Source organism: Aquabacterium soli (assembly GCF_003933735.1).
Classification (GTDB): domain Bacteria; phylum Pseudomonadota; class Gammaproteobacteria; order Burkholderiales; family Burkholderiaceae_C; genus Aquabacterium; species Aquabacterium soli.
Window position 1 is genome coordinate 1 of sequence record NZ_RSED01000029.1, and the last position, 40,660, is coordinate 40,660.

The 40,660-nt window shown below is 65.5% G+C and carries 34 protein-coding genes and 1 tRNA gene; 21 read left to right on the top strand and 14 right to left on the bottom strand.

Translation table 11 applies throughout. The features are described 5' to 3' along the window. The first annotated feature begins 246 nt into the window (after positions 1-246). Genes EIP75_RS22150 through EIP75_RS22165 form a run of 4 tightly spaced genes read left to right on the top strand, consistent with a single transcriptional unit; the run spans position 247 to position 6,211 of the window. The gene (locus tag EIP75_RS22150; RefSeq protein ID WP_233584996.1) at positions 247-1,740 is read left to right on the top strand and encodes an O-antigen ligase family protein; all 1,494 of its coding nucleotides are present in this window, start codon (positions 247-249) and stop codon (positions 1,738-1,740) included. Between the two features lie 2 nt (positions 1,741-1,742). Then, positions 1,743-3,014 carry an exopolysaccharide Pel transporter PelG gene (gene pelG / locus EIP75_RS22155; protein ID WP_158622958.1) on the top strand — a complete coding sequence of 424 codons (1,272 nt, stop codon included), beginning with the start codon at positions 1,743-1,745 and terminating at the stop codon, positions 3,012-3,014. 2 nt (positions 3,015-3,016) lie between these two features. Beyond that, positions 3,017-4,165 carry a glycosyltransferase family 4 protein gene (locus EIP75_RS22160; RefSeq protein ID WP_125245382.1) on the top strand — a complete coding sequence of 383 codons (1,149 nt, stop codon included), beginning with the start codon at positions 3,017-3,019 and terminating at the stop codon, positions 4,163-4,165. 12 nt (positions 4,166-4,177) lie between these two features. Beyond that, positions 4,178-6,211 (top strand): hypothetical protein, encoded by a 2,034-nt coding sequence (locus EIP75_RS22165; protein ID WP_125245383.1) that lies wholly within the window; start codon positions 4,178-4,180, stop codon positions 6,209-6,211. Here the strand turns inward: EIP75_RS22165 and EIP75_RS22170 are convergent. The 4 genes from EIP75_RS22170 to glnE all read right to left on the bottom strand — a co-directional run bounded on the left by EIP75_RS22170 (position 6,198) and on the right by glnE (position 12,936). Next, entirely contained in the window at positions 6,198-7,127 is a 930-nt protein-coding gene (locus EIP75_RS22170; protein WP_125245384.1) for a polysaccharide biosynthesis tyrosine autokinase, read from the bottom strand. The genes EIP75_RS22165 and EIP75_RS22170 overlap by 14 nt on opposite strands. 12 nt (positions 7,128-7,139) lie before the next feature. Next, on the bottom strand, positions 7,140-8,588 hold the full coding sequence (gene epsF / locus EIP75_RS22175) for a chain length determinant protein EpsF (RefSeq protein WP_125245385.1): 1,449 nt from the start codon (positions 8,586-8,588) through the stop codon (positions 7,140-7,142). Between the two features lie 125 nt (positions 8,589-8,713). After that, positions 8,714-9,721: an EpsD family peptidyl-prolyl cis-trans isomerase gene (locus EIP75_RS22180; protein ID WP_233584998.1), complete on the bottom strand. Its 1,008-nt coding sequence runs from the start codon at positions 9,719-9,721 to the stop codon at positions 8,714-8,716. 287 nt (positions 9,722-10,008) lie between these two features. Next, on the bottom strand, positions 10,009-12,936 hold the full coding sequence (glnE, locus tag EIP75_RS22185) for a bifunctional [glutamate--ammonia ligase]-adenylyl-L-tyrosine phosphorylase/[glutamate--ammonia-ligase] adenylyltransferase (protein ID WP_125245386.1): 2,928 nt from the start codon (positions 12,934-12,936) through the stop codon (positions 10,009-10,011). Between the two features lie 120 nt (positions 12,937-13,056). On the opposite strand from glnE, the gene EIP75_RS22190 reads away from it, so the two are divergent. After that, positions 13,057-17,547 (top strand): YhdP family protein, encoded by a 4,491-nt coding sequence (locus tag EIP75_RS22190; protein ID WP_125245387.1) that lies wholly within the window; start codon positions 13,057-13,059, stop codon positions 17,545-17,547. On the opposite strand, the gene EIP75_RS22195 is transcribed toward EIP75_RS22190, so the two are convergent. Beyond that, the gene (locus tag EIP75_RS22195) at positions 17,522-18,208 is read right to left on the bottom strand and encodes a DUF4197 domain-containing protein (protein ID WP_125245388.1); all 687 of its coding nucleotides are present in this window, start codon (positions 18,206-18,208) and stop codon (positions 17,522-17,524) included. The two genes, EIP75_RS22190 and EIP75_RS22195, sit on opposite strands and share 26 nt — an antisense overlap. 36 nt (positions 18,209-18,244) lie before the next feature. Here EIP75_RS22195 and EIP75_RS22200 point away from each other — a divergent pair, with 36 nt between their 5' ends. Next, complete coding sequence (locus EIP75_RS22200; RefSeq protein WP_125245389.1) at positions 18,245-18,766, top strand: TlpA disulfide reductase family protein; 522 nt, start codon at positions 18,245-18,247, stop codon at positions 18,764-18,766. A 10-nt stretch (positions 18,767-18,776) separates the two neighbouring features. Here EIP75_RS22200 and EIP75_RS22205 read toward each other — a convergent pair whose 3' ends face one another. Beyond that, complete coding sequence (locus EIP75_RS22205) at positions 18,777-19,967, bottom strand: ATP-binding protein (protein WP_233584999.1); 1,191 nt, start codon at positions 19,965-19,967, stop codon at positions 18,777-18,779. Between the two features lie 99 nt (positions 19,968-20,066). On the opposite strand from EIP75_RS22205, the gene EIP75_RS22210 reads away from it, so the two are divergent. From EIP75_RS22210 to EIP75_RS22230, 5 genes are all read left to right on the top strand, one after another. After that, positions 20,067-20,654: a hypothetical protein gene (locus tag EIP75_RS22210; RefSeq protein WP_125245390.1), complete on the top strand. Its 588-nt coding sequence runs from the start codon at positions 20,067-20,069 to the stop codon at positions 20,652-20,654. 21 nt (positions 20,655-20,675) lie between these two features. Continuing rightward, complete coding sequence (locus EIP75_RS22215; RefSeq protein ID WP_125245391.1) at positions 20,676-21,134, top strand: PTS sugar transporter subunit IIA; 459 nt, start codon at positions 20,676-20,678, stop codon at positions 21,132-21,134. Further along, positions 21,103-21,372, top strand: coding sequence for an HPr family phosphocarrier protein (locus EIP75_RS22220; RefSeq protein WP_125245392.1), 270 nt, complete (start codon positions 21,103-21,105; stop codon positions 21,370-21,372). The genes EIP75_RS22215 and EIP75_RS22220 overlap by 32 nt, the downstream gene beginning before the upstream one ends. 198 nt (positions 21,373-21,570) lie before the next feature. Then, a complete protein-coding gene (locus EIP75_RS22225) occupies positions 21,571-22,758 on the top strand; it encodes a SphA family protein (RefSeq protein WP_158622959.1) in 1,188 nt (395 codons plus the stop codon). A 15-nt stretch (positions 22,759-22,773) separates the two neighbouring features. After that, positions 22,774-23,490: a chalcone isomerase family protein gene (locus tag EIP75_RS22230; RefSeq protein ID WP_125245394.1), complete on the top strand. Its 717-nt coding sequence runs from the start codon at positions 22,774-22,776 to the stop codon at positions 23,488-23,490. A 3-nt stretch (positions 23,491-23,493) separates the two neighbouring features. Here EIP75_RS22230 and EIP75_RS22235 read toward each other — a convergent pair whose 3' ends face one another. The 3 genes from EIP75_RS22235 to queC are packed head-to-tail and all read right to left on the bottom strand — an operon-like array spanning position 23,494 to position 26,831. Then, positions 23,494-25,416 (bottom strand): M48 family metalloprotease, encoded by a 1,923-nt coding sequence (locus EIP75_RS22235; protein WP_125245395.1) that lies wholly within the window; start codon positions 25,414-25,416, stop codon positions 23,494-23,496. A 22-nt stretch (positions 25,417-25,438) separates the two neighbouring features. After that, positions 25,439-26,032, bottom strand: a complete 594-nt coding sequence (locus tag EIP75_RS22240; protein WP_125245396.1) for a LemA family protein — start codon at positions 26,030-26,032, stop codon at positions 25,439-25,441. A 34-nt stretch (positions 26,033-26,066) separates the two neighbouring features. Next, positions 26,067-26,831, bottom strand: coding sequence for a 7-cyano-7-deazaguanine synthase QueC (gene queC / locus EIP75_RS22245; RefSeq protein ID WP_125245397.1), 765 nt, complete (start codon positions 26,829-26,831; stop codon positions 26,067-26,069). 170 nt (positions 26,832-27,001) lie between these two features. On the opposite strand from queC, the gene EIP75_RS22250 reads away from it, so the two are divergent. Beyond that, complete coding sequence (locus EIP75_RS22250; protein ID WP_125245398.1) at positions 27,002-27,778, top strand: ferredoxin--NADP reductase; 777 nt, start codon at positions 27,002-27,004, stop codon at positions 27,776-27,778. A 15-nt stretch (positions 27,779-27,793) separates the two neighbouring features. Then, the gene (locus EIP75_RS22255; RefSeq protein ID WP_125245399.1) at positions 27,794-28,621 is read left to right on the top strand and encodes a crotonase/enoyl-CoA hydratase family protein; all 828 of its coding nucleotides are present in this window, start codon (positions 27,794-27,796) and stop codon (positions 28,619-28,621) included. Here the strand turns inward: EIP75_RS22255 and EIP75_RS22260 are convergent, their stop codons facing one another. Then, on the bottom strand, positions 28,622-28,879 hold the full coding sequence (locus EIP75_RS22260) for a DUF2061 domain-containing protein (protein ID WP_125245400.1): 258 nt from the start codon (positions 28,877-28,879) through the stop codon (positions 28,622-28,624). Between the two features lie 105 nt (positions 28,880-28,984). On the opposite strand from EIP75_RS22260, the gene EIP75_RS22265 reads away from it, so the two are divergent. After that, positions 28,985-30,214: an SMP-30/gluconolactonase/LRE family protein gene (locus EIP75_RS22265; protein ID WP_125245401.1), complete on the top strand. Its 1,230-nt coding sequence runs from the start codon at positions 28,985-28,987 to the stop codon at positions 30,212-30,214. 6 nt (positions 30,215-30,220) lie between these two features. Here EIP75_RS22265 and EIP75_RS22270 read toward each other — a convergent pair whose 3' ends face one another. Both EIP75_RS22270 and EIP75_RS22275 read right to left on the bottom strand, forming a co-directional pair. After that, positions 30,221-31,006 (bottom strand): sulfite exporter TauE/SafE family protein, encoded by a 786-nt coding sequence (locus EIP75_RS22270; protein ID WP_125245402.1) that lies wholly within the window; start codon positions 31,004-31,006, stop codon positions 30,221-30,223. Between the two features lie 16 nt (positions 31,007-31,022). Further along, positions 31,023-32,330 carry a glutamate-5-semialdehyde dehydrogenase gene (locus EIP75_RS22275; protein WP_125245403.1) on the bottom strand — a complete coding sequence of 436 codons (1,308 nt, stop codon included), beginning with the start codon at positions 32,328-32,330 and terminating at the stop codon, positions 31,023-31,025. A 30-nt stretch (positions 32,331-32,360) separates the two neighbouring features. Here EIP75_RS22275 and EIP75_RS22280 point away from each other — a divergent pair, with 30 nt between their 5' ends. Both EIP75_RS22280 and EIP75_RS24200 read left to right on the top strand, forming a co-directional pair. Beyond that, positions 32,361-32,693: a hypothetical protein gene (locus EIP75_RS22280; RefSeq protein WP_125245404.1), complete on the top strand. Its 333-nt coding sequence runs from the start codon at positions 32,361-32,363 to the stop codon at positions 32,691-32,693. Positions 32,694-32,788: 95 nt separating this feature from the next. Further along, the gene (locus EIP75_RS24200) at positions 32,789-32,926 is read left to right on the top strand and encodes a hypothetical protein (RefSeq protein ID WP_158622960.1); all 138 of its coding nucleotides are present in this window, start codon (positions 32,789-32,791) and stop codon (positions 32,924-32,926) included. A gap of 23 nt (positions 32,927-32,949) precedes the next feature. On the opposite strand, the gene EIP75_RS22285 is transcribed toward EIP75_RS24200, so the two are convergent. Next, positions 32,950-34,275 carry an FAD-dependent monooxygenase gene (locus EIP75_RS22285; protein ID WP_125245405.1) on the bottom strand — a complete coding sequence of 442 codons (1,326 nt, stop codon included), beginning with the start codon at positions 34,273-34,275 and terminating at the stop codon, positions 32,950-32,952. A gap of 228 nt (positions 34,276-34,503) precedes the next feature. Between EIP75_RS22285 and EIP75_RS22290 the strand changes: the two genes are divergently transcribed. The 5 genes from EIP75_RS22290 (at position 34,504) to EIP75_RS22310 (ending at position 39,260) form a co-directional block, all read left to right on the top strand. After that, the gene (locus EIP75_RS22290) at positions 34,504-35,445 is read left to right on the top strand and encodes a polyprenyl synthetase family protein (RefSeq protein WP_199758675.1); all 942 of its coding nucleotides are present in this window, start codon (positions 34,504-34,506) and stop codon (positions 35,443-35,445) included. A 16-nt stretch (positions 35,446-35,461) separates the two neighbouring features. Further along, positions 35,462-35,538, top strand: a tRNA-Pro gene (locus EIP75_RS22295). A 163-nt stretch (positions 35,539-35,701) separates the two neighbouring features. Continuing rightward, positions 35,702-37,267 carry a site-specific integrase gene (locus EIP75_RS24760; protein ID WP_233585000.1) on the top strand — a complete coding sequence of 522 codons (1,566 nt, stop codon included), beginning with the start codon at positions 35,702-35,704 and terminating at the stop codon, positions 37,265-37,267. Positions 37,268-37,421: 154 nt separating this feature from the next. Continuing rightward, positions 37,422-38,252: an HNH endonuclease gene (locus tag EIP75_RS22305; RefSeq protein ID WP_158622961.1), complete on the top strand. Its 831-nt coding sequence runs from the start codon at positions 37,422-37,424 to the stop codon at positions 38,250-38,252. Between the two features lie 288 nt (positions 38,253-38,540). Beyond that, the gene (locus EIP75_RS22310) at positions 38,541-39,260 is read left to right on the top strand and encodes an NYN domain-containing protein (RefSeq protein ID WP_125245408.1); all 720 of its coding nucleotides are present in this window, start codon (positions 38,541-38,543) and stop codon (positions 39,258-39,260) included. Positions 39,261-40,144: 884 nt separating this feature from the next. Here EIP75_RS22310 and EIP75_RS22315 read toward each other — a convergent pair. Next, positions 40,145-40,465, bottom strand: coding sequence for a helix-turn-helix domain-containing protein (locus EIP75_RS22315; protein ID WP_125245409.1), 321 nt, complete (start codon positions 40,463-40,465; stop codon positions 40,145-40,147). Between the last annotated feature and the right edge of the window lie 195 nt (positions 40,466-40,660).

The window sequence follows — 40,660 nt, forward strand, 5'->3', positions numbered from 1 at the left end:
AGATGGTGAAAAGCGACTACGCCTCTGCCAAGCGCGACAGCCTGGTCAAGATTGCCGGGTTCAAGGCCTACGACCACTACGAGTGATGACGGCCACCGCATCTGTGCATCACGTCCAACACCGGTCGGTGTCCATCATCGGCCTGCTGATGCTGATGTCGGTGGTGCTGTTTTTCGGTAGCCTGTTCTGGATGTTCAGCGGCCAGCACATGTNCGACCACTACGAGTGATGACGGCCACCGCATCTGTGCATCACGTCCAACACCGGTCGGTGTCCATCATCGGCCTGCTGATGCTGATGTCGGTGGTGCTGTTTTTCGGTAGCCTGTTCTGGATGTTCAGCGGCCAGCACATGTTCCTGGTGCAGATCCCGGCGGTGCTCCTGTCGTTCGGGCTGTTGCTGGTGACAGGCATGCTGTATGTCATCAACCCGCCGAAGCAAATGGGCGCGGTGCTGCTGACGCTGATCTTCTTCACCCTCGACATGACCGTGCGCCAGGGCTTGGTGCAGGGCGGGGGCGCCGATGCCCAGTCGGTCGTCAAAGGGCTGATCGGTGTATTCCTGTTCGGGTTCGGCCTGTTCAACGGCCTGCGCAAGGTATTTGCACACCCGATACTGGGACTGTTCTTCATCTACGCCGGGTATGCGTGCTTGTCCGCGACGTACTCCAGCACCGTGCTGCTGGGCTTGGGATCCGGCCTGACTTTGCTTGGGATCGTCTTCGTGGCGGCCAAGGCCTCCACCGAAGATCGGGAAGGCCTGCAACGACTGTGGATGTACATCTACATCGCGACCGTGGTCGCAGCGGTGGTGTCTCTGGCCATGCTGGCGTTCATCCCTCTGTACGCACGAGACCTGGCCGACCCGGGGTCTTTCCGTCTTCGAGGCATCACAGGGTCGGCCAACAGCCTGGGGCCGATGGTGGCCGTGGGCTTCCTGATCTCACGCATGATGGCCCGGTGGGCACCAACCCGTGGCAAACGATGGATGCACTACTTTTTCGGGGCGGCGCTGGCGGCGGCACTGATCCTGACGAACAGCCGGGCAAGCCTGCTGGGGCTGTCCGGGGCGTTGCTGCTGTCTTTCTTCATCGTGAACCAGATGAGCATCATCGGGGTATTGCTGATCCTGATGGCGGGCACGATGGCGCTGGCCGTGGCCTTGCAGCCCGACTTGCTCAAGAGTGTGATGGGCCTGGTGGCCGATCTGTTCTCGCGCAGCGGCTCCGTGCAGGAACTGACCACCCTGACCGGGCGCAGCAGCATCTGGGAAGCCTGTTGGGGCCTCATCAAGGAAAAACCGCTGTTCGGCTATGGACTGGGCAGCGTTCGGGTTGAAATCCCCAAGGTGTTCTACGACCAATATGGCAACAGCGCAGCCACAGCACACAACTTCGTGCTTGAAAGCCTGATCAGTGTCGGGCTGGTAGGCACGGTGCCGCTGGTGATGCTGCTGGTGGCAGTGACCGCCGGACTTTGGCGCTATGTGGGCAAGGGCGTGAAGGACCATGGGCTGGATGCGCATGACAGTGGCATGGCACTGTGTGCATTCCAGGTGATGACGATGTTCTGGATCCAGTCCCTGGTCGAGCGCGTTTTCTCCGGTACGGCATCGCCTTCGGCTGTGTGCCTGGGCCTGTGCGTTGCCACGTCCGTGTACCTGCTGCGCAACAAGCCTAGGGCGCTGCGCCACAACAAGTCCGGCCTGTACACCGCCCACAGTCCCTTGCGGAGCGCCTGACCTTGGCTGCGCTTCGGGCAAGGGCCATCGCGCTGTGGCACAGCCCTTCTCTTTGGCTGGTGGGATCGAACCTGCTGACGCGGGTTCTGAGCTTCGTGGTGACCTTGCTGATCTCACGGACCTCAGGCATGGGCACGCTGGGCGCGTACTCCAGCCTGCTCATTTCGGCCGCCAGCCTGACCACCCCCGTCTCGCAGGCCATGGCCAACAGCGCCACCCTGATGGTGACGCGCCGGCCGGACACCCAGTCGTGGCGGCGGGTATTGACCGGCAATGCATGGGTGCTGTCGGGCTGCGCACTGCTGGTGGTGCTGGGCCCGTGGTTCCTGTTCTCACGCACGGATGGGCAGGGCAGCCCAGGGCTGCCACCCGCCTTGGGCTATGCCGTGGTGGCCGCCTTGGCGCTGGGGCAACTGCTGTCTCAGTTCATGCTGGGTTTGGCGCATGGTGCCAACCGCTCTCGGCAGGCATCCTGGCTGGTCGCAGCCGTGATGCTGGCCGGCATTGCCAGTTGCTGGCTGGTGATCCAGACCTGGGGCCTGGCCGGTGCATTGGTGCAGGCCGCGGTGGTGATGGCGGCCCCCGGCATCTTGCTGTGGCTGTACGTGATGCGGCGTGCATCGGCCACATCGGCCATCGATACCGTGGCCGATCGCCAGGACGCCTGGCAGCGCTTCACCCATGCCTTGCCGAGCATCGGATCGACCTTCATCAACAACGCCACCAACTGGCTGTGCTGCATCTACTGGGTGTTGCAGCACCACGGCCATGTGGGTGTGGGCCTGGTCACGATCGGCCTTCAATGGGCCGTGATGATGCAGCTGCCTGTCAACAGTTGGGGCGGCCGGATCGTGCATGCGCTGGGCACGGCTTCGGCCGAAGGCCATGCGGCCCTGAAACGCGAAACAGCACACCAGGTGCGCCGATGCGTGGGAGTGTCGCTGCTGACGGGCGCGGCGGTGGTGGTGATGTCGCCCTGGATCGCCGACCTCTACCATGCCGACCGGAACATGCTGATCGGGCTGTTCGTGATCAACGGGTTGGCCGCAGTGGTTGCGAGTGCCAACTACGTGTTCGAGCGGGTGTTCTTCTGCCTGGAAAGCCAGCGCATGTGGCTGCTGACCTCAATGATCGCGTACGTGGTGCAACTGGCCTTCACCATGATAGCGATCCCCCACTCTCTTCTGGCGGTGGCGTGGGGCAACCTGCTCGCCGTGACGACGATCGCAGTGATTGTCTATCTGCACCTTCGTTCGCGCTGGCGTGAGCCTTGATCATGACGAATCGTTCTTCTGCCCCTGCACAGCCCCTTGCACGCCGGCGTGTGGCTCTGGTGACCAACAACCCGCCGCCCTACCGCGTACCGGTATTCAACGCGGTCAGCGACAACCCCGCCTGGGATGTGCACTTCATCTTTTCCGCAGCGCGTGAGCCTGACCGGGCCTGGGATTTCGACCCGATCCGCTTCAAGGCGCACTACCTGCGCGAACGCTATGTGGCATCCAGCGACACCTTCATCCATTTCAACATCGATGTTTGGAAGGTACTGCGTGAGATCAGGCCCGAGCTGGTGTTCCTCAATGGGTTCAACCCCACCAACATCCTGGCCTTCCTGTATGCCCGCATGCATGGCGCTGCGCTGGGAATGCTGATCGACGGCACGATCAGCACGGAGTTGCGCCTGTCGCGCTGGCACCGCCTGCTGCGGCGCTGGATGTACCCGCACATCGACACCTTCGCGGGGCCCAGCGAAGCCACCCTGCAGTTGTACGAGCACTATGGTGCCCCGCGCAGTGCCATGTTCAAGTCGCACCTGTGCGCCAACAACGCGGCTTATGGGCATGGCACAGTGCCGCAACACGCCAAGGCAGACCTGATCTTCTGCGCCCGTTTCATTGCCGAGAAGAGCCCCTCGTTCGCACTGCAAGTGGCCGATGGCGTGGCCCGCAGACTGGGGCGAGCCGTGTCCATCCTGATGGTGGGCTCCGGCCCACTGGACGACAGCCTGCGCGAAGAGGCCAAGGGCTACACCAGGCTGCATGTGGAGTTTCCGGGCTTTGCCAAGCAGGCCGAGCTGCCTGGGCTGTACGCCCGGGCCCGCGTGCTGCTGTTTCCCACGGTGCGCGACGCATGGGGTGTGGTGGCCAACGAGGCTTGCGCTTCGGGGGTACCGGTCGTGGTGACCCCCACGGCCGGCGTGGCCGGTGAACTGGTGGTGGACGGCGACAGCGGCTATGTGCGTCCGTTGGGCGATCTGCAAGCCTGGGTGGACGCTGCCACGCAACTGCTGAGCGACCAGGCCCTGTACGACAGAATGTCTGCACGCAGCCGTGAACTGGTGGCAGAGTACACCTTTGACAATGCCGCACGCGGACTCGCGGACGCGATCGGCCACGGTCTGGACAGGGTCAAACCCCACCGCTGAGGAGACAGGCTCATGCGCATGAAAGCATGGTTGTGGATCGGCGCCTGCGTCGCGGTGCTGTCGGCCACGACCTTGGTGATGCTCAAGCGATCGTCTGCCCACTGGATGGATGCAGACATGGTGCACGCCGTGGCCTCGGTGTCGGATCCTTCACAGCCCCCGTCGGGCTACTTCCACCAGTTGATGGACGACAACCGGGTGGAAGGCCCCCTGACGGTGACTTACCGCACCGAACCCGGCCAGGATGGCCAACTGGTGCTGGTGATCGCGGTGGACAGCCAGTCACGCCGGACCACCAACTACAACCTGTTCCTGGCTTCCAAGGCCACCACAGTGACGCCAGGCGAACGCTATGTGCTGGGTGCACGCATGAGCGCCTCGGACAACATCCGCGAGCCGGTGCTGTTGGGTCTGGGCTTTCAGCTGTACAAGCCGAACGACGCCTACCTGGGTGACACGTCTCCGGCCAGCGGCATGTTCAAGGCCGTGCTGGGCGATGGTCAGCCCGTGAGCGCCGTGTGGGCCAGCGGACAGGTGTACGAACAGGGCGACCAGACTGCCGCCAGCTTGCGCCCGCGCCTGTCGTTGCACAACATCCCCCCGGGCTTCAAGGGCGAGATTCGCCTGGCTGCCGTGAACTGGAGCAACTCGGGCGCCACGGCCCAGGCTGCAGCAAAGGCCCAGCCCGCGTCTGTTGCCGCCGCGACAGCGCCGACCGACCGCACCTGGACGGCCACGGCGGGGCAGTTGCTGCCCTTGAGCGTTCCATGGCCCGAGGCTTCGGGCCCGGCCAACGGCACCTTGGTGCTGCAATCGCCCTCGGGGCAAAGCCAGTCCTACCCCGCCGAGCGCCCGGTGCTGATCCGCGATGACGACGGGCAACTGCAGTCGTGGTGGCAGCTTCGGATCCCCAAGGACTGGGCGCAGGGCGCCTCCGCGGTGATGTTGTCGGTCGGCAGCGAACCGGCACGCCAGGTGGGCAGCCTGAAGGTGGTGGCACAGGCCGGCGTGTTCATCGGCCATGCCTTCCATCGTTACCCGGGGCCCAGCGAAAAAGCTTTCGGACCGCTGACAGTGCGCTATCAGTTCGCCCGCAGCCTGTCCAATGACCTGACCTACCTGAACCAGTGGTGGACCGGCGACGGCACCTACGACTGGCGAGGCATCGACCGCTGGGCCGATTTCCACGCGGGGCCTGGCCAGCGGCGGCTACTGCTGACCTTCTCCGGATCGCCGCGCTGGGCCAGCCAATCCCCGCATCAGCCATCGGCCATGGGCCAGAACGGCAATGCCGCTCCGCCGCAACGTGCTTTGTTCCCGGCATACCAGCGCATGGTGCAGGACACCGTGGCCCGGTACAAGGGCCGGGTGCTGGCGGTGGAATGCTGGAACGAGCCGAACAGCCCTGACTTTTTCTCTGGCACGCAGGCCGATCTGGCTGATCTGTGCCAACTGGTCCATGACGGCACCAAGGCGGTGGCACCAGAGGTGCCGGTGATCTGCCCGCAGGCCGACAGCCCGGAGAAGGCAGCTTTTGTGTACGGCGCACGAACCAGCAAGGGCGAATCGATCCTGGCACGCTGCGATGCTGTGGGCGCCCACATCTACAACCGGCTGGGGAGGGACACCCAGGGCCGGGGATATGCGGCCGAACAATTGGACGATTCCTTGAAGCTGCTCCACAAGATCAACCAGCGCTATGGGGTGCAGGGCAAGCCGATCGCCGTGACCGAGTTTGGCGCGTCGAGTTGCGTGACCCGCCCCACCCGATACCACCCGCTGAGCTTCGGCAAGATGCCGTCGAGCGAGGCAGGTGATGCCCTCTACCAGAGCCTGAGCACCTTCCGCGAGCACGGCGTGTGGATGGTGGCGCTGTACTCGTTCGACCACGAGGACAACAACCCCGAATGCCGCCCTGGGGGCAGCTTCACCCGCATGACACGGGTGGATGAGAAGGGACGGCAGGTGGTGGACCAGGCGGTGGTGAACCGCCTGAACGAGGCCGTGAGCGACTTCGGTCGCCCAGAGGGCGTCAGTACTCGTTGAGGATGGTGCCCACGATCTGTGTGGCGCCCATCCCGACCGTGCGCACCAGGCTCTCGAGTGAGGGCACGGCGGTGCGGTTGCGGCGCGCCAGCACCAGGGCCGCACCGCACTTGGCAGCCGTCACGGCACCATCGGTGCCGACAGAGGCCGCTGGCGTGTCCACGATGATGCGGTCGAACTTGGTGCGCAGTTCACGGATCAGCAAGCCAAAGGCGGGGCGCTCCAGAAGCTCAAGCGGGTTGGGCGGGGTGACCCCCACCGGCAACACGAACAGGCTGGGCAACTCACGCACCGACTGGATCACCTTGGAAGCGACCCGTCCGGACAGGATGCTGGACAGGCCGACATCACCACGCTCAAGGTTGAACAGCTCGTGCATGCGGGGCGTGCGCATGTCTGCATCGATCAGCAGGGTGCGTCCGGGCAGTTGGGAAAAAGCGACCGCGATGTTGGCTGCAAAGTAGGTCTTGCCATCACCGGAGTTGGGGCTGAGCACGGCCAGCGCGTGGCGTGGGCCCTCACCGCTGTACATCTTCATGATCAGGTGGCTGCGGATCGTGCGGAAGGTTTCCGCTTGCTCCGAGAAAGGCCTTGCGCCGACCACGAGTTCTGAGTTCAGCTCGCCGCGGCCCTCAGATGCATAGGGGTAGTGAAACTGCTGGGCCAGGGCCCACAGCACGTCGTCGCTGTTGGCCAGCCCCAGTTGCACGGCGGCTTCGCCGAAGCGGACGCCGTTCTCACGCTGATAGTTCAGGATCTGTTCAATCTGCTCAGGCGACAGCTTGTTGGCCTGGCTGATGATCTCGCCGATGGATCGATCAGGGGCTGAGCCCTGCTCGGTGTCGCGGAAAGCGGGATCCTTGCGATCCTCGGGCGCCCCGAAGGACGAAGGGTAAGACGTCTGGAATGAATTCATGACCACAAGCCCTCAAGCCGATGCCACTGGTTTGACGACGACGGCATGACCGCCTGAGCCTTGCGGCGGCTCCGAGCCCTTGCGCAGGCTGCGGAACAGACGCTTCTTGCTGGCATTCGGATCCGGCAGGATGCCGATGACGGGCAGATCGAGCGTCTGGATCAGATCGAATGGGCTGCGCACACGGCGATCAAAGAGTTCAACACCGAAGGCGGCCATGAGCCCCAGCAACACGCCCATCACAGCGGCCACCGCCATGTTGAGCATCATGCGCGGAGACGAGTGCTTCGCAGGTTCAGTGGCCGGATTGAGCAGCACCACACCAGCCTGACCTGTGTTGCTTTCCAGGCTGGCCTGGCTCTGGCGCACCTGGATGGCGTCATAGATGCGCTGGGCACTGATGACTTCGGTTTCCAGCAGCGTCAGCTCGGTGCGCTGGTCCTTCATGGCCAGCACCTTGGCGCGCTGCTCGTCGTAGGCTTTGGTGGCCTCGCTCAGGCGGTTGGACGCGATGTTGTCCGTGATGCCCACGCTGGCCGTGATCTTGGAGGTTTCATTGCGCAAGCGCACCTGCAGAGCATTCAGGTTGGCCTTGGCCTCCTGCACCAGCGGGTGGTTGTCGCCGTAACGGGCGTTGAGTTCTTCCAGACGGGCTTCCTGGCGGGACAGATCGGACTTGATGCCGCCGATCAGAGGATTGACCAGCACGTCGTTGATCTGATCGGGACTGCGGCGGGCCTGGCTGCTGCGTGTGCCAGATTCGACCTGGATGGCCCGAAGCTGGATGACCTGGTTGGAGAGCTCGGCCAGACGGGAGAGTTCGACATCCAGGCGCTCTTCGGTGGACACGATGCCGCGCTGGCGTTGGGCTTCGGCCAGCTTGGTCTGTGCCGCCTCGAGCTTGGCCCGCGACTGGCGTGCACGCTCTTCGAAGTAGTCGGAATACTGCCGCGCAGGACTGTTGCGCATCTGGACCGTGGTTTCAATGTAGGCCTGCGCAAAGGCCGTGGCCACGGTGGCCGCGAAGGCGGGCTCGCTGCCCTCGTACTGGATCTCGATCACGTTGGATTCGCGGGCGGGACGCACTTCAAGCCCCTTGGCGATGATGCTGCCCAGCCAAGCCTCGTAACTGCCACGGCTGTCGGTCTCGGACTCCCAACGCGCACGCATGGAAGCGACTTCGCCCAGGCGCAGCATGCGCACCACGCGTTCGGCCACGTGGCTGCTCTGGATGATGTCGATCTGGGTGGCCAGGATGCTGCTGGGCAGCGAGCCCCCCAGCGCAGCCATGGTGGTGGAGATGGGGTCGGGACGCGAATCGATGACAACCGTGGCCGTGGCCTTGTAGGTCTTGGGCATGATCAGCCCGACGACAAAGGTGGCGACCAGGACGAGCACGAAGATGCCCACCACCAGTTTCCACCTGGCCCAAACGATTCTGAGAAACTGATCAAACGTCATCCGACGTACTCCAGGGAGATGCCTTCTTCCACCATCGGCCGGTGGCGCACAAACTGAAAGGAACCTTCCACAGTGAAAGGCTCCTTCCTGGTTACTACTGACAAGTGGAAGCGCTCACGCGCTGGTCACTTCAGACCAGACAGACCCTTGCTGAGCGCATCCGCATCCAGACCCGAAGCAGGCGAAGCGGCCGGCGCCGGTGTGGCGGCAGGCGCAGGCGTGGCTGCTGCCGGCGCCGACGCGCCCGAGGCACCGCTGGCGGGCTTCTCGGCAAACTTGCCGATGTAGTCCACCTTCGCTTCGGCACGCAGTTCCTTCACGCGCTTTTGCAGCCATTCCTGGCGCTTGGTTTCAGTCAGGAAGCGCTCGATCAGTGGCTTGGATTGGTCGAAAGTGAGCGGCTGCGGACGGCTGGCGACCACCAGCACAGCCTTCATGCCGCCGTTGCCTTGTTCGTACAGGGCCTGGCCATCCTTCAGTGCAGCGATGCGGTCGATCAGGTTAAGCGGCAGGGATTCGGCAGGCTGGGTGACCTGGTTCACACCGAACTTGAGGCCGGAATCCTTGAGGGCCTGGGCAAAGGCCGGTACATCAGGGGCGGACTCGAGCTTGGCTTGCAGGGCCTTGGTTTCTTCAGCGGTGCCTTGAACAGTGAACTCTTGCAGCATGTAGATGCGGCGTTGGCTGAACAGGCCCGGCTTGGCGTCGAAGTACTTCTTGACCTCGTCAGGCGTGGGCGAGCCGATGGCTGCGGTCGACGTTTTCTCGAGGTAGGCACGCGCCAGGATGTTGCGGCGCTGGGCATCCAGCAGCTGCACGATCTTGGGATCGCGGTCCATCTTTTCTTCTTCGGCCTTCTGGACGGCAATTTCCTGGTCGATCAGGCCTTCAAGCACCTGGCGGCTGGCGGCATCGACCTGCTCGGGCTTGAGACCGGGTTGACGCTCCAGCACGAGGTTGATCTGGTGAACGGTGACTTCCTGCCCGTTGACGCTGGCCGCGGCCTGGCTGGCCTTGGCTTCCTTGTCGCCCTTGCTGCAGGCTGTCAGCAGGGCGGCAGCCACCAGCACCGGGATGAGTGCCAGACGGGGCATGGTGAGCGAGCGTTGCTTGTTGTACAGGTCGAAGTGCATAGAACGTGGATCAAAAAGTTGAAGACTGGGTCAGCGAATTCGTTGGTGTGAATCGGGCTGCCCTGATCTGGTTCCCGAGGGTGATCCCTTTGACGGCAGAAATGTCGAGTGTACGTGTTGCACCAAGCGCATTTCAGTCGTTTTAGGGCCAGGTAGCCCCGAGGATTCCCGCAAAAAACAGGCGGGACAGTGTGCCGTTCAGATGTGACAAGGGAGAGCCCCCCGTGAATGCGGGGAGTCTGCTGCCCATCAACAACAGTGCGTTGCCCGCACCCTGCGGGCAACGCTCACAGGCCGGGGAACACGTGCGCCCACAAGGCCATCACGGCCTGACGGTGCGTGTCGACAGCCTGCAAGGCCTCGCCGGACAACCTGGTGGGCACCTCATCCAGGCGGGCCCGGTGCTGCAGGCGGCGCAGCGCGCGGTAGGCCTGGCCGGCGCGTGCGCCCAAGCCTTCGGGCAGCAGCCCGACATCTTCGGCGCGCTGCAGCAAGGCGATGTTGCCCACGTTGTCCATCAGGCAGGGATGCTCATGGCTGCGCGCCAGCACCAGGTACTGCACGGCGAACTCGACATCGATCATGCCGCCGCGGCTGTGCTTGAGGTCGAACTCGCCTGCACCAGCCGGGTGCGCTTCACGCAGGCGGTCTCGCATGGAGACGACCTCGCCGCGCAGGGCAGCCGAGTCGCGCCGGGTGGACAGCACGCCTCGGCGGGTGTCCTCGAAGCGCTCAGCCAGGGCCGGCTCGCCCGCGCACCAGCGGGCCCGCGTCAGGGCCTGGTGCTCCCAGGTCCAGGCGGTGTTGCTGCCGCGTTGACGCTGGTAGTCATCGAAAGAATGGAAAGAGGTGACCAGCAGCCCGGAGTTCCCGTTGGGCCGCAAGGCGGTGTCGATGTCGAACAGCTCGCCGGCCGAGGTGCGCAGGGTCAGCCAGCTGACGAGCTTGCGTGCGAAGGCCAGATACGCGTCAATCGGACTGGGGCTGTCGGGGCCCGCATCGGGATCGGGCGCATCGTCCAGACTGTCGTCGTACAGGAAGACCAGGTCCAGGTCACTGCCGTAGCCCAGCTCCTTGCCACCGAGCTTGCCGTAGGCGATGACGGCGAAGTGCGGCTGGTGGCCGACCGCCCAGGCGCCTTGCTTGCCCGGACGTTGTTGCAGGTGGGCCCAGGCCCAGCGCAAGGCCATGTCGAGCGTGACATCGGCCAGGGCGGACAGGTCATCGGCCACTTGCTCCACCGTGACCAGGCCTTCGACGTCGCGCACAAGGGTGCGAAAGACCTCGGCATGGTGGGCGCGGCGCAGGGTGTCGAGAAGGGACTCTTCATCGGCCTGCCCGGCCCTCCCCCAGGCGCGGTGACGCTCGGTCAGGTCCTTCAAATAGGCCTGGCGGTCGAAGCGGCCCTCCATCAGGCGGGGATCGGCCAACTCGTCGATCACGCCGGGGTGCAGCATCAGGTAGCGCATGGACCAGCGGGCCAGGCCCAGCAGGCGCAGCAGGCGGCGCAGCACTTCGGGGCGCTCGGCCAGCATCGACAGGTAGCTGTCGCGGCGCAGCAGCGGGTTCAGCCAGTCGATGAAGCGCAGCACGGCGGCCTCGCCCAGCGGGCCCTCGCCTGGGGTGTCGGGCGGTGCCAGCGCCAGCCGGGTGGCCCGGCCGATCAGCTTGGCCAGGCGCAGCTTGGCGGCATCGGACAGCACGGCCACGCGCGGCTGCTTGGAGAAACTGACCACGCGCGCGCCGATGGCGGCGGGCAACATGGCATGGAAATCCTCGCTGTCCACCGGCACAGGTGGGCCGCCGCAGGTGCCTTGCTTGCAGTTGCCGGCCGCCGGGGCCCGGCCATCGTGCAGCAGGGCATCGAACTCGGTGGCGACAAATTCGCGCACCTGGCACAGCGCGCCCATCAGCTCGCAAGGGCCGCTGCGCTCATCGGGCTTGCTGCCGCAGGCGCTGATGCTGTCTTCCAGGCCCAGGCTGGCGGCGATCCAGGCCAGGTCGGCGTCATCGGTGGGCAGCAGGTGGGTCTGCTGGTCCTCGAGGTACTGGATGCGGTGTTCGATGCGGCGCAGCAGCACGTAGCTGTTGGCCAGGCGCTGGGCGGTTTCAGCCGGGATCAGGTTGCGCGCGGCCAGGCGCTGCAGGGCCTTGAGCGTGGAGCGGGTGCGGATCTCAGGAAACTGGCCACCGCGCACCACCTGAAGCAACTGCACGGTGAACTCGATTTCGCGGATGCCGCCACGCGAGAGCTTGACATCGTTGGCGCGCTCAGGGCGGCCAGCGGCACGGCGGTTCGCCTCGTCGCGGATCTTGCGGTGCAGCTGGCGCAGCGATTCGAAAATGCCGTAATCCAGGTAACGGCGGAACACGAAAGGGATCACCACATCGCGCAGGGCCAGGGCCCGGTCGTGGCGCTCGCCCTTGGGCATGGCCTCACGGGGCGCCACGACGCGGCTTTTCAGCCAGGCAAACCGCTCCCACTCGCGGCCCTGCACCAGGAAGTAATCCTCCAGCATCGACAGGCTGACGACCGCCGGGCCGGAGTTGCCGTTGGGACGCAGGGCCAGGTCCACCCTGAACACAAAGCCGTCTTCGGTGGTGTCACCGATCATCATGCTCAGGCTGCGCGCCACCTGGCTGAAGAACTCGTGCGCCGAGATCTGGCCACCGAGGCCGCCACGGCCATTGTCTGCGCCCGTGGTCTGGCCATCTTCTTCGTACACGTAGACCAGGTCGATGTCGGACGAGACATTGAGCTCACGCCCGCCCAGCTTGCCCATGCCGACCACCCAGAGGTCGATGCGGCGCCCCTGGGAATCCAGCGGGGCACCATGCTTGAGCTCTTGCTCGGCCTGCGCGGCCTTCAGGGCCAGATCGAGCGTCACCTCGGCCAGCTGCGTCATCGCCGAGGTGATGTCCCCCAGCACCGCGTGCTGCTCAACGTCCAGCGTGGCCAGGCGCTCCAGCACCAGCTGCCGAGTGACGCGCAGGGCCGACACCAAAGGGCGGCCATCGGCCATCAAACGGTCAATAAGTGCCTGTATGGAAGGCGTTTGCGGAACCCCGGGCTCGATCGAGGCGAAAATGACGCGCTCGGCCTCGTAGCGGCGACGAATGCGTTGCACATACCGGGCGTGATCAGCACGGACGGGCCCGGTGTGCGGACCCGCCTGGGGCGAGTCACCGGTAACAAGGTCATTACTTAGATGCATAAGACAGCAACAGCTCTGTGCTACGGTTATCGGCTGTCGAACCGACGGGCTGTAACCCGCATGGCCCTTGCCCTGCGTTTCATGCCGGCGTCCGGGCTTGACCGATGATGTCGCTGTTCCATGACCAATAACATTCCCGCGGCTGACCGCGAAACCTCCGTTGAACGGTCCGACCAGGCGCCCCGGCGCAAGCAGTGGCTACGGGCGCTCCGGTGGATCCTGATCGCGTCAGCCGGCCTGGTGGCCCTGGCAGTGACATCCTGGTGGATCCTGCTTACACAAATTGTGCCCAAAATCGACCAGTGGCGTGAGCCGCTGGCACAACAGGCCACATCGACGCTGGGGGTGCCCGTGCGGATTGCCCGCGTGTCGGGCAAAGCGGATGGGTGGTGGCCCGAATTGACACTGGAGGACATCCGGTTCATTGACACCCAGGGGCGCGACGCCTTGAGGCTGCCACGCGTCACGGTACGGCTGTCGCCCAGCAGCCTGTGGCCCACCTCGCTGTGGCGCCGCGAGCTGCATGTGGACAGCCTGGTGCTGAGCCAGCCGCAACTGGATGTGCGCCGCGATGCGCAGGGCTTGCTTCACGTTGCCGGCCTCACGCTGGACACCCGCCGTACCGGCCCCGGAGGCAGCCAGGCCACGGACTGGTTGCTGAGCCAGCGCCTGATCCGCATCGAGCAAGGCAGCATCACCTGGACGGACGAGCTGATCAAGGCCGAACCGCTGCGCCTGACCCAGGTAGACCTGAGCCTTCGCAGCCGCCCGGGCCTGGCCCGCCGCATGAACGAATGGCGCCTGTCGGCCACGCCGCCCACGGCGTTCGGCCAGCGCTTCGATGTGAGCGCCGACATCTCCCAACCCCGCTGGACGCGGCAGGTGGGCCAGCCCGGAGAGCCCGAGCCTGCCTGGTGGGTGCGCTGGTTCGGCCAGCCCACGCGTGCGAGCGATTGGCACAACTGGTCTGGCCAGTTGGCCGTGAACCTGCCGCATGTGGATGTGCAGACTCTCAAACGCCATGCCGCCCTGCCCTTCGATGTGCAAGGTGGCCGGGGCAAGCTGGCGGTCAAGGCCACGATGAAGCAAGGCCAGCCCCGCGAGGTGATGATCGATGCCGACGTGCAGGCCGTGTCGCTGCGCCTGGCGGCCAACCTGCCCCCGCTGGCCTTCAGGCAGATCGCTGGCCAGGTGACCGCCCTGCACGAGCCCACTCAGACCACACTGGCCTGGCAAGGCCTGCGCTTCAAGATGGACGATGGCCTGGTGTGGCCGGCCAGCCAGGCCAAACTGCAATGGCAGCATGCCGCGGCCCCTGCCCCCAAGCCCGGCACGCCCCAGGGCCTGCTGCCTGAGTTGCAAGGTGAGGTCTGGAAACGCACACAGCAAGGCAGCCTGCAAACCGACAGGCTTGACCTGGCCCTGCTGGCCCGCCTGGCCGACCGGCTGCCGCTGGCCGACTCGCTGCGCCAGCAACTGGACGACTGGGACCCCAAAGGCATCGCCGAGCAGCTCGACATCAGCTGGCAAGGCCCGGCAGACGCGCCCAAGGAATACAAGGCGACGGGCCAGTTGCGCGGCGTCAGTTGGCAGGCGTCTCGAGAACACCCCGGACTGGCGAACGCCGATGTGGAGTTCAAGGCCACCGAAGGCGGTGGTGAGGCCACGCTGGCCATCAAGCAAGGCTGGGCCGAGTTCCCCGGCGCCTTCGAAGAGCCCCGCATCCCTCTCGATCAGCTGCAGGCCGATGTGAGCTGGCGCGTCACGCCTGGTGCCACCGGCCAGCCACCGACCGTGTCAGTCGAGGTACCCAAAGCGAGCTTCGTCAACGAAGACGCCCGGGGCGATCTGCGCGCCACGTGGCGCACCGGCAAGGGCACGGGCGTCGGTGACGACGGGCGCTACCCAGGCCACCTGGACATGAAAGGCACGCTCAAGCAGGCCCTGGGCATCCGCGTGTGGCGCTACCTGCCCGCAGCGGTCAATGCCGATGCACGCCATTACGTGCGCGACGCCGTCAAGGGCGGGGTGGGCGAGAACGTGAGTTTCGAGGTGCGTGGAGACCTCTGGCACTTCCCGTTCAAGGACGACCAGGGCGGCAAGTTCCGCATCGCCGTGCCCGTGAAGGACGCCACGCTGGACTATGTGCCCAGCGACAAACCTCCACCCGGCGCCGTGGCCGCTGCCCCCTACTGGCCCGCGTTCACCCACCTCAACGGCACGCTGCTGTTCGAAGGTCACCGTCTGCGCATCGAAAACGCCACGGCCATGCTGGGCAGCATGGGCGGCACAGGGAGCAGCAACTTTGCCCTGCACAAGGTCAGCGGCCGCATCGAGGATCTGGCCAGCGACCATCCCAAGCTCAGCATCCAGGGCGAAGGGCACGGCCCCATGGCCGATCTGCTGCGCTACATGGCCGTGTCGCCGGTGGGCCAATGGACGGGCCAGATGCTCGGCGATGCACAGAGCATGGGGCGCGGCAGCCTGCGGCTGATGCTGGACATCCCGCTGAATCACGTGGCCGACACCATCGTGCAAGGCGATGTGCTGATGGCAGAGCAGGATCAGACCTCGCTGCGGCTGTCACCCCAGGCGCCCTGGATGCACGGCGTGCGGGGCCGCGTCCAGTTCACACAGGACACGCTCAAGGTGGACGGACGCGCCAAGGTGTGGGGCCAGGAGATCCAGGTCAGCGGCACGCGCGATGCCCAGGGCGTGCCCCGCTTCGTGGCCAGCGGCATGATCAGCGCCGAAGGCATGCGCGGTGCGGCCGAGTGGCCTGTGCTGGCTCGCCTGGCACACCGCATGTCAGGCCAGACCCCCGTCACCGTGTCGATCGCCCTGAACCGCACCCGCCCCGCCGGCACGGCCAGTGCGTCTTCCACAGCCTTCTCGGCCCGCCCCGAGCTGCAGGTCGAAAGCACCTTGCAAGGGCTGCAGCTTGATCTGCCCGCCCCGCTCAACAAGCGCGCCGACACGGCCTGGCCGCTCAAGCTGGTGCACCGCTCGGACGACCCCGAGGGCAAGACCGATGCGCTGCTGCTCGACCTGTCCGGCCCCGTGACCGCCAAAGCAGAGCTGCGGCGAGCCCTCAACGGTCAGGCCGTGCCCACCGTGCTGCGTGGCATGGCCAGCCTGACGCAAGGCAACAGCGCGCCTCCCCTGCCCATGCCCACTGAAGGCATCGCCGCCCGGGTGGTGCTGCCTCAACTGGACCTGGATGCCTGGCTCGCGCTTGTCAATCAGCTCAAGACGGATCCAGCCACGGGCTTCACCAGCACGGGCACGGGCACGGGCACGGGCACGGGCACGGGCACGGGCAACACCACTGCCAGCACCGCAGCCAACGATCCGCTGGACAGCTACCTGCCCGACACGCTCACGGTCAAAACGGGTTCACTGCAACTGCGGCAGCGCACCCTCAAGGATGTCACGGCCACGGTGGCCCACCCCGTCCCAGACGTATGGCGGGCACAGATCGATGCGCAGCAACTGGCCGGACAGATCGAGGTGCGGCCCGACAGCGGCACCGCCGGCACCAACAGCCGCATCGTGGCCCGCCTGAGCCGCCTGCAGATACCCGAAGCCGAGGCCGATGCCTTCGAAGAGCAAGCCGCCAAGAACATGCTGGGCAGCGACACGGCCAGCGTGCCGGCGCTGGACATCGTCATCGACCAGTTCGAATGGCGGGGGATGGCCTTGGGCAAGCTGGAGGTGGATGCCGTCAACCGCCTCGGCAACAACCAGGGCACTCCCCCGCTGCCCGAATGGCGCATGACCAAGTTCCGCCTGGGCAACGCCGATGCGCAGTTCAACGCCACCGGCAACTGGGCCGCCCTTGGCGCCCAGCAGGCCGACAGCAAGGCCGGCAAGCCCCGCCACCGGGCCGCCTTCAACTTCACGCTGGATCTGAACAATACCGGCGCACTGCTGGGCCGCCTGGGCATGCCGCAGACCCTGCGTGGCGGCAAGGGCCGCATGACAGGCCAGGTGGCCTGGCTGGGCTCACCACTGGAGCCGCACGCCGCCTCGATGAACGGAGACATCAACGTGGCCATCAATGAAGGCCAGTTCCTCAAGGCCGAACCTGGCGTGGCCAAGCTGCTGGGCGTGCTCAGCCTGCAGTCGCTGCCACGCCGCCTGGCGCTCGATTTCCGCGATGTGTTCCAGTCGGGCTTTGCCTTCGACCACATCGAGGGCGATGCCAAGATCACCCAGGGCGTGGCGCAGACCCACAACCTGCGCATGCGCGGTGTGCAGGCCCTGGTGCTGATGGAAGGCCAGGCCGACCTGGCAGGCGAGACACAGAACCTGCGTGTGTTCGTGGTGCCCGAGCTGAACGCAGGCACCGCCTCGCTGGCCTACGCAGCCATCAACCCGGCCATAGGGCTGGGCACCTTCATTGCGCAGGTGCTGTTGCGCAAGACGGTGGTGGAGGCCACCACGCGCGAGTTCACCATCACCGGCACCTGGGCCGACCCGCAGGTCGAGCGCGTGCCGCGCACCACCGTGCCGGCCCTGGCCACGGAAGACCCTCCCCCCAGAACGCCGGGTGCGCCGCCAACCAATGGCCGCGCGGGTGATGTCAAAGAGAGCCGAACACCTTCTTGAGGATGGCACTGCCCGTGCCCACGGGATCCTGGCGGATCAGCTTCTCCTGCTCGCCGATCATGGTGAACAGCCCGTCGAGCGCCTTGGCCGTGACGTACTGCTGCACATTGGCCTGGTCGCCCTTGATCAGGCCCATGCTGGCGGCCTTGCCGGCCAGGTCGTTGTAGCGCTTGGTCAGCGACAGGCGCTCGGTGGTCTTGCTGACGATGGGCAAAAACTGCACGGCCAGCGGCTCACGCGTCTTGCCGGCAAAAAAATCGGTCACCGAGGTATCGCCGCCCGACAGGATCTGCTTCGCATCGGACACCGACATCGAGCGGATCGCCGACCTCAGCAGCGGCAGGGCCAGCGGCACGGCCTGCTCGGCCGCGCGGTTCATGGTCGTCTGCAGCTCCTCGAGCTGTTTGCCACGGCCCAGCGTCCTGAGCAGTGGGGCGGCCTGCTCCAGCACGGAAGGCAAGGGGATGCGAACTTTGTCGTTGCCCAGGAATCCATCCACCCGGCCCAACTGGCTGACGGCCGCCTGGGCACCTTTCTCGAGCGCCGCGCGCAGGGCCTGGGTGCCCTCGGCCGAACTGAACCCGACCGCCGCCATCGCCCATGGGGCGAGAGAGCATGTGCCCACGGCCACGACCGACGACAATACGACACGACGCTGCATACTTGACCTCTTCGGAGAAGGAACCACAGGCCGACCATGAGCCAAGCCATTGATGCCCCCCTCAACCGCCGGCAATTGCTGCTGGCCACCGCCGCTGCGGGCCTGGCCTGGGGGCTGACGGGGTGTTCCGACGCCGGCCAAGGCAGTGTACCGGACGTGTCTTTCACGCAGCTCGATGGCAGCCAGCACCGGTTCACCGACTTCAAGGGCAAGGTGGCGCTGATCAACTTCTGGGCCACCAGCTGCACCACCTGCGTCAAGGAAATGCCCGAGATCGTGGCCACGCACCAGCGCTACAAGGCCCAGGGCCTTGAGACCGTGGCCATCGCCATGCAGTACGACCCGCCCGCCTACGTGATGCAGTTTGCGCAAAGCCGGCAACTGCCCTTCCGCGTGGCCATGGACCACACCGGCGACATCGCCAACGCCTTCGGGCCGGTGCAACTCACGCCCACCACCTTCGTGGTGGACAAGAAGGGGCAGGTGGTCAAGCGCTACATCGGCGAGCCGGATTTCAAGGCCTTGCACGCGCTGATCGAGCAACTGCTCAAGGCCTGACGATCCATCATCACATCACACGCGCCAGCTCATACACCAGGGCAGACGGCAGCGAGGTGAGCACCGACTCGCGGCCCACACGCGCCACCCCGTTCGGGCTGATGGACGAGATGTCGAAGGCACTGCCTTCTTCCAGTACCTCGACCATCACGAAATCGGGCACTTCCTGGCGGATGCTGGCGATCAACTGATCGAAACGCTGTCCGCGCAGCGACGATTCAAAGATGATGGCGTGCGGCAGAGCCTCGCGGCAGAACTGCGTGGCCTCTCCCACCGAGGACACGAAATCCACGATCAGCCCCATCGACTTGACCGACTCGCGGATCAGCAGGCGCAGATCCCGGCGCGCGGCCACCACCAGGATGTGGCTGCCGGCCAGCGGCTTGGAGTTGAGCGAGGTGGCAAAGCCCTCCTGCTCGGGCTCATCCACCGGATCAGGCGCCAGCAAGGGGTTGATGGTGTGTGGGAACTCCAGCACCAGGTTGAGCGTGGATGCGTCGACCTGGCGCTCCACCTTCAGGCCCATGGTCTGGGCGATCTGATCGATCAGGTGCCAGGTCAGGCCATTGACAGCTCCCGGCACCTCGCCATTCTTCAAGCCATCCGACAGATCGGCCGGACGGTGCTGCAGGCGCAGAACCAGCTGCCCATGGGCGGGCCAGGGCTTGATGTCCACCCGCAGATCGATGGTGCCGTGGGCACAGGCCAGCCACCAGTCGACCAGGCCATTGAGCAGCGAGAACAGCATGGGCGCATCGACCTGCACCTCCACCGGCGCCATGGCCTGCACCACCTGCACGCCGCGGGCTTGCAGCTCGCGCGCACGGTGCGCCAGCACGCTCTGAATGGTGTTGGTCAGGTGCACGCGCTCATGCGATTGGCGTGCACGCCCGGACGACAAGCGCGAGATCTGTTGGCACCAGATGCCCGCCTGGCGAGCCCGGTCCATTTCGGACAGCAGCGATTTCAGGCCTGCGCGGTCAATCCTGCCCGTGCTCATCAGGGCATTCACGCGCTCCAGCGCCGCCGTGAGCGGCTCGGCCAGCTCGCGCCCCACCTGGGCCACCAGCTCTTGAAAACGCATCAGATCGGCCTGGGTACGCTGCCAGGTGGCGACGTCGACCATGCCTTCGGGAGGCACGGACGATGCCTGCGATGCCGCAGGCCCCTCTGCCGACGTCGGCAAGGTGACATAGTTCATTGAATACCCCTATCGTTTGCATGTGATATTACGGCTTTTACCCGGGCTGTCCATCCCACGGGCGGGTGAAATCCCTGGGCGTCATACCGTCTTCCAACCATGACCGAAACCCCTGTTTTCTGCCTCGGCGGGGCCTTGCTGCTGTGCCTGACCGCCTGTGCGCCTGCGCTGAACTGGCGCGAGGTCAAGCCGGCAGACGCGCAGGGATTGGTCACCATGTTCCCTTGCAAAGTGGACACGGCCGTTCGGCGGCTGGTGATGCCTGGGCTGGAGGGCGAAGCGGTGGACCTGCATGTGCTGTCCTGCCAGGCTGGCGGCATGACCTGGGCCCTGAGCCACCTGGATGCCGGCACGCCGCAGCGGCTCACGCAGGTCCTGCCGGCGCTGGACCAGGCCTTGTGGCGCAATCTGGCGCCCAGCCCGAACCAGCAGGCGCAGCGACAGGACCTCGGGCCGACACGTATCAAAGGGGCTGACTCCCATGCGGCCTCACGCCACTGGCTGCTCCAAGGCCATCGGCCGGTGTCCACCACCCGTGTCGAGCCGGTGCAGGTGACAACGTGGACTTTTGCACGCGGGCTGACCGCTTTCCAGGCCAGTGTCTGGAAAAACAATACCGACGGGGCGTTGCTAGTTGACGACCCCGCCGCTGAGGCCTTTGTTCAGGGGTTCAACTTTCCGCGCTGACAGGCCGATAATCCCATTGGTATGCCTGGTTTGCTGATCATCGCCCACGCGCCGCTGGCCACCGCACTGAAGTTGGCGGCGCGGCACACCTTTGCCGAGGCGGCGGAGCGCATCGAGACACTGGACGTGCCTCCCAACCTGCCGCCCGAAGAGATCGAAGCCCAGGCACGCGTGCTGCTGGCCCGCGCCCAGGACACCGACCCCCGCCATGAAGCCCTGGTGCTGACCGACGTGTTCGGAGCCACCCCGTGCAATGTGGTGCTGCGGCTGGCCGATGGCGTGAAGGTCAAGGTGGTCACGGGGGCCAACGTGCCCATGCTGTGGCGCGCCATGAACTACGCCCATGAGCCCCTCGAAATCCTGATCACGCGGGCACTGGCGGGCGGCACCCAGGGGGTGATGCAGATCGCATCCACCCGCCCTCAGAACCAGGCCATCCATCCGACCCATGATCAAGACCACCGTCACCATCAGCAATAAACTGGGATTGCACGCCCGTGCATCGGCCAAGCTCACCAAGCTGGCCAGCAGCTTCCCCTGCGAGGTCCACCTCAGCCGCAACGACCGCCGCGTGAACGCCAAGAGCATCATGGGCGTGATGATGCTGGCCGCCGGCGTGGGCACGGCCATCGAACTGGAATGCGAAGGCGACCGAGAGGAAGACGCCTCCAAGGCCATCCTGGCCCTGATCAACGACAAGTTCGGCGAAGGCGAGTAAACCGCCACACTGCGCCTGACCTGCCGAGACCGGAGGCGCTTCGTTGCAATGCCACGACAAAACCTCCCCCGGCTATCCCTGGGGTGACCTGTTTCCCATGGTTTTCCATGGGATTACGGGCGCAAACTAACGTTTCGCTTCAATTCGGTGCGCCATGTGCCGATGTCGCCTTATCCACGTCCATCTCAGAGGAACCCCATGAAGTCGAAGTCCACACGCATGCAGACGATGTCCCTGACGTTGCTGGCAACGGCCGCCGTGGTCGCGGCATCGTCATCAGCCATGGCTGCAGAGGGCCGCGGTCAACGGTATTCGCCAGGCGTGGGCGGCAGCGACATGACCTCTCTGCTGGTGCCGGGCTGGTATGGGCAGGTGGCGATGATTCACTACCATGCGACCAAGTTGAAGGATAACAACGGGGACAAGGTCGGCGCGATCAGCGGAACGGCCTCCCGCGATTCCATCGTCTCACGCCTCCCCATCCCGCCGGCCAATCAGGCGGCCGCCAATGCAGCGCTGGCCGGCGCGGGCTTTCAGGGCGTTGGGTACAACACCAACGTGAACAACTTCCGCGCTGATGTCTACGCAGCCTTGTTCCGTGTCACCTACCTGAGCACCAACCAGGCCTTCGGCGCGAACCTGGGCTTCACTGCCATGCTGCCGATGGTCCGCCGCCAGACCTCGATCTCGGCAGACCCCGTAACACTGTCGGCAGCCAACCTGGGCGTTCTGGGTGCCGTGATCGGCCCCACGGGCGCCACAGAAGCCGGCAACACCATCCGCAACACGGTGAACTCTCAGATCACGGGCAGCCGTGGCCAGGCCACTGGCATGGGCGATCTCGAAATGTCTCCCATCATGCATTGGGAGCTGGGCGACAACCAGGCCATCTCCTTCGCGCCCACGATCGTGATCCCGACGGGTGATTACAACAAGAACTCCGGCATCAACGCCGGCTACGGCAACTTCTACACCTTCCGCCCCTCGGTGCAGTACGGCTACATCGGCGATGGCTGGGACGTGGGTGCCCGCGCGGTGCTGTCCTTCAACACGCGCAACAAGGACACCGACTACAAGAGCGGCAACATGTTCAACCTGGACTTCCAGCTGATGAAGTTCATCTCCGATGACTTCCGCCTGGGCCTGCAGGGTTACGTGGTGCAGCAGATCTCTGATGACTCCAGCGGCAATGCTGCGACCCAGGCTTCCATCGATGCGGCAGACGGCAGCCGCATGCGCACGTTCGCCCTCGGTCCATCACTGGCCTGGATCATGAACGGCGGCGAGATGATGGTCGAAGGCAAGCTGCTGCGTGAGTTCGCCTCGCGCAATCGCAGCGAAGGCACAGCCTACTGGCTGACCATCTCCAAGCCCTTTGGCATGTAAGCCGGGAGGTGCCCCATGTCGGATCCATTGAACGGGCCCGATGCGGCCCCCGGTGCTGACGCCATCGAACGCCTGCTGATCTCCCGGCGGGCCTTCGTGACCAGCACGGCAGCCACGGCCTTCATGCTGTGGACGCCCGAGGTCAAGGCGGCCGTCGAACTCGAAGGCATCGAGATCGACGAGACCATCACGGCCTATGGCAAGAAGCTGGTGCTCAACGGCATCGGCCTGCGCAAGCGCGGCTACTTCAAGGCCGATGTGACGGCCCTGTACCTGCCCGAAAAGCGCACCACCCCCGAAGCCATCATGAAGCTGGACGGCCTGCGCCGCATCCAGCTCAACATCCTGCGCGAGTTCACCTCGTCGACCATCTCGCGCATCTTCATCGCCGATTTCAAGCAGGTGGCCACCGACGAAGAGTTCAAGAAGCTCATCGACGTGATCGGCCAGATCGGCGCTGCCTACTCCAACGTCAAGCGCGTGACCAAGGGCGATGTGGTCAACCTGGACTGGGTGCCCGGGCGCGGCTGGATGGCCACGCACAACGGCAGGCAGCTCACGGGTGATGGCACGATGGACGCGATGGCCATCAACAACGAGCTGGCCTACCAGATCTACCTGCGCATGTACATCGGCCCGCACGCCCCGGCCGAACTTCGCAACGGCCTGCTGGGTTTGACCAGGCTGAACCGCGTGGGCGGCGGCACGGTGAGCCCCGCCGAGCAGCCCTGACCCTCAGGTCGCCTTGGGGTAATGCACGGCCAGGGCGGGCGGCAAGGGTGTGTCCAGCAGCCCGGCGCTCAGGCGCAGCGCATCGGCGGTGTCGGCGCTCATGAGGCCTGCAGGGCTGTGGTTCAGCGCCTCTTCCACCCAGGCCCGCACCAGCTGCGGCCGGATCACCCATGACAGCTCCTGCGTGCCCGCCAGGGCATGCATCAGCGCATCCGCATCGGGCGGCATGAAAGGGGGCCAGGGCACACCGGGCAAATGGCATCGGGCCATCACGGCGCGGTACCAAGCCAAGCCCTGGGCCGAGGGCTCCGGTCCTTCTGCGGCCACGGGCAGGATGCGCGCCAGATAAGCGCTGAACGTCGCCACGTGGCTGCGCTCGTCGGTTTGCAGCTGGGTCAGATCACGCCCCTGCCCCGTCACAGGCCGCATAAAGGCCTGGGTGGTGTTGACCTCACCCATGCGATGGCGCAGGGCCAGCCACCACAACCTGTCGCGGGGCGAGACCTTGCCGTCGGCGCGCAGCAATTCACGGCAGGCCACCACCAACTCACGTCGCCGCGCGACAGGCTCGTAGGCCATCTGGGCCAGCATGCGCTCGAACTCAGGCACGCGGAACATGGGCGGCAGGGCCTGCACATCCGCCAGGATCCGCGCCGCGCCGTGCAGATCACGCGTGGACTGAGCCCAGAAGCGCTGCTCAGCCTCGTTGTCCGGCCGCATCATGAACGCGAGGATGGCCATTCGCTGCTGCATGGGGCCGGCCAGCAGCCTCAGCCGGCCCAGCGCATCCTGGGTATCGACATCGGGCAGCAGACGTGGCCCCAGCCCTCCGGGCACGGTGATGGGAGGCTGGGTGCTGGGCGGCAAGGTGGGCGGGGCCGAAGCCGCCATCACACCAGGAGGCAGGCTCACGTGCCTGGGCTCTGCCGGCAGGCTGCTGGGCGCAGCCTCCTTGACCACGGCCAGCGGTGAGCGTGCGGTGCCGTAGATGCGGCGAATGCGCTCGGACAGCGGCGGATGCGAGGCCAGCCGCGCAGCCCAGCCCGGCGCATTGAGCCACAGAAAGGCCAGGGCGTCCGCGTTGGGGTGGTGCAGGCGGTCGGCATGGGTCTGCTGCTCATGCTGCACCTTGCGCAACACCTGGCCCAGCCCATCCTTGGCACGCGTGAACTGCACCGCCTTGGCATCGGCCAGGAACTCGCGCTGGCGCGACACGGCCGCCTGCAGCAGGCGGCCGCATAACCAGCCCAGCCAGCCCACGGCAGCCAGCACTGCGCCCACCAGCCAGGCCAAGGCGTTCACACGGCCGTTTGCATCGGGGCTCATCAGGTGGCGCCCCCAGCCATACAGCAGCGACAGCCCCCACACCAGCGACAGCAGGCGCATGCTCAGACGGCCATCGCCCTCTGCCAGGTGCCCGAACTCATGCGCTACCAAGCCTTGCAGCTCGGCGCGGTTCAGACGGTCCAGCGCTCCCTGCGTCACGCACAGGGCAGAGGTCTCGGGCGACCAGCCCGCCACAAACGCATTGATGGCCCCTTCGCGCGGCAGCACGAACACGCGCGGCAAGGGCTGCCCCGAGGCCAGGGCCATCTCATCGACCACGTTGAGCAGGCGGCGCTTGAGCGCACCGCCATCGTCCTGCACTTCGACTCCGCCCATCCAGTGGGCCACGCGCACGCCGCCGCCATCACGCAGGCGCCAGGCTTCCATCCACGCACCGCCCAGCACGAACATCAGCACCACGGCGGTGTTGGTCTCGAAGAACAGCAGCGGCCAGCCGGTGCCAAAAGGAATCACCAGGCGGTAAAGCACCGCCAGCAAGGTGTTGACGGCCACCACCAGCAAGACCACCAGCAGTGCGAACGACAGCAGCAACCGCAGGGTCTGGCCTCGGGCGTGTGCCTGTTGCTGCCAGAAACGCATGGTGGGAACGGCTCAGCCTTGCTTAAAGGCTGACCTTGACCGGCGAGCGCTCGGCGTCACTGGTCGTGGCCTGCAACATGGGCGCCTCGCGGAAACCGAACACGCCGGCCACCGCATTGGTCGGAAACTGCTGCGCCGCGTTGTTGAAATCCAGCGTGGCGTCGTTGAACAGCTGGCGCGCGAAGGCCACCTTGTTCTCGGTGTGCGTGAGCTCTTCGCTCAGGCGCTGCAGGGTCTCGTCGGCCTTGAGCTCAGGGTAGGACTCGACCACGGCATTGAAGCCCCGCATGGCCGAGGCCAGCACCTCTTCGGCCAGCCCCAGGCTCTTGACCGGGCCGGGCTGCCCGGGGCGGGCGCGCACCAGATCGGCCGCGGCAATGGCCTGGTTGCGCGCAGCGGTCACGCGCTCGAGTGTTTCGCGCTCGTGCTCGAGGTACTTGCGGGCCACATCCACCAGGTTGGGGATCAGGTCATGGCGGCGCTTGAGCTGCACATCGATCTGCGCAAATGCGTTGGTGATGGCATTGCGCAGCCGAACCAGGCGGTTGTAGGCACCCACGGCCCAGAAGATCAGCAAGGCCAGCACGGCCAGGGTGATGATCTGCGTCAGGCTCATGGCAAATGCTCCGGTGTCGGTTGGTGTGCCGACATCATGCCCCAGCGCGTGACGCCTCCCAGGCCTCATAGCCCTCAAGCCGCAGCTTGCAGGCCGGGCATTGGCCACAGCCATAGCCCCAGGCATGCCGCACGCTCCGGTCGCCCAGGTAGCAGGTGTGGGTGTGCTCCTTGACGATCCAGGTCAGTGCCTCGCCGCCCAGCTCGGCAGACAGGGCCCAGGTCTGCGCCTTGGTCAGCCACATCAGCGGGGTCTCGATGGTCATGGGCGTGTCCATGCCCAGGCTGATGGCCACCTGAAGGGCCTTGAGCGTGTTGTCGCGGCAATCGGGGTAGCCGGAGTAATCCGTCTCGCACATGCCGCCCACCAGCACCGAGGCACCCCGGCGGTAGGCCAGCGAGGCCGCGAAATTCAGAAACAGCAGGTTGCGGCCAGGCACGAATGTGTTGGGCAGGCCGTTGGCCTGCATCGTGATGGCGCGGGTCTCGGTCAGGGCGGTGTCGGACAGCTGGCCCAGCAGGCGCAGATCCAGCAGGTGGTCGCTGCCCAGGCGGGGCGCCCACTGCGGGAACTCACGCGTGATCTCGGAGCGCACGCGGCTGCGGCAATGCAGCTCCACCCGGTGCCTCTGGCCGTAGTCGAAACCGACCGTCTCGACATGGGCGTAGCGCTCAAGGGCCCAGGCCAGGCAGGCCGTGGAATCCTGCCCGCCGGAAAACACCACCAGGGCGGTGCGCGGGTCAAGATCGCTCAGCTGCGCGGGCTGCGTGCTGGCGGAAGGGGCAACAGGATCGGTCATTGGGGGAACATCTTGGGGCCCGCGAGCGGGGCCCTTATTCGAATTTCAGCATACCTTATGCCGGTCAAAGGCCCCGAAATCACGGGGTGCAGGGGGTCAGCATTTTGAATAGTTCGCGTTCTAAGCGAGAATCTAGGGTTTTCGTCAGGCTCAGCTGAGGTATCGCCAACATGGCCGCGTTCAATCACGAAACCGTCACCCACGTCCACCACTGGAACGACACGCTGTTCAGTTTCAAGACGACGCGCGACCCTGCGCTGCGCTTTGCCAGCGGCCACTTCGTGATGATCGGCCTGGAGGTCAATGGCAAGCCGCTGATGCGGGCCTATTCCATCGCCAGCGCCAATTACGAAGAGAACCTCGAGTTCCTGAGCATCAAGGTCCAGGACGGCCCCCTCACCTCGCGCCTGCAGCACCTGCAGGTAGGCGACAAGATCCTGGTCAGCCGCAAGGCCGTGGGCACCCTGGTCGTCGATGACCTCAAGCCCGCCGTGAACCTGTACCTGTTCGGCACGGGCACCGGCCTGGCGCCCTTCATGAGCATCATCCAGGATCCGTACACCTACGAGAAGTTCGACAAGGTGGTGCTGGTGCACGGCGTGCGCTACAAGAGCGAGCTGGCCTACCACGACTTCATCAGCCAGGACCTGCCCGACCACGAGCTGCTGGGCGAGCTGGTACGCGACAAGCTGATCTACTACCCACTGGTCACCCGCGAAGAGTTCCGCAACCAGGGCCGCCTGACCGACCTGATCGAGAACGGCAAGATGGCCGAAGACATCGGCCTGCCGCCGCTGAACCCCGCCACCGACCGCGCCATGATGTGTGGCAGCCCGTCCATGCTGACCGATCTGTGCAAGATCCTCGATGCCCGCGGCTTCCACATCTCGCCCTCGCAGGGCGAGCCTGGTGATTACGTGATCGAACGCGCCTTCGTCGAGAAGTAAATCGCGGCCGCCACCATGAACGACCGTGTCCTGGTGGTGATCAATCAAGGCGTGGCCACGGTCACGCTCAACCGCGCCGACAAGCACAACGGCGTCGATTTCCCGATGATCGACGCGATGATCGCAGCGCAGCGCCAGCTCAGGCGCGACCGCTCGGTGCGCGCCGTGATCCTGGTGGGCCACGGCCCCTCCTTCTGCGCCGGCCTGGATTTCAAGGCCGTGCTGGCCCGCCCGGCGCTGGCCGCCTGGAAGGCCACGCAACTGCTGTGGCCCTTCACCAACCAGTTCCAGCGCTGGAGCATGGGCTGGCGCCAGCTGGGCGTGCCCGTGATCGCCGCGGTGCACGGCAACTGTTTCGGCGCCGGCATCCAGCTGGCCCTGGGCGCAGACATCCGCTTCGCGCACCCCCAATCGCAGATCTCATTGCTCGAAGCCAAGTGGGGCCTGGTGCCCGACATGGGCGGCATCGCTGCATTGCGCGAGCTGATGCCGCTGGACGTGGCCAAGGAACTCACCTTCACCGGCCGCGTGATCGATGGCACCCAGGCGCACGCCCTGGGATTGGTCACGCACCTGGCCGATGAGCCGGTGGCAGCGGCCCATGCACTGGCCCGCGAGATCGCCACCCGCTCGCCCGACAGCGTGGCTGCGGGCAAGTTCCTGCTTCAGAACGCCTGGCGCGTGGGGTTGTGGCGCGCGCTGCGGGCCGAGCGTCTGTGGCAGCGCCGTGTGATCGGCCGGCGCAACCAGCAGGTGGCGATGGCGCGTGAACAGGCGCGGGCCAAGGCCGTGGCAGCAGGCACCGAGCCTCAGCTCAAGCCGTACAAGCCGCGCCGACTGTGATCAGGCCGGTTGGCCGAGCTCATCACGGTTCTGTTCCGTGGCCTGGGCGCGACGCCCCCTCACTCGGGCGATCACCCCACGAGCCGCCTCCACCTTCGGGTGATCCCAATACTTGTCGAAGAAGTAGTGCATCACCGTGTTGACCAGCGGTTCGACAAAGGTCACGATGCCCGCGATGCTGACGCTGCCCGTCAAGGCGTAGGTGACGGTGAAGGACGTGACCAGGTGCATGACGCCGAAGGTTGCTGTTTTAGCCATGGTCCGACTCCTTGTTCTGGGATGCAGTGAGAATGGTTCTCATTGTGGACAAGCGGACCCCATTGATCAAACAAATTAGAAAAATAGATGCAATATAAAAAATCTATGACATCAGCGCATACACGCCAACGGGGCGTGCTGCGCCTGGCCGGCCGCCTGGTCTTTTCCTGGCTGACACCCCTGATCGCCGTGCTGGCCTACCTGTTCTTCTGGCCCCTGAACGTGCACCCGGTGTCTTGGTCTGCCCCGATGGACGCCAGCTACACCGGCGTCCATGCCCCAAACAAGCGCCTTGCCGGGCTGCAGCAGTGGCCTCTGGCGGCCGAGCAGGAAGGCCCCGAACACATCCTGGCGCACGCCGGCCAGCTCTACACCGCCACGCGCAATGGCGACATCCTGCGCATGTCGCCTGAAGGCCAGCCCACCGTGCTGGCCAACACGGGCGGCCGCCCGCTGGGGCTCGATGTATCGCCCGACGGGCAGACGCTCTACATCGCCGACGCCCTCAACGGCCTGCAATCGATCTCGCTGGCCGCGGCGGCCACAGGCAAGGCTTCCGTCAAGACCCTGCTCGATTCGGTCGACATGCCCATGCCGAACGACCCGATCCGCTATGCGGACGGCGTGGCCGTGGACAGCCGCGGCGCGATCTGGGTGACGGACGCTTCACGCCGCTTCAGCGCCAAGGCCGACGGTGGCACCATGGAAGCCAGCGTGCTCGACATCCTGGAGCACAGCTGCACGGGCCGCGTGCTGGTGGTCGATCCGGTGTCCAACCGGGGACGCGTGGCCCTGAGCGGCCTGTGCTTTCCCAACGGCCTGGCCTTTTCCAGGGATGGCAAGCACCTGTTCCTGGCCGAGACCGGTTCGTACCGCATCCTCAAGATCGATCTGGCGCGCCTGTCGGTGGCCCGCTCTTCCGAAGGCATGAGCAACGTGCCCACGCTCAAGAACGCCTTCGACCAGGGAGCCGCGAAGGTGCTGATCGACAACCTGCCGGGCTTCCCCGACAACCTCACGCGCGGTGAGAACGGCCGCATCTGGGTGGGCCTGACCAAGCCGCGCAGCAAGATCATCGACATCGCCGCCGACAAGCCGTGGATCCGCTCGCTCACGCTGCGCCTGCCGCGCGTGCTGTGGCCCGTGCCCAAGGCCTATGGCCACATCGTCGCGTTCGATGAAGAAGGCCGCATCGTCGATGACCTGCAGGACCCGGCCGGTGGCTACCCCGAGACCACGGCGGCCACCGAGCTGGGAGGCAACCTGTTCGTGCAAAGCCTGCATGCGCACGGCATTGGCTGGATGCCCTACAAGGGGCCGGCTGCGGCGCAGTGAGGCGGCTCAAACAACCCAAGAGCCCCAGGCGTCCCACGCCGTCTTGAGGATCAGCACGCCCACCACCACCAGGAACACCACGCGCACGAAGCCCGAGCCGTGGCGCAGGGCCAGTCGCGTGCCCAGCGTGCTGCCCAGCACATTGGCCACGGCCATGGGCAGGGCCAGCGCCCACGCCACATGGCCATGCGGGATGAACCAGGCCAGGGCGGCCACGTTGGTGGCCACGTTCAGCCGCTTGGCCGCCGCACTGGCGTGCAGGAAATCCCAGCCCAGCCCGCGCACCAGCGCGAACACGAAGAAGCTGCCCGTGCCCGGCCCGAACAAGCCGTCGTACAGGCCCACGGTGGCCCCCAGCAAGGTGGCCCACCAGGCCTCGACATGGGGCGCCCAATTGGGTTCATGCGTGTGGCCCAGGTCCTTGCGCCACAGGGTATAGACCCACACCGCCCCCAGCACCAGCGGCAAGGCCACCCGAAACGCACCGGCCGGCACGCGCGTGGCCAACCAGGCCCCGAGCGCAGAGCCGATCAAGGCGGCCAGCATGGCTCCCATCAGGCGGCGCGAGGGCAGGCGCACCCGACGCGAGAACTGCCAGGCCGACCAGGCCGTGCCCCACACGGCCGCCGCCTTGTTGGTGCCCAGCAAGGTGGCCGGCAGCGCCTGCGGGAACAGCCCGAACAGCGCAGGCACCATGATCAACCCACCACCGCCCACGATGGCATCGACCACGCCAGCGGCGCCTGCCGCGGCCAACATCAGGCCGACATTGCCGGCCGTGAGATCGAGCATCAGGTCAGCCGCGCATTCAGCCGCGGACCTCGCCCTGCCCCAGCACCACGAACTTCAGCGAGGTCAGCCCCTCCAGGCCCACCGGGCCGCGCGCATGGAACTTGTCCGTGCTGATGCCGATCTCGGCGCCCAGGCCGTACTCGAAACCATCGGCGAAACGCGTGGACGCGTTGATCATCACGCTGGCCGAATCGACCTCGCGGATGAAGCGCATGCCGTTGGGATGGTTGGTGGTCAGGATCGCATCGGTGTGGTGCGAGCCGTACCGGTTGATGTGGGCAATGGCCTCGTCCAGCGAATCGACCACCTTCACGGCGATCACGGGGGCCAGGTACTCCTCGTACCAATCCTGCTCGGTGGCCTCGACCACCTGAGCGCCGGGCACGTCGGCCAGGATGGCCTTGGCACGGGCATCGGCGCGCATCTCCACGCCTTTGTCGGCGAACACCTTGCCAATGCGCGGCAAGAATGCTGCGGCCTGGGCCACGTGCACCAGCAGAGATTCCGTGGCATTGCAGGGGCTGTACTTCTGCGTCTTGGCGTTGTCCGTCACCTTGACGGCCAGGTCCAGATCCACCTCGGCATCGACGTAAGTGTGGCAGTTGCCGTCCAGGTGCTTGATCACCGGCACCTTGGCCTCCTGGCTGATGCGCTCGATCAGGCCCTTGCCCCCGCGGGGGATGATCACATCCACGTACTCGGGCATGGCGATCAGGCGGCCCACGGCGGCGCGGTCGGTGGTGGGCACCAGTTGCACCGCGTCCTTGGGCAGGCCGGCATCGGCCAGGGCTGCTTGCACCAGCGCCCACAGCGCCTTGTTCGATTCGATGGCCTCCGAGCCGCCGCGCAGCACGCAACCGTTGCCGCTCTTGATGGCCAGCGAGGCCGCCTCGATGGTGACGTTGGGCCGGCTTTCGAAGATCATGCCGAACACACCGATGGGCACACGCATCTGGCCCACGGTGATGCCGGTGGGGCGCCGGCGCAGATTGGTCATCTCGCCAACCGGGTCTGGCAGGGCCGCCACCTGCTCGCAGCTCTGGGCCATGGTCTCGATGACCTTGTCGGTCAGGCGCAGACGGTCCACCATGGGCGCGGACAGACCGTTGGACTCGGCTGCGTAGATGTCGATGGCGTTGCGCGTCTTGAGCGTGTCGGCCTCTGAGCGGATGCGCGCCGCCAGCGCCAGCAAGGCATTGTTGCGGGCCGCAGTGGAAGATGCCGCCATCATGGTGGCCGCGGCTCGCGCAGCCTGGCCCAGGCGGTTCATCAGGGCCTCGACGCCTTCGGCCGTGTTTTCAGGGGATTGGGTGGCGGTGTTCATGCCCATCATTGTCTCAAACCACAAGCGCTCATGCACCAGGTCATCCACATTCACCCCGAGGCACCGGCCAAGCCCGCCACGGGCCAGCCGTGCAACGGCTGTGGCGTGTGCTGCCTGGCCGAGCCCTGCCCGGTCGGCATGCTGGTGAGCCGCAAGCGGCACGGGGCTTGCAAAGCCCTGGTGTGGGCAGATGCCGAAGGGCGCTACCGCTGCGGCTTGCTGATGGCAGGGTCTGCAAGGCCCGGCCTGTGGCGCGCGTTGTGGCGGCGCTGGGCGGCGCGATGGATCTCGGCCGGCAGCGGCTGCGATGCCAGCTTCGAGATCGAGCCCCGGCCTGACCCAACGCGACAGTTCACACCCTGAACCGTCGAGAAATCACCACGACAGAGGGTTTTTCGGCAGATGCAACGTGACACACTTGCCTACGATGGATTCGACAAGCTGAACAAGGAGACGTGATGCGCAAGCTGCTTCAGAACACTTTGTTCGCCGCCATGACGGCCTGGGCCCTGTACGGGGTGCAGGCCCACCTGGCCGACATGCCTTCGCCTGGCCAGCCCTACGGCACCCAGAGCCCGGGCCACGCCGCCTACTGAACTGCAGACAAGCGCACCGCCGCTCAGCGGTGCCCGAACATCATCAGGCGCGCCAAGCCCTGCCGCGCCGGCGTTGCAATCTGCATCAAGCCCAGGCCCAGCCCTCGCAAGGTCGCCAGCACCGGCGCCGAATACGTGAAGCTGCGCGCCAGGAAATCCGTGCCCGCGATGAGCGCCAGCCGGTCAGGCTGGCGGCGCCGTTCGAAGCGGCCCAGCGCACGGCCGATCTGCACCGACCGGTCTGCAGCATCGGCCACCAGGCCAGGCAGCACCTCGCGCAGGGCCTCCAGCAAGGCGTGCACATCACGCAGCCCCAGGTTCAGCCCCTGCCCCGCCACCGGGTGCAGCGTCTGCGCCGCGTTGCCAATGCGCGCCACCACCCCATCACTCACCAGGCGCCGGTGGGCATTGAGCCCCAGCGGAAAGGCCTTGAGCGGTGACACCTGGCGGATGCGCCCCACCTGCTCCGGGAAGATGGTATTGAGCAGGGCCAGGCGTTGAACCGGGTCGAGCGCCTGCACCGGGTCGTCGGCCCGCTGCACGCACCACACCAGGGCAGCACGGCGGCCAATGGGGCCCTCGGCCGTCACGGCACCATCGGGCAAGGGCAACAAGGCCGCGGGCCCGGCGGGTGTGAAGCGCTCGTACGCCACACCGGCCGGTGAGCCCGGCTCCAGCAGCACCTGCCCCACCCAGGCAGTCTGTTCATAGTCACGGCTCAGGCCCTCTGGCCAGCGCAGCGAGGGCTGGTCAGCAAAGACACCGCCTTCGGCCACCACGGCCAGGTCGAACACGTCGGCGATGTCGGCATCGACCTCTACCCCACCGCCCACCGGCTTGAGGCCCTTGACCGGTGTGCCAAAGCGCATCGACAGGCGCCCCGGGTGCGCCGCCACGGCCGCCTGCCAAGCCGCCTGCATGGGTGCCACCAACGTGCCGTAGCTCAGCACCGCGCCCAACTGGGCCACACCCTGCTCTCGCGAGGTGATGCCCACCCGAGGCTGGTCGCGTCCAGGCCACAGCACGGTGGGCTGCTGCTGCGAGACATGCACTTCGTGGATGGCAGCCACCTTGCCTGTGGCCTCGATGCCACCCCACACGCCCAGTTGCGACAGGAACTGCACGCTGCCCAGCGACAGCGCAAGGGTTCGCGGATCGCCGGACACATCACGATCGGCCAAGCGGGCATCGAACACGGTGACCGAGGCCTCGGGCAGCAGACGGGCGGCCTGCAGTGCGAGGGCCAAACCCGCTGGGCCGGCACCGATCACGGCCAGACGCAACACCGACGAGGCAGGTGCAGCCAAGGTCGAAGGGTTCGGGCTTGTCAGGTCGGCAGTGTGGTTCATGCGCTGGGATACGTCGGGTGGCGGTATGTGGGTGTCCGGATGGCGGAGCAGCTTGTCGAGCTATTGTCTCTCTGGTCGCGGAAACTGCCCATCCGGATGCCATCATCGGGGGGCTTTCGGCCTGGTCCTCGCGGGCTTCCTATAATCCGCCGCGTCATTGCCATCTTTCCCTGGGATAGCTGAGTGTCTTCTTCCGCCACCGCCACCACCGTCGATTACCGCAGCCTGATGGCGCCAGAGATGGCGGAGGTCGACGCGGTCATCCATCGCCGGCTGAGTTCGCAGGTCGCCCTGGTCAACCAGATCTCGCACTACATCGTCAACGCGGGCGGCAAGCGCGTGCGCCCCTTGCTGCTGCTGCTGGTGGCCCGCGCGCTGGGCTGCGACAGCACCCAGCGCCATGAGCTGGCGGCCGTGGTGGAGTTCATCCACACCTCTACCCTGCTGCACGACGACGTGGTCGACGAATCATCGTTGCGCCGCGGGCGCAAGACGGCCAACGCCATGTTCGGCAACGCCGCCAGCGTGCTGGTGGGCGATTTCCTGTACTCGCGCTCCTTCCAGATGATGGTGTCGACCGGCCGCTACAAGGTGATGGAAGTGCTGGCCGACGCCACCAATGTCATCGCCGAGGGCGAGGTGCTGCAGCTCATGAACATGCACGACCCCGACATCACGGTGGACGACTACATGCGCGTGATCGAATACAAGACCGGCAAGCTGTTCGAGGCCAGCGCGCGCCTGGGTGCCGTGGTGGCCGACGCGCCGGCCGACATTGAGGACACCTGCGCCGCCTTCGGTCGCGCCGTGGGCAGTGCTTTCCAATTGATCGACGATCTGCTGGACTACGAAGGCAGCACCGCCGAGCTGGGCAAGAACATCGGCGACGACCTGCGCGAAGGCAAGCCCACCCTGCCCCTGCTGCTGGCCATGCAGCGCGGCACGCCCGAGCAACGCGACATGATCCGCCATGCCATCGAGCACGGCGAGGTCGAGCGCATGCCCGAGATCGTGGAGGTGGTGCGCGCCACCGGTGCGCTGGACGCTACGCGTGAAGCCGCCGAGGCCCAGGCAGCACACGCACAGCAGCTGATCGCCAGCCTGCCAGAGTCGATCTACAAGGATTCGCTGCTACAATTGTCGATTCATTCGGTGCGGCGCTCGACCTGAGCTGCCAGCCACTGAACGGGGTGTAGCTTAGCCTGGTAGAGCGCTACGTTCGGGACGTAGAGGCCGGAGGTTCGAATCCTCTCACCCCGACCAGGATTTGCCTTGTAGATCAACGACTTCCTAAGTCGCTTGGTCTGCAAGAAGTGCCATAAGTGGGTAAACGGTGGCGATGACGGATTGATGCGCGCGAAACCGGGCGAATCATCTCATCCCAATCTGCCTATACGGAGTTCCAGCAACTTTTGGAACTCCAATCATGGCTCATATCGAGAACCGCTCCCGCATCCAGGTCAAGGTCAAGAACCGCGACGACCTGACCCGTCTCTTTGCCCACAATCACGCCGAAGCTGCTCAGCGCTACTGCGCGAGCCTGCGTGGCCTGCAGCTCAAGCCGCTCGTGGCCCTCCTCGACGAGGCGTACATGGTGCGCTACTACGTGCACGGCAAGCGCAAGAGCTTCACTGCCACTTCCGCCGCCGAAGCCGAGGCAATTCAAAAGCGCATCGAGGCCGACCAGTACACCGGTCTCTTCGTTGACTACACCCAGGCACACCAGACCAGCTTCGCCGACCTGCTCATCCGATACCTGAAGGAAGAGGCGCCTCGCAAGAAGGGCTTCGCAGTCATCGGATACCAAATCAACATGTGGCTCGAGGACGCCGGCTATGAGCGACAGGATTTGGCGGCCATCCACGCTGCGCACCCCAACCCGCAGGACCCCAGCCTTCGCATTCCGAAGCCCACTGGCCGTCGGATGTCGCATCCGTCCGAGGCTGCTGTCTTCATTAAGAAGAGCTTCGCTGCCCTCTTGCCCGAGGACTTTCGTGAGTACATGGACGAGCGGCTGCAGTGCGTCGAACCCGCCACTGTCGACCGAGAGCTCGACGTGTTCCGTGCCGTCTGCAACGCCGCGATGATCGCTTGGCGCATTCACGTCCACATCGACCCCATGTCCGGCGTAGAGCGCCCCAAGTATTTCAACGAACGGGACCGCCGTCTGCGCGATGATGAAGAGGCTCGCCTGATGGCCGCAGCGCACCAAGAAGACCATCTTTGGACTGAGCGCTCCCTTGGCCAACAACTCTTCGATGACCAGCAGTCAACGACCAAGTATCAGCGCCTCAAGGCCAGGGCAGAGGCGCGGAAGATTGTGTCGAGCGAGACCTGCCATGTGCCAATGTTTGCGTCCTTCATCCAGTTTCAACTGATGACGGCGGCGCGCCGTAGTGAGACGCTCAAGCTCAAGTGGAACCAGGTGGACCTGGACCGGCAAACCGCATTCTTGCCTGAAACCAAGAACGGCCGCCCGAGGACCTTGCCGCTGCGCGCCGACCTGGTGGCACTGCTGCGGGAGCTTCCGCAAACCGGCGAGTACGTGTTCCCGATTCCGGTCGATTACCTGCGCAAGGCTTGGCTGCGCATGTGCGAGGCATCCGGCATCGAGACTCTTGGCAGTGAGCGCCTGCGCATCCACGACTTGCGTCACGAGGCCATCTCTCGGGTGGCAGAAGCCGGCAGCCAAACGCCGGGCGGCTTCTCACTTTTGGACCTGCAGGCGTTCAGCGGCCATCGTGACCCCCGCATGCTGCTGCGCTATACCCACCTGACGCCCACCGGCTTGGCCACGCGTCTTGATGCTGCGTTCTCTGAATGCGGCCTTAAGTATGGCAAGGCGGTTATTTACCGCGGGCGTACGCGGCTGACCGAGAAGGCAGAACTGCCGATGTCCGAACTGATGTCGGCTCCCATCACGATTGCCATCGAAGGTAACAGCAACCAGAAGGTCGTTGACCTCCGCGCCTATCGCAAGGCTGCGGCCTGACACGACGCTAACGCTCGCCAGCCGCTTCAAGCACAGGCGGGCGTTATGCCTCTCTTCCCATGCGCGGGAAGACAGCATGCACCGAGTGCGCCGTCGTCTACGCAACAACCGGCTTAGCAGCGACGGCGCATTTCCTTCAACCAAGGAGCGACCGATGCCCACCACCCATCCCATTCCTCCTGGATCAGAACCCCTTCAACCAAGCTTCATTGGCCTCCACCCGGAGCTCTGCTTCGCGCCGACCTGGCTGAGCCGGACACAACGCGGCTACACGTCCCTGACGGCCAAGGAGTTCAGTGGCACCACGTGTGCTCATCGCTTGGCCGTCATGCTTCTGCTCGGACCACTCGAAGGCACAGACATGGCCCTCCACCGCTGCGGAAACGCGTCGTGCCATAACCCCTTCCATCTGTACGCTGGAGGAGATGCAGAGAACCGGCGGGACAAGTTGCTTCACCAGGGGAGCCATCCCCGCTGGGGCATGTTCGGGCTAACGCGTCTGGCAGGACGGCATCATGTGCACATGCCCCATCCCCTGGTGCTTAGCAAGGAGGCATCCCGTTTGTCGATGAACTTCGACAACTTCACGCCGGGCAAGTGCGTCCGTAGCGCCTGGCTCCACCCAACATATGATGGTTTTCGGCAACTGCGCGCGACGGCCATGTCCGGTGAGGTGGTCGGCGCTCACCGCAAGGTCTACACCCTATTCAACGGCCCACTGGACAAGTACGACATCGTGAGCCACGCATGCGGCGACCCGACCTGCCTGAATCCTTTCCACCTTTTTATCTCCGGCCGCCAGCCATGCCCAAGAGACTTCGACGTCAAGCACGACAAACGGTTCAGGCTGTCCGCTGAAGGTCTGGCCATGATCGCCGATTTTGGAAAAGGCAGCGCCGACATTGCCAAGGAGCTTGGCGTCCACCCGCAGACTGTCGTCAGTCGACGAGCCAACCTGCGGCGTTCGCCGAACACGAGTTGGTGACGTGGTAGCGATCTGAACCTGCACGTAGCGGCGGAGGAGCCACCCGATTTCCCTAGGGAAATCCGCCCCTTCGCCGCGCGAACAAATCGCGAAGCGCCGCGGGGCTCCATGGGCTGGGCTTACCCAATGCCGACGCCCCCCTCCCACCCCAGGTCTGCAAACTGTCGCCCTGCCCGCACCGCCACCTTTGGTGCACAGATAGGTGAGGCGCACATCGGCAATTTGGAGTCTGCCGGCCCCTCGCCCGACCTCCAACGTGCAGTACGCTAACGGCAGGGGGAACGAACAATGGCACAGGAAGCACTTCGACTCGCTGTACTCGTCGACGCCGACAACGCCAGCGCGGCGATCACGAAGGAACTACTCGAGGAGGTCGCGAAGTACGGTGTCGCCACTGTAAAGCGCGCCTACGGTGACTGGACGACGCAAAACCTGGTGGGTTGGAAGGAGCACCTCCACCGCCATGCGATCCAACCGATGCAGCAGTTTGCCTACACGAAGGGCAAAAACTCGACGGATAGCGCCTGCATCATCGACGCCATGGATCTGCTCTACGGCGGCAACGTTGATGGCTTTTGCCTCGTGTCCAGCGACAGCGATTTCACGCGGCTGGCCACACGCCTGCGGGAAGCTGGCAAGGTCGTCTACGGCTTCGGCGAACGCAAGACGCCCGACGCTTTCATCGCTGCATGCGACAAGTTCATCTTCGTCGAAGTGCTCAGGCCAGCCGCCGCTGAAGCAACGGCTCAAGCCTCGGTACAGGTCCAGGACGTGCCCGCCCTTCAGGGCTTGCTGGCGCACGCCATTCGGGAAACCTTGCGCGATACAGGGTGGGCGTCGCTGTCTGCGGTGGGTGGCTTCATCGGCAAGAGTAACCCGTCATTCGACGCCCGCAATTACGGCTTCAGAAAGCTAAGTGACCTCATTCGAAAGCAGCCATATCTCGAGTTCAATGAAACGACAGACGCCTCGGGATTCGTGCATTTGAATGTCCGTCTGAAGCAGTAAGCCCCTGCAAATCTGCGACCACGGCCCACCAGGACGGAGGCGATCCACGCACTCTGTGACGCAGTTGCTCCTCGCCTCCGTGGGCCGCCTCGCTGGGCGGCCCCACACCTTCACAGCCCAACTTGGCCGAGCCATTCGGAGGGCCGCAGGCGAGCGTTCCCGCGCCGCGGAGTGGGGCCTGCCGTGGCCGATGGAGCGCGTGCCGGCAGCACAGCAGGCGAAGGGTTCCCGCGCCCAGCACAGCGCCCCTCGCGCCAAACGAATCCGAACCTGAAACTCCTCAATTCGGAGGCCTCGCAAGCCGCAGCCGATGCGTGAGAGCACCCGGCGGGTGGTCTCGCGAAGCGGCGGGCCGGGCTCGGGGCTCAAACAAGAACCAAGGCGCACGTCCACACTTCAAAAGAGCCTCGGTAATTTGCAACGCCGGTCGGAATTTGCCTGTGCTGGCAGGCACTTAGCTCGATCCGTCGTGGGAATAGCAAAGTAAAGCTCAGCCTGATAGCAAAGTGAATCGGGCAGCTCCTCCCGGGCGAGCACCAGGATCTGCGCCTGCGAGGACCCAGGACGGCCTTACCGGGCCTGCAAGGAGCCGCGCAGGGGCGGTGGCACTATGTCGCGCCCGCGGGGCCTGTAGCGCCTACCAGGCGGGCTGGCGCTGCGCTGCAGGGGGTGGACCAGGCTTATCCGGATCAGGGGTGTGGAGCTGCGCCGGAGCGGTTGGTGAAGCCTGGGGGAAGGAGGGGCTAGCACCGCGCAGGGGTGGGTCTGTGTCGGCGAGGGTCGGGAAGCTGTGGGAATCAAGGCGTAGGGTGGTGAGGCTCGCCGACGTTAGAGAAGAGTCATGTGGGCACCACCGGCTGTCCGACTTCACGAACTGGCTTTTTCTACGCGCGGGACCTACGCGCTCCGCCGACCTGGATGCCGCGCGCGGCGAGGTCGTCGAGCTTGCCAATGAGGTCTGTGTCCGCAGCAAGGGAGTTGATGTCGGCGTCGAGTTGCAGCACGCGTAGGACTCGCAGCACGGTGCCGAGGCTGACGGACGGGTCGCCGGCTTCAAGCCGGCGCAACGTCTCACGGCTGCACCCGACCCGCTCTGCAGCGAGCACCTGGCTGATGCCACGCCGCTCTCTCGCCAAGCGCAGGCGCAGGCCCAACTCTTCGAGCTGCTCCCGAGCACTCGGAAGGATGACTGCGCGGCGCTTCATGCCCCGTATTTTAGGCAAAAACCTTAGTACCGCCGTTTTTATGTGGCACTTGGCTCCTGGTTTTGCTACATCCCTCTGGCCGTTGCTACACGGCGCCTGGCTTTGCTAACGGCGCCAAGACAGCCCTGCGCGAGCGCGCTGCGCGGGCGCTGAAAGTGCTGCTCTGAGCTGCCGTGATCTTGCCCCCGTATCCCC

Bases quoted from the DNA above. Each gene is read 5' to 3' on its own strand.
- EIP75_RS22275 (WP_125245403.1), bottom strand. From the start codon at position 32,330: ATGAACACCGCCACCCAATCCCCTGAAAACACGGCCGAAGGCGTCGAG.
- EIP75_RS22255 (WP_125245399.1), top strand. From the start codon at position 27,794: ATGAACGACCGTGTCCTGGTGGTGATCAATCAAGGCGTGGCCACGGTC.
- EIP75_RS22315 (WP_125245409.1), bottom strand. From the start codon at position 40,465: ATGAAGCGCCGCGCAGTCATCCTTCCGAGTGCTCGGGAGCAGCTCGAA.
- epsF (WP_125245385.1), bottom strand. From the start codon at position 8,588: ATGACGTTTGATCAGTTTCTCAGAATCGTTTGGGCCAGGTGGAAACTG.
- EIP75_RS22195 (WP_125245388.1), bottom strand. From the start codon at position 18,208: ATGCAGCGTCGTGTCGTATTGTCGTCGGTCGTGGCCGTGGGCACATGC.
- EIP75_RS22170 (WP_125245384.1), bottom strand. From the start codon at position 7,127: ATGAATTCATTCCAGACGTCTTACCCTTCGTCCTTCGGGGCGCCCGAG.
- EIP75_RS22285 (WP_125245405.1), bottom strand. From the start codon at position 34,275: ATGAACCACACTGCCGACCTGACAAGCCCGAACCCTTCGACCTTGGCT.
- EIP75_RS22240 (WP_125245396.1), bottom strand. From the start codon at position 26,032: ATGAGCCTGACGCAGATCATCACCCTGGCCGTGCTGGCCTTGCTGATC.
- EIP75_RS24200 (WP_158622960.1), top strand. From the start codon at position 32,789: ATGCGCAAGCTGCTTCAGAACACTTTGTTCGCCGCCATGACGGCCTGG.
- EIP75_RS22230 (WP_125245394.1), top strand. From the start codon at position 22,774: ATGTCGGATCCATTGAACGGGCCCGATGCGGCCCCCGGTGCTGACGCC.
- glnE (WP_125245386.1), bottom strand. From the start codon at position 12,936: ATGCATCTAAGTAATGACCTTGTTACCGGTGACTCGCCCCAGGCGGGT.
- EIP75_RS22305 (WP_158622961.1), top strand. From the start codon at position 37,422: ATGCCCACCACCCATCCCATTCCTCCTGGATCAGAACCCCTTCAACCA.
- EIP75_RS22200 (WP_125245389.1), top strand. From the start codon at position 18,245: ATGAGCCAAGCCATTGATGCCCCCCTCAACCGCCGGCAATTGCTGCTG.
- EIP75_RS22290 (WP_199758675.1), top strand. From the start codon at position 34,504: ATGGCGCCAGAGATGGCGGAGGTCGACGCGGTCATCCATCGCCGGCTG.
- EIP75_RS22310 (WP_125245408.1), top strand. From the start codon at position 38,541: ATGGCACAGGAAGCACTTCGACTCGCTGTACTCGTCGACGCCGACAAC.
- EIP75_RS22280 (WP_125245404.1), top strand. From the start codon at position 32,361: ATGCACCAGGTCATCCACATTCACCCCGAGGCACCGGCCAAGCCCGCC.
- EIP75_RS22205 (WP_233584999.1), bottom strand. From the start codon at position 19,967: ATGAACTATGTCACCTTGCCGACGTCGGCAGAGGGGCCTGCGGCATCG.
- EIP75_RS22220 (WP_125245392.1), top strand. From the start codon at position 21,103: ATGATCAAGACCACCGTCACCATCAGCAATAAACTGGGATTGCACGCC.
- EIP75_RS22270 (WP_125245402.1), bottom strand. From the start codon at position 31,006: ATGCTCGATCTCACGGCCGGCAATGTCGGCCTGATGTTGGCCGCGGCA.
- EIP75_RS22260 (WP_125245400.1), bottom strand. From the start codon at position 28,879: ATGGCTAAAACAGCAACCTTCGGCGTCATGCACCTGGTCACGTCCTTC.
- EIP75_RS22265 (WP_125245401.1), top strand. From the start codon at position 28,985: ATGACATCAGCGCATACACGCCAACGGGGCGTGCTGCGCCTGGCCGGC.
- EIP75_RS22225 (WP_158622959.1), top strand. From the start codon at position 21,571: ATGAAGTCGAAGTCCACACGCATGCAGACGATGTCCCTGACGTTGCTG.
- EIP75_RS22190 (WP_125245387.1), top strand. From the start codon at position 13,057: ATGACCAATAACATTCCCGCGGCTGACCGCGAAACCTCCGTTGAACGG.
- EIP75_RS22210 (WP_125245390.1), top strand. From the start codon at position 20,067: ATGACCGAAACCCCTGTTTTCTGCCTCGGCGGGGCCTTGCTGCTGTGC.
- EIP75_RS22160 (WP_125245382.1), top strand. From the start codon at position 3,017: ATGACGAATCGTTCTTCTGCCCCTGCACAGCCCCTTGCACGCCGGCGT.
- EIP75_RS22165 (WP_125245383.1), top strand. From the start codon at position 4,178: ATGCGCATGAAAGCATGGTTGTGGATCGGCGCCTGCGTCGCGGTGCTG.
- queC (WP_125245397.1), bottom strand. From the start codon at position 26,831: ATGACCGATCCTGTTGCCCCTTCCGCCAGCACGCAGCCCGCGCAGCTG.
- EIP75_RS22250 (WP_125245398.1), top strand. From the start codon at position 27,002: ATGGCCGCGTTCAATCACGAAACCGTCACCCACGTCCACCACTGGAAC.
- EIP75_RS22215 (WP_125245391.1), top strand. From the start codon at position 20,676: ATGCCTGGTTTGCTGATCATCGCCCACGCGCCGCTGGCCACCGCACTG.
- EIP75_RS24760 (WP_233585000.1), top strand. From the start codon at position 35,702: ATGGCTCATATCGAGAACCGCTCCCGCATCCAGGTCAAGGTCAAGAAC.
- EIP75_RS22235 (WP_125245395.1), bottom strand. From the start codon at position 25,416: ATGCGTTTCTGGCAGCAACAGGCACACGCCCGAGGCCAGACCCTGCGG.
- EIP75_RS22180 (WP_233584998.1), bottom strand. From the start codon at position 9,721: ATGCACTTCGACCTGTACAACAAGCAACGCTCGCTCACCATGCCCCGT.